The organism is Streptomyces sp. CRN 30 (genome assembly GCF_034105845.1).
Window position 1 is genome coordinate 1 of record NZ_JAVRHI010000155.1, and the last position, 46,701, is coordinate 46,701.

The 46,701-nt window shown below is 72.6% G+C and carries 38 protein-coding genes and 1 pseudogene; 23 read left to right on the top strand and 16 right to left on the bottom strand.

What is annotated here, in order from left to right; translation table 11 throughout:
• Nucleotides 1-152: 152 nt before the first annotated feature.
• From rraA to UW392_RS14865, 7 genes are all read right to left on the bottom strand, one after another.
• Entirely contained in the window at nucleotides 153-650 is a 498-nt protein-coding gene (rraA, locus tag UW392_RS14835) for a ribonuclease E activity regulator RraA (protein ID WP_320775448.1), read from the bottom strand.
• Nucleotides 651-700: 50 nt separating this feature from the next.
• A complete protein-coding gene (gene otnC / locus UW392_RS14840; protein ID WP_320775449.1) occupies nucleotides 701-1,345 on the bottom strand; it encodes a 3-oxo-tetronate 4-phosphate decarboxylase in 645 nt (214 codons plus the stop codon).
• Nucleotides 1,342-2,604 carry a 3-oxo-tetronate kinase gene (gene otnK / locus UW392_RS14845; protein ID WP_320775450.1) on the bottom strand — a complete coding sequence of 421 codons (1,263 nt, stop codon included), beginning with the start codon at nucleotides 2,602-2,604 and terminating at the stop codon, nucleotides 1,342-1,344. The genes otnC and otnK overlap by 4 nt, the downstream gene beginning before the upstream one ends.
• A 177-nt stretch (nucleotides 2,605-2,781) precedes the next feature.
• Entirely contained in the window at nucleotides 2,782-3,864 is a 1,083-nt protein-coding gene (locus UW392_RS14850) for an isocitrate/isopropylmalate dehydrogenase family protein (RefSeq protein ID WP_320775451.1), read from the bottom strand.
• A gap of 42 nt (nucleotides 3,865-3,906) precedes the next feature.
• Nucleotides 3,907-4,743 (bottom strand): sugar phosphate isomerase/epimerase family protein, encoded by an 837-nt coding sequence (locus UW392_RS14855; RefSeq protein WP_320775452.1) that lies wholly within the window; start codon nucleotides 4,741-4,743, stop codon nucleotides 3,907-3,909.
• On the bottom strand, nucleotides 4,740-5,432 hold the full coding sequence (locus tag UW392_RS14860; protein ID WP_320775453.1) for an aspartate/glutamate racemase family protein: 693 nt from the start codon (nucleotides 5,430-5,432) through the stop codon (nucleotides 4,740-4,742). The genes UW392_RS14855 and UW392_RS14860 overlap by 4 nt, the downstream gene beginning before the upstream one ends.
• Nucleotides 5,433-5,962: 530 nt before the next feature.
• On the bottom strand, nucleotides 5,963-6,676 hold the full coding sequence (locus tag UW392_RS14865; RefSeq protein WP_320775454.1) for a FadR/GntR family transcriptional regulator: 714 nt from the start codon (nucleotides 6,674-6,676) through the stop codon (nucleotides 5,963-5,965).
• Between the two features lie 244 nt (nucleotides 6,677-6,920).
• Here UW392_RS14865 and UW392_RS14870 point away from each other — a divergent pair, with 244 nt between their 5' ends.
• A complete protein-coding gene (locus UW392_RS14870; RefSeq protein ID WP_320775455.1) occupies nucleotides 6,921-8,216 on the top strand; it encodes a citrate:proton symporter in 1,296 nt (431 codons plus the stop codon).
• Between the two features lie 95 nt (nucleotides 8,217-8,311).
• Here the strand turns inward: UW392_RS14870 and UW392_RS14875 are convergent, their stop codons facing one another.
• The gene (locus tag UW392_RS14875) at nucleotides 8,312-9,520 is read right to left on the bottom strand and encodes an alginate lyase family protein (RefSeq protein WP_320775456.1); all 1,209 of its coding nucleotides are present in this window, start codon (nucleotides 9,518-9,520) and stop codon (nucleotides 8,312-8,314) included.
• A gap of 173 nt (nucleotides 9,521-9,693) precedes the next feature.
• On the opposite strand from UW392_RS14875, the gene UW392_RS14880 reads away from it, so the two are divergent.
• The gene (locus UW392_RS14880; protein WP_320775457.1) at nucleotides 9,694-11,199 is read left to right on the top strand and encodes a peptide MFS transporter; all 1,506 of its coding nucleotides are present in this window, start codon (nucleotides 9,694-9,696) and stop codon (nucleotides 11,197-11,199) included.
• A 25-nt stretch (nucleotides 11,200-11,224) separates the two neighbouring features.
• Complete coding sequence (locus tag UW392_RS14885) at nucleotides 11,225-13,219, top strand: CocE/NonD family hydrolase (RefSeq protein WP_320775458.1); 1,995 nt, start codon at nucleotides 11,225-11,227, stop codon at nucleotides 13,217-13,219.
• A 59-nt stretch (nucleotides 13,220-13,278) separates the two neighbouring features.
• Here UW392_RS14885 and UW392_RS14890 read toward each other — a convergent pair whose 3' ends face one another.
• Complete coding sequence (locus UW392_RS14890) at nucleotides 13,279-14,754, bottom strand: FAD-dependent monooxygenase (protein ID WP_320775459.1); 1,476 nt, start codon at nucleotides 14,752-14,754, stop codon at nucleotides 13,279-13,281.
• 69 nt (nucleotides 14,755-14,823) lie between these two features.
• On the opposite strand from UW392_RS14890, the gene UW392_RS14895 reads away from it, so the two are divergent.
• Nucleotides 14,824-15,450, top strand: coding sequence for a TetR/AcrR family transcriptional regulator C-terminal domain-containing protein (locus tag UW392_RS14895; RefSeq protein ID WP_320775460.1), 627 nt, complete (start codon nucleotides 14,824-14,826; stop codon nucleotides 15,448-15,450).
• A gap of 16 nt (nucleotides 15,451-15,466) precedes the next feature.
• Here UW392_RS14895 and UW392_RS14900 read toward each other — a convergent pair whose 3' ends face one another.
• A complete protein-coding gene (locus UW392_RS14900; protein WP_320775461.1) occupies nucleotides 15,467-15,928 on the bottom strand; it encodes a MarR family winged helix-turn-helix transcriptional regulator in 462 nt (153 codons plus the stop codon).
• Between the two features lie 104 nt (nucleotides 15,929-16,032).
• Here UW392_RS14900 and UW392_RS14905 point away from each other — a divergent pair, with 104 nt between their 5' ends.
• The 3 genes from UW392_RS14905 (at nucleotide 16,033) to UW392_RS14915 (ending at nucleotide 19,396) form a co-directional block, all read left to right on the top strand.
• A complete protein-coding gene (locus UW392_RS14905) occupies nucleotides 16,033-17,154 on the top strand; it encodes an alkene reductase (RefSeq protein ID WP_320775462.1) in 1,122 nt (373 codons plus the stop codon).
• 101 nt (nucleotides 17,155-17,255) lie between these two features.
• Entirely contained in the window at nucleotides 17,256-18,383 is a 1,128-nt protein-coding gene (locus UW392_RS14910; protein ID WP_320775463.1) for an N-acetylmuramoyl-L-alanine amidase, read from the top strand.
• 203 nt (nucleotides 18,384-18,586) lie between these two features.
• Nucleotides 18,587-19,396, top strand: a complete 810-nt coding sequence (locus UW392_RS14915; RefSeq protein WP_320775464.1) for a universal stress protein — start codon at nucleotides 18,587-18,589, stop codon at nucleotides 19,394-19,396.
• A 97-nt stretch (nucleotides 19,397-19,493) separates the two neighbouring features.
• On the opposite strand, the gene UW392_RS14920 is transcribed toward UW392_RS14915, so the two are convergent.
• The 5 genes from UW392_RS14920 to UW392_RS14940 form a co-directional block, all read right to left on the bottom strand.
• Nucleotides 19,494-20,510: a helix-turn-helix domain-containing protein gene (locus UW392_RS14920; RefSeq protein ID WP_320775465.1), complete on the bottom strand. Its 1,017-nt coding sequence runs from the start codon at nucleotides 20,508-20,510 to the stop codon at nucleotides 19,494-19,496.
• A 135-nt stretch (nucleotides 20,511-20,645) separates the two neighbouring features.
• Entirely contained in the window at nucleotides 20,646-21,836 is a 1,191-nt protein-coding gene (locus tag UW392_RS14925; RefSeq protein ID WP_320775466.1) for an extracellular solute-binding protein, read from the bottom strand.
• 211 nt (nucleotides 21,837-22,047) lie between these two features.
• A complete protein-coding gene (locus UW392_RS14930; RefSeq protein WP_320775467.1) occupies nucleotides 22,048-22,779 on the bottom strand; it encodes an alpha/beta hydrolase in 732 nt (243 codons plus the stop codon).
• A gap of 142 nt (nucleotides 22,780-22,921) precedes the next feature.
• Nucleotides 22,922-25,675: a helix-turn-helix transcriptional regulator gene (locus tag UW392_RS14935; RefSeq protein WP_320775468.1), complete on the bottom strand. Its 2,754-nt coding sequence runs from the start codon at nucleotides 25,673-25,675 to the stop codon at nucleotides 22,922-22,924.
• 153 nt (nucleotides 25,676-25,828) lie between these two features.
• Nucleotides 25,829-26,290, bottom strand: coding sequence for a MerR family transcriptional regulator (locus tag UW392_RS14940; RefSeq protein WP_320775469.1), 462 nt, complete (start codon nucleotides 26,288-26,290; stop codon nucleotides 25,829-25,831).
• A 142-nt stretch (nucleotides 26,291-26,432) separates the two neighbouring features.
• Between UW392_RS14940 and UW392_RS14945 the strand changes: the two genes are divergently transcribed.
• Together UW392_RS14945 and UW392_RS14950 are read left to right on the top strand one after the other, a co-directional pair.
• Nucleotides 26,433-27,521 (top strand): MFS transporter, encoded by a 1,089-nt coding sequence (locus UW392_RS14945; protein ID WP_320775470.1) that lies wholly within the window; start codon nucleotides 26,433-26,435, stop codon nucleotides 27,519-27,521.
• Nucleotides 27,522-27,951: 430 nt separating this feature from the next.
• Entirely contained in the window at nucleotides 27,952-30,180 is a 2,229-nt protein-coding gene (locus tag UW392_RS14950) for a peroxidase family protein (protein WP_320775471.1), read from the top strand.
• Between the two features lie 30 nt (nucleotides 30,181-30,210).
• Here UW392_RS14950 and UW392_RS14955 read toward each other — a convergent pair whose 3' ends face one another.
• Entirely contained in the window at nucleotides 30,211-30,534 is a 324-nt protein-coding gene (locus UW392_RS14955; RefSeq protein WP_320775472.1) for a hypothetical protein, read from the bottom strand.
• A 215-nt stretch (nucleotides 30,535-30,749) separates the two neighbouring features.
• Here UW392_RS14955 and UW392_RS14960 point away from each other — a divergent pair, with 215 nt between their 5' ends.
• The 14 genes and pseudogenes from UW392_RS14960 to UW392_RS15020 form a co-directional block, all read left to right on the top strand.
• A complete protein-coding gene (locus UW392_RS14960) occupies nucleotides 30,750-31,421 on the top strand; it encodes an LmbU family transcriptional regulator (RefSeq protein ID WP_320775473.1) in 672 nt (223 codons plus the stop codon).
• Between the two features lie 532 nt (nucleotides 31,422-31,953).
• Complete coding sequence (locus UW392_RS14965) at nucleotides 31,954-33,039, top strand: ParB/RepB/Spo0J family partition protein (protein WP_320775474.1); 1,086 nt, start codon at nucleotides 31,954-31,956, stop codon at nucleotides 33,037-33,039.
• A gap of 457 nt (nucleotides 33,040-33,496) precedes the next feature.
• Nucleotides 33,497-34,129 (top strand): annotated as a pseudogene (locus UW392_RS66960) (alpha-hydroxy-acid oxidizing protein); the annotation flags it as partial.
• Between the two features lie 165 nt (nucleotides 34,130-34,294).
• A complete protein-coding gene (locus UW392_RS66965) occupies nucleotides 34,295-35,548 on the top strand; it encodes a PLP-dependent aminotransferase family protein (RefSeq protein ID WP_414496157.1) in 1,254 nt (417 codons plus the stop codon).
• Between the two features lie 55 nt (nucleotides 35,549-35,603).
• Nucleotides 35,604-36,722, top strand: coding sequence for a 3,5-dihydroxyphenylacetyl-CoA synthase DpgA (dpgA, locus tag UW392_RS14975; RefSeq protein WP_320775476.1), 1,119 nt, complete (start codon nucleotides 35,604-35,606; stop codon nucleotides 36,720-36,722).
• Between the two features lie 5 nt (nucleotides 36,723-36,727).
• Nucleotides 36,728-37,399: an enoyl-CoA-hydratase DpgB gene (gene dpgB, locus UW392_RS14980; protein WP_320775477.1), complete on the top strand. Its 672-nt coding sequence runs from the start codon at nucleotides 36,728-36,730 to the stop codon at nucleotides 37,397-37,399.
• Complete coding sequence (gene dpgC, locus UW392_RS14985) at nucleotides 37,396-38,682, top strand: (3,5-dihydroxyphenyl)acetyl-CoA 1,2-dioxygenase DpgC (protein WP_320775478.1); 1,287 nt, start codon at nucleotides 37,396-37,398, stop codon at nucleotides 38,680-38,682. Before dpgB ends, dpgC begins: the two co-directional genes overlap by 4 nt.
• Nucleotides 38,679-38,876: a hypothetical protein gene (locus UW392_RS14990; RefSeq protein WP_320775479.1), complete on the top strand. Its 198-nt coding sequence runs from the start codon at nucleotides 38,679-38,681 to the stop codon at nucleotides 38,874-38,876. The genes dpgC and UW392_RS14990 overlap by 4 nt, the downstream gene beginning before the upstream one ends.
• A gap of 12 nt (nucleotides 38,877-38,888) precedes the next feature.
• Nucleotides 38,889-39,692 carry an alpha/beta hydrolase gene (locus UW392_RS14995; protein ID WP_320775480.1) on the top strand — a complete coding sequence of 268 codons (804 nt, stop codon included), beginning with the start codon at nucleotides 38,889-38,891 and terminating at the stop codon, nucleotides 39,690-39,692.
• A 122-nt stretch (nucleotides 39,693-39,814) separates the two neighbouring features.
• Entirely contained in the window at nucleotides 39,815-40,468 is a 654-nt protein-coding gene (locus UW392_RS15000; RefSeq protein ID WP_320775481.1) for a response regulator transcription factor, read from the top strand.
• Between the two features lies 1 nt (nucleotide 40,469).
• A complete protein-coding gene (locus UW392_RS15005) occupies nucleotides 40,470-41,765 on the top strand; it encodes a sensor histidine kinase (protein WP_320775482.1) in 1,296 nt (431 codons plus the stop codon).
• A gap of 165 nt (nucleotides 41,766-41,930) precedes the next feature.
• Nucleotides 41,931-42,149: an MbtH family protein gene (locus UW392_RS15010; protein WP_320775483.1), complete on the top strand. Its 219-nt coding sequence runs from the start codon at nucleotides 41,931-41,933 to the stop codon at nucleotides 42,147-42,149.
• Nucleotides 42,150-42,266: 117 nt separating this feature from the next.
• The gene (locus UW392_RS15015) at nucleotides 42,267-44,432 is read left to right on the top strand and encodes an ABC transporter ATP-binding protein (RefSeq protein WP_414496155.1); all 2,166 of its coding nucleotides are present in this window, start codon (nucleotides 42,267-42,269) and stop codon (nucleotides 44,430-44,432) included.
• Between the two features lie 211 nt (nucleotides 44,433-44,643).
• Nucleotides 44,644-46,701, top strand: a 2,058-nt coding sequence (locus UW392_RS15020; RefSeq protein WP_320775484.1) for an amino acid adenylation domain-containing protein, incomplete at its 3' end; no start/stop codon positions are given.

Here is a 46,701-nt window from a genome sequence, read left to right on the forward strand (position 1 = left end):
TCCGGCGTTGACCACCGCGTTGTCGAAGGACAGCGAGATTTCCAGGACGGAGAGGATCGCCACGACACCGAAAGCGGTCCACCCCCCGTAGAAGACCGCCGCGACCAGGCCGAGCGCGGTGACCGCGAACGACCAGCCGAAAGTCCTCAGGATCATCGGTCCGTCACCGCGCTCTCGGGGAGGAGGACGATGCCGTCGTCGTCGGCGTGCAGCACGTCACCCGGCCGGAACGTCAGGCCGCCGATGGTGACGGGGACGTCGACGGCTCCGGCGGCGTCCTTGGCGCTCTTGCGCGGGACGGTGCCGAGCGCCATGATGCCGAGCCGTAGCCCGGCGAGGGCGGCGCTGTCGCGGACGGCACCGTCGATGACGAGGCCGGCCCAGCCGTTGTCCTGCGCGGCCCCGGCGATGAGGTCGCCGACCAGGGCGGTGCGCAGGGAGCCGCCGCCGTCGACGACGAGAACGTGGCCCTCGCCGGGGGTGCGCAGCAGGTCGCGCAGGAGGCCGTTGTCCTCGTGGCAGGCGACGGTGCGGACCGGGCCGGCGAAGCTCCGGTCGGCGCCGAACTGGCGGAACTGCCGGTCGCAGACGCGCAGCGCGGTGCCGTACCGGTCGACGAGGTCGGCGGTGGGGACGGGGGTGACTGTCATGAGGGCTCCTTCACTGGGGGTGGCTGCCGCGCCCGCGGCTCATCCGGCCGTCAGGGGGATGCGGGAGCGAGCGCGGCAGCCTGCTCGGGGGTGAGGGGACGGGTGGTGTGTCCCCGCAGGAGGAGGTGGAGTCTGGCCGTCTCCTCCAGTTCCTCGACCGCGTCGGCGGCCTGTTCCAGCGACGCGCCCGCGACGACCGGTCCGTGGTTGGCGAGCAGCACGGCGTGGTGGTTCCGGGCCGTCCGCTCGGCCAGCGGTTCCAGCGCGCTGTCGCCGGGGGCGTGGTAGGGGAGCAGCGGGAGGGCGCCGACGCGCATGGCGTAGTACGCGGTGAGCGGCGGCAGGGCGTTGTCCGGGTCCACGCCGTCGAGGCAGGAGACGGCGGCGGCGTACGTGGAGTGCAGGTGCACGACCGCGTGGGCGGCGGGCCTGGCCCGGTAGAAGGCGGCGTGCAGGAACGTCTCCTTCGTCGGACGTGGACCGTCGAGGTGGCGGCCGCGCAGGTCCGTGCGGGACAGTTCGCCGGCGGTGACGGTGCCGAGACTGGAGCCGGTGGGGGTGAGCAGCAGGCCGCCGTCGGCGAGGCGGACGGAGAGGTTGCCGGTCGAGCCGTGGGTCAGGCCCCGGGTGAAGAGCGAGCGCGCGGTGCGGACGATGAGCGCGCGGGCGGCGGACTCGTCGGCGTAGGCGCTCACTTGGCCTCCGTGAGGGCACGGACGAACAGGTCGGGGGCGCCGAAGTTGCCGGACTTCAGCATCAGGGCGAGGTCCCCGTGGCCGGTGGTGGCGTACGTCCAGGGGACCCCGGGGTCGGCTTCCTCCCCGACGAGTACGGCCCGGACGCCGAGGGCGGTGGTGACGGCGCCGGAGGTCTCGCCGCCGGCGACGAGGAGCCGGCGTACGCCGCGTTCCACGAGGTGGGTGGCGAGGGTGCCGAGCAGCGCCTCGACCTGGGCGGCGGCTTCCGCGACGCCCAACTGAGCCTGTACGGCCGCCAGTTCCTCCGGAGAGGCGGAAGCGTAGATCAGTACGGGCAGGGCGGGGTCCTGCGCGTCGTACCAGGCCAGTGCCTCACCGGCGACGTCGCGGCCGGTGGCGGCGGCGAGGACGTCCAGGTGGAGGGAGGGCAGCCCGGCGGCGTGGAACCGGGCGATCTGTTCCAGCGTACGGGCCGAGCAACTGCCCGCCAGGACGGCGGCCCGCCCCCGGTCCGGCCGGGGGGCGGCGGTGGCCGGTGCGGTGCCGGGGCAGGCGTGTCCGATGCCCTCGGCGAGGCCGGCGGCCCCGGCCACGACCGGCAGTTCGAGCGTGGCGGCGCCCAGGACGGCGAGGTCGTCGTCGGTGAGGGCGTCGGCGACGACGTGCCGGACACCGGCCCGCTCGTGGGCCAGTACGGCGTCCCGGACGGCTTCCGTGCCGCGTCGCACGGTGGCGAGGCCGACCAGGCCCACCCCGTGCCGGGTCTGCGCGGACAGCAGCCGTGGCAGGGAGGAGTCCGTCATCGGGTTGAGGGGGTGGTGGCGCAGCGGCGAGTCGGACAGCAACTGGTCGTGGACGAAGAGGTGGCCCTGGTAGACGGTGCGGCCGTTGGGCGGGGAGGCGGGGCAGTGCAGGGTGACGGTGGCGCCCGCGGAGTCCATGAGGGCGTCGGTGACCGGGCCGATGTTGCCGTGCGGCGTGGAGTCGAAGGTGGAGCAGTACTTGAAGTAGATCTGGGCGGCGCCCTTGGTCCACAGCCAGCGCTGGGCGGCGAGGGTGTCGGCGACGGCCTCCTCGGCGGGCACGGAGCGGGACTTGAGGGCGACCACCGCGGCGTCGCAGTCCGCCGGGAGCACCGTGGTGTCGTCCGGGGCGCCGAAGACCAGGGCGGTGCGCAGGCCCGCACGCCGGAAGGCCGCGGCGACGTCCGTGCCGCCGGTGAAGTCGTCGGCTGTGCAGCCGATGCGCAGGGTCATGATCGGGAGTCTCTCCTCGGGCACCCCGCCGGGGGACGCCTTGTCAGGTGGGCCGGTGTCCTGTTCGGGGCCGTCTCGCCGGGTGTTTCCGTGCCCTGTTCGGGGCCGTCCGGACGAGCGGACCGCTCGGGCGCCGGGGCGGGTGACCGCGGTGGCCCCGCCCCGGAGTACGGACGGTCAGCTCCGGCCGGCGCGGATCGCCTTGACGACGGCGGCGGTGAACTCGGTGGTGGAGGCCGAACCGCCGAGGTCCCGGGTGGAGATGCCGGCGGCGATCGTGTCCGCCACCCCCTTCTCGATGGTCTGCGCGACAGCGGCGAGCCGCTCGTCCCCGTGCTTCGCGCCGAGCCACTCGAAGAGCATGGCGCCGGAGAGGATCATGGCGACCGGGTTGGCGATGTCCTGCCCGGCGATGTCGGGGGCGGAGCCGTGGGAGGCCTGGGCCATGGCGGTGGTGGCCGAGGAGTTGATGGACGGCGCGGTGCCCAGCGAACCGGAGATCTCGCCGGCCAGGTCGGAGAGGATGTCGCCGAACATGTTCTCGGTGACGATGACGTCGAAGTCCTGGGCGCGACGCACCAGGTGGACGGTCATGGCGTCGATGTGGAAATCGTCCACGGCGACGTCCGGGTACTCCTTCGCCACCTCCTGGCACACCGTGCGGAACAGGCCGGTGGTGAGCTTCAGGACATTGGCCTTGTGGACGATGGTCAGCTTCTTGCGGCGCGAGCGGGCCAGGTCGAAGGCGACGCGGGCGACGCGTTCGGTGGCCTCGCGGGTGATGATGCCCAGCATGATCGCGGTGTCGGGGGTGGGCATGAACTCGCCGGTGCCGGCGAAGGTGTTGCGGTCGGCGTAGAAGCCCTCGGTGTTCTCGCGGACGATGACGAGGTCGGCGTTGTCGCAGACGGCCTTCGCGCCGGGGAAGGACTTGGCCGGGCGGATGTTGGCGAAGAGCTGGAAGTGCTTGCGCAGGGTGCCCGAGGGGTTGAGGTCGGACTTGTGCGGCTCGGGGTAGCTCACCGAGTCGTGCGGGCCGAGGAACCAGGCGTCCAGTCCGGCCAGGGCGTCCTTGGTCTCCTCGGGGACGGGGGTGCCGTGGGTCTCGATCGCGGCGGCGCCCAGCGGCAGGGTCACCCAGTCGACGGAGACGCCGGCGGCCTCGGCGGCGGCGGTGGCGATCTCGACGGAGGACGGGACGATCTCCGGGCCGATGCCGTCGCCGTCGAGGACGCCGAGGCGGTAGGTCTTGCTGCTCATGGTGCGGGTTCCTCTCGAAGAAACTGGGGGAGTGCGGTGGGGTCAGGACAGGACGGTCGCGGCGTCGGTCAGCGCGGTCCAGGAACGGGCGGCGGCCCTGCGACTGTCCCCGTCCTGGGTGTGTTCCAGGGTCAGCCAGCCGGTGAAGCCGCCGGCTCGCAGAGCGGTGAACAGGGCGGGGAGCCGGGGGTCACCCACGGTCAGCGGACCGCGGGTGGCGTGGGCGGCGAGTTGCAGACAGCCCGTGACGCGGGCGTGGTCGGTGACGGCCCGCACCGTGTCGACGCCCTCGGCGTCGAGGTGGTGGGTGTCAAGGACCAGCCCGGCACCGGCGTCCAGTGTGCCGATGACGGCGAGGGCCTCGGCCGGGGTGTGCCACAGCGAGGTGTTGGCGCGGGACTGGGGTTCGAGAAGGAGCCGGGTGCCGTGGTCGGCGGCCTCCTCGGCCAGTTGCTGCACGGCGCGTTCGGCCCACAGGCGCTGCATGTCCTCAAGCCCTGGCAGGAAGCGGCCGCGGGCCTGGCCGAGGGTGACCGGGACACCCAGTGCACCGGCCAGCCGGGCCGCGCCCAGCAGCCGGAACAGGGCGTGGCGGCGGACGTCGGGCGAGGGGTCGGTCAGGGTCAGCCGGTCCTGTGCGGCGACGGGGCCGGTGCCGATGCCGAGGACCGTCAGTCCCGCCTCCTCCACGGTCCGGGCCAGCGCTTCGGCGTCCTGGGCGCCGGTCTCGCGGACCTGGATCTCCACGCCGTCGTAGCCCAGTTCGGCCAGTTCGCGGACGGCCTCGGCGAGCGGGGCCGAGTGACCGAGCACCATGGGAGAAGCGCAGTCGTCGGCGGAGACGGTGTAGGCCAGCGGCCAGGGCAGTCCCGTACTCATGACACGACCGCCGGGGCCCCGGCCGGGGTGAGCAGGCCGCGCAGTTCACGGGCGGCCGCACCGGCACCGTCCAGCACCGGCACGCCCAGCAGGGCGGCCAGGGCGTCGCGCGCCGGGGCGAGCGAGTACTGCGCCAGGAGCACCGCGTCGGCGTCGGTGCCGCCGGCCGCGTGCAGGGCGTCCGCCAGGTGACGGGCGGCCGCCGCCGGTTCGGCACCGGCGGCCTGCTCGCTCAGCGCCGTCACGAGGTCGACGGGCCGGTCCGGGCGGACGGCCGGGACGAGCGCTTCGAGCTGGGCGACGGCCGCCGGGACGGCCGGCGGGGTGGAGGCGACGACGGCGATCCGCCGGTACGGTCCGGACAGGGCGGCCTTGAAGAGCGACTCGTCGGACTTCAGCACCGGTACGTCCCACAGCGCTCGGGCGGTGTCGACCACCTCTCCGTAGGAGGAGCAGGTCAGCAACAGGCCCTGGGCGCCGCCGTCCATGACGTGCGCGATCAGTCGGAGCATGCGGCGGCGCAGCGCGTCGGTGAGGCCGCCGGTCGTCCGGGCGTCGTCCAGCAGACGGTCGTCCAGGACGTTCCAGACCGTGGCTCTCGGGAACTCCTGGGCGAACGCCTCCTGGGCGATGCGGTGGGCGGCCGGCACGGCGTGGATCATGGCGACCAGGGGAGGGGATTCGTTCACCGGGCTTTACCTCTTCCGGTAGGCGGGGACCGGCGGGGGTCCCGGCCGGGGGCCGGTCTCCGGCCGGTCGGGAGAGGCTCCCTGACGGCGAAGGACGCGGGCCCGAGACGGGGACGGCGGCGTGGTGTCGCGCTGCCGCGCCGCCACTGTAGATCGAACCGGTCAACCGGTCAACCGGTTGCGCCGACGGTGAGACCGGGGTGCCGGGTCCGTTCCCGTCCCGGCCGTCGGGGCCGGCGACCCCGGCCGTCGGAACCGGCGACCCCGCGCGTCCGGCCAGGGCGCCCGCGCGCCGGGGTGGTCCCCCCCCCGGAGATACCGAGGGGCACCGCGCCCTCCCTGGCCACCCCCGGCTCACGCCTTCCCGTCATCGGCGTCTGCCGTTTGGCTGTCACCGGCGTCTGCCGCCTTCCCACCATCGGCGTCTGCCGCTTGACTGCCACCGGCGTCTGCCGCCTGCCCCGTCGGCTCATGCCGCCCGGCGGCCGGTGGCTCCCGGCGGTCCGGTGTCGCCCCGTGCGGTGCCCCCGTCAGCCCTCGCGCTGTTCCAGTGCCTTCATCAGGCGCCGGGACGCCCCGGCCATATGGCGGGCCATCGCCGTACGCGCGGCCTCCGCGTCGCCGTTCGCGACCGCCTCGAAGATCGGTACGTGGTCGTCGTAGGCCACCTCGCGGGAGCGGACCGCGCCCGTGCGTTCCACCCAGCCGCGCTGGATCATCGCCCGCATGCCCTTGAGCATGTCGCGCAGCACCGTGTTCCCGGCCAGTTCGCCGAGGGCGGCGTGGAACGCGGTGTCCGCCTCGGGGAACTCCTCGTCCGGGCACTCCCGCATCGCGGTCAGGCGGGTCCGCAGCAGCTCGACGCCGGCCTCGTCGCGCGCCTCCGCGGCCAGTCCCGCGACGATGACCTCCAGTTCGGCACGGGCCTGCACCATGTCGCGGGCGCCCCGCTCACCGAGTACCAGACCCAGCTCGAACAGCCGGTAGAGCACGTCCGAGTCGGTGCCGCGGAAGTACGTCCCGCTGGACTGCCGGATCTCCAGCAGTCCCAGGAAGCCGAGTGACTTGATGGCCTCGCGCACGGTGGGCCGGTTGACCCCGAGCATCTCGGTGAGCTGCCGCTCCGAAGGGATGCGGTCCCCGGGCTGGACCTCGCCGGACATCAGGTAGTCGATGAGGCGGCGGGAGACCTCGGCGGCCAGCGGCTCGCGCGGCTCGACCGTGATTCTGGCGAGTTCGGCCATCGATTTCCTCACTTCGGTATTGACGCGATGGCCGGATTCTAGTTACCTACCGGCAATCCGGTAAACCGGTTGTCCGGAAGCCGACGGTCGAGCCGCCGTCCTTCCGCCCCGACCGGCGGTCCGGTTCCCCCAGACCTGCCAGGCGCACTCCTGACGTCCTCGTCGGCCCCCTGGCCTCCTCGACCGTGCGCCCGCCGAGCCGCCGTCCGACCGGCGGCCCTCGGTCCTGCCCCAAGGAGCAACGATGCTCGCCGTCCTCGGCTTCGCCACGCTGGGCAGCTTCATGCTGCTCGTGATGCGGAAGTACCTCTCCGCGTTCACCGCCATCATGCTCACCCCCATCGTCGCCGCCGTGATCGCGGGCAAGGGGGGCAAGCTCGGCGACATGATCATGAACGGCCTGGACACGGTCGCGCCCACCGCGGCCCTGCTGCTCTTCGCCGTCCTCTACTTCGGCCTGATGATGGAGGTGAAACTGTTCGAGCCGGTGTGCCAGGCCATCGTCCGAGCCTCCAAGGGCGACCCCGTCAAAATCGTCATCGGCACCGCCGTCCTGTCGCTCTGCGTCGCCCTGGACGGCGACGGCACCACCAGCTACATGATCGTCTGTTCCGCGTTCCTGCCCATCTACCGGCGCCTCGGCATGAACCCGCTGATCCTCGCCACGCTCGCGGCGATGTCCCTCGGCACCATCTCCGGGTCCACCCCCTGGGGCGGCGCCGCCACCCGCGGGATCAGTGTTCTGCACCTCAACGCCAGTGAGTACTTCGTCCACATGATCGGCCCGATGGCCCTGACCAGCCTGGCCATCATCGCCGTCGCCTACTGGCTCGGCCTGCGCGAACGCCGCAAGATCGACCCGGAGAAGCTCGCCGCGTACAAGCTGGAGATCGCCTCGGGCGAGGCGTTCGAGCGGGTCGTGGTGGACTGGCGGATGTGGTTCAACGCCGCCCTGACCGTTCTGCTGATGGTGCTCCTCATCCTGGAGGTCGCCGACCTCCTCGTCCTCTTCATGGTGGCCTTCGTCGTCGCGCTGCTCGTCAACATCCGCGCCATCGGCGACCAGCAGGAACTCATCAAACGGCAGGCGTCCAACGCCGTCCCGGTCATGATCCTGGTCCTGGCCGCCGGCGTCTTCACCGGCATCATGACCGACTCCGGCATGATCAAGGCGATGGCCGACGCGGCCCTGTCGATCGTCCCGGACGGCTGGGGCAACGTCATCCCGCTGTTCACCGCGGTGCTCGCCCTGCCGCTGGGCTTCTTCATGTCGAACGACGGTTACTGGTTCGGTGTCGTCCCCGTCCTCGCGGAGTCCGCGAGTCACTACGGCATCGACGCCAACGAGATAGCGCGGGCCGGCGCCATCGGCCAGATCCTCCACATGATGGGCCCCACCTCGGCTCCTCTCTGGGTCCTCATCGGCCTGGTCAAGACCGAACTCGGCGACTTCCAGAAGCACGCCCTGCGCTGGGGCGTCCTCGTCTCCTTCGCCTACATCGCCTTCGCCCTCCTCACCGGCGCGATCAGCATCACCTGAGCCGTGCGTACGGCCCCGGATCTGGACCTGGACGCCGTCGTCGAGACCGGCGTCACCGCCCGGGTCGACGCCGAGCACGCGAAGGCCGCCGCCGGTCAGGCGTAGTTGTCCCCGTGGGTGAGGGTCTCCCAGGCCGTGAAGAGCGCGTTGGTGCCGGCCGGGCGCTGCTGGAGGGTGAGCGCCTGGGTGTTGGTCATCGCGATGCCGAGCCGGTTGTGCAGGGCGTTGTAACCGACCTCGGTGACGGGTCCGAGGCCCCGGGTGAGCGAGCCGCCGCACAGCCAGTCGGGAACGGCGGTGCCCAGTTCGTACTTCGACTGGAAGCCGAGTGCCTGGCGCAGCCGTTCGCCGACGTCGGTGCCGTACAGGTCCTGCCCCTGGATGCGGCTGGTCTCCGCGACGTGCGAGATGGCGGAGATGCCGTATCCGGTGTGGGTGAGGTCGCGGCACGTCTCCTGGGTGAGGCCGGTGACGAAGGTGGACTGCCCCTGCCAGTAGGAGACGACCTTGTCCCGGGTGTTCAGGTTCTGGCTCGGCACGGTCTTCGGCAGGTCGCCGTCGGAGGCCAGGTAGACGTAGGCGGCGGCGCGGGTGCGGAACCTGGCCATGGCGGAGTCGTAGGAGGACTTGTCCTCCAGGAAGACGGAGATGCCGACGGCCGCCTCCGTCATGGACAGTTCCCAGTTGCCGTTGGAGTTGGAGCCCTTGATGACCACCGGCAGGTAGACGTCGCGCAGCATGCCGGCGAACCGGTCGGCGCCCGGCCAGCCGCCGGTGTACGTGTACTTGATGATCTCGGCGGCCTTGGGCCAGGAGGAGCCGGCCCAGCCGGTCTGCAGGGGCGCGTTGCTGTTGGTGTGGCTCTTGATCACGGCCGACCAGGCGTCCATGATCTCGATGGCCTTCTGGGCGTAGCGGGCGTCACGGGTGATGTACCAGGCGAGGGCGTCGGTGTAGGCGGCGATCGCGTCCTGGCGTTCGTCGGTGCAGCCGTAGTTCGGGTTGGAGTACGAGCCACACTCCACGGTGGCCCGGGGTTTAGGGGTGCGGCCGAGGTCGGCGTAGGAGGAAGCCGTCATCTGGTCGTAGGCGCCCTTCCACGGCTGGGCCCCGGCCAGGACCTGGGTACGTACGTGATCCAACTGGGCGCGGGAGACGGTCACTCCGGGGTGGGTGAACGTGGCGGGCGCGGCCTCGGCGCGCGGGGCTCTGGGCAGCAGCAGGCCGCAGGTCACCACGGAGACCAGGGCGAGGAGGAGGACGACCCGGGTGGTGCGGTGGGCCGGAGGAGGGACGACAGGCATGTGGCAGCCATCCGTTCTTGTATGTGAACGATGGGTGGGGGACTGAACATGTGCGTCGGGCGCTGACCTTAGGTACGCACCAATGCCGCGTCAAGGGGGTAGGCCGCACCGGCTGTGTCCTTGATCACGGAAAAACGCGGGTTATCCCGTGATGTCCTGGGAAGCAGCGCCCGGTGTCCCGAACCGACCTGAAACACGCACAGCCCGACGGTCCGCCCTCGCCCGAGGACGACACCGCCTTCCTCGGCCAGCCCCGCGGCCTGCTCACCCTCTCCGGCCTGGAGGTCTGGGAGCGGTTCTCGTTCCTCGGTATGCAGGCGATCCTCGTCCTGTACTTCGCCGACACGGTCGCCAACGGCGGCCTGGGCATGTCCGCCGGCACCGCCGCCTCGGTCTCCGCCGCCTACGGCACCCTGGTCTACCTCGTCTCCGTCGCCGGCGGCTGGCTCGCCGACCGCATCCTCGGCTCGTACCGCGCGGTGCTGTGGGGCGGCATCCTGATCGCCTGCGGCCATTACGCCATGGCCGTGCCCGCCGGCGCCATGACCTGGGTGGGCCTCGGCCTCATCAGCGCGGGCACCGGCCTGCTCAAGCCCAACGCCGCCACGATGGTCGGCAAGCTCTACCGGACCGAGGACGAACGCCGGGACGCCGGTTTCGCGGTCTACTACATGGCCATCAACATCGGTGCCTTCGCCGGGCCGCTGGTCACCGGCTGGCTCAGCGACCACCAGGGCTGGCACTGGGGCTTCTCGGCGGCGGCGACAGGCATGACCCTGGGCCTCGCCCAGTACGTCCTCGGCCGCCGCAACCTCGCCGGGCGCCAGCACACCGCCGGGTCACCGCTCGCACCGGCCGCCCTGCGCCGCACGGTCCGCCTGACCGTCGCCGGGGCCGTCGCGGTGGCGGTCGTCGCCACGGCCCTCGCGCTCGCCGGGTGGCTCACCATGTCCCGCTTCGTCGACCTCCTCACACTGATCTCCGTCGTCGCGCCGGTGGTCTACTTCGCGGTGATGTTCGCCAGCCCCCGGGTGAGCACCGCGGAACGCGGCCGGCTCAGGCCCTACGTCGTGCTCTTCCTGGCCTCCACCGTCTTCAACTTCGTGCTGTTCCAGGCGTACTCCACGATGATGCTGCTGGCTTCGACCGACGCCGGGACCACCGTCCTCGGGTTCGACTTCCCGGCCAGTTGGTACGCCTCCGCGCTGGGCGCCTTCGAGGTCGCGCTCGCGCCCGTGGTCGCCGCCGTGTGGGTGCGCATGGGACGGCGGCAGCCGCACGCCTCCAACAAGATCGCCATCGGTGTCGTGCTGGGCGGCCTGTCCTTCCTGCTGATGGTCCTGCCCACCGCCGGCGACGACTCCGGCGGCCACCTGATGTCCGCCTGGTGGATCGTCGGCTCCTACCTGCTGCTGGGCCTCGGTGACGTCGTCCTGGAGACCTCCGGCATGTCGGCCACCACCAAGCTGGCCCCGGCCGCCTTCTCCAGCCAGACCATGTCCCTGTGGTTCCTGTCCCTCGCCCTCGCCAACGGCATCCAGGCCCAGACCGTCAAGCTCTACGACGACGTGTCCCACTCGGCCTACTTCGGCGTGAACGGCGCGATCGCGGTGGCCGCGGGCCTCGCCGTCATGGCCGCCGCACCGTACCTGCGCCGCACCATGCACCCTGTCCACTGACGTACACGTATCTGGATCCCCACACATGCGCCTCCGCACGACCTTCCCCCACGAGACCACCTGCGAGGATCTGCGCATCCCGCTCCCGGACGGCACCCACCTCTACGCCCGGATCTGGCGCCCGCTCACCCCCGAACCCGTACCGGCACTCCTCGAATACCTCCCCTACCGCCTCTCCGACTGGACCGCGCCGCGCGACGCCCAGCGCCACCCCTACTACGCGGGCCACGGCTACGCCTCCGTCCGCGTCGACGTCCGGGGACACGGCAACAGCGAGGGCAGACCGGGCGACGAGTACTCCGCGACCGAACTCGCCGACGGCGTCGCGGTCGTCGAGTGGCTGGCGGCCCAGCCCTGGTGCAACGGCCGGGTCGGCATGTTCGGCATCTCCTGGGGCGGTTTCAACTCCCTGCAGATCGCCGCGCTCGCCCCCGAGCCGCTCAAGGCGGTCGTCACGGTGTGCTCCACCGACGACCGCTACGACAACGACGTGCACTACATGGGCGGTTCCGTCCTCGCCGTCGACATGCACGCCTGGGCGTCGACCATGCTCGCCTTCGCCTCCCGCCCGCCGGACCCCCGGTACGCCGGCGAGGGCTGGCGCGACCTGTGGCTCGACCGGCTCCAGCACCTGGACCCGTTCATCCACACCTGGCTGGACCACCAGACCCGCGACGCCTACTGGCGACACGGCAGCGTCTGCGAGGACTACGGCGCGATCGACGCCGCCGTCCTCGCGGTGGGCGGCTGGCACGACCCGTACCGGGACACGGTGTTCCGGCTCCTCGAACACCTCCCCGCCGACCGGGTCCGCGGGCTGATCGGGCCCTGGTCGCACCAGTACCCCGACCGCGGCCTGCCGCCGGGCCCCGCCATCGGCTTCCTCCAGGAGACCCTGCGCTGGTGGGACCAGTGGCTGAAGGGCGAGGACACCGGCGTACGGCAGGACCCGCCGCTCCGCGCCTACCTCAGCGACTCCCACCGCCCGGCCACCGTGTACGACACCCTGCCCGGCCGCTGGGTCGGCGAGCCCGCGTGGCCCTCGCCCAACGTGACGACCGTCCCGTACGCCCTGCGGGGCATGCCCGTGCCGGTCCGTTCGCCGCAGCACACCGGCGTCGACGCGGGCCGGTTCTTCCCCTTCGGCAACGACGCCGACCTGCCGCCCGACCAGCGCGAGGAGGACGCCCGCTCCGCCTGCTTCGACTTCCTGGCGGAGGAGGAGACCTGGGTACTGGGCCGGCCGCGCGTGCGCCTGCGGATACGGTCGGACGCGCCACGCGGCCAGGTCGTCGCCCGCCTGTGCGACGTGGCACCGGACGGCTCCTCCACCCTCGTCACCCGCGGCGTGCTCAACCTCTCCGCGCGCCACGGCCGCGACCGGGCGGTGGAATGGGAACCCGGGACCACCGAGGAGGTCACCTTCGAGCTGAACGGCATCGGGCACGTCTTCCCGCCGGGCCACCGCGTCCGGCTCGCCGTCTCCTCGGCGTACTGGCCGTGGATCTGGCCGCAGCCCGGCTCCGAGGCGGGATTCACCCTGGAGCCGGTGGGCAGCGCCCTCGAACTGCCGGTGCGCGACCGGCACGTCACGGACCACATCACCTTCGCCGAGCCCGAGCAGGCCGTACCGCTGGGCGTCCGGACGCCGGCCCCGGCCGACGGGACACGCCCCGAGCGGCTGGTCGTCCGGGACGTCGCCGAGGGGACGTGGCGACTGGAGGTCGACCCGCGCTACGGCGGCACCCGGGTGTACCCCGACGGACTGCGGTTCACGGAGGACGCGCTGGAGACGTACACGATCCAGGAGGCGGACCCGCTGTCGGCCGCCACCCGCTCGGAGTGGACGGTCCGGCTGCACCGCCCGGACCTCGGCTGGGACGCACGGGTCCGCACCCGCTCCGGCATCACCTGCGACGCGACGCACTTCACCACGTCGAACGAGGTGATCTGCACGGACGGCGACGAGGTGGTGTTCCGGCGGACGTGGGAACGACGGATCCCGCGGACGGCAGGCTGAACACGGACCCCGGGCCGCGCTTCCGGTCGGGACCGGAAGCGCGGCCCGGGGTGGGCCGTTCACCGTGGGTGGGTGGTGGCGAGAGCCGCGGTGAGTCCCTTCAGGAGGGCCGCGTCCTCGTGGTCGGCGCTCGCCCAGGCGATGTGTCCGTCGGGGCGGACCAGTACGGCACGTACGTCGGTGAAGGCGGCGGGACGCCGGTGCGGGACGCCGCGGTGGACGCGGAGGCCCGGCCCGGCGAACGCGTCGAGGGAGCGGGTGGTGCCGTCCGTGAGGTCGAGCAGGAGGTAGCTGTCGGCGCGCAGCAGGGCGAACAGGCCGGTGCCGCCGAGCGGAAGGTCGGGGGCGCGGGTCCCGGTCAGCGGGTGCGCGTCGGCGCCGTCGGGCGGGTAGGCGACCGACACTGAGCTGACCTGCGCCGCCAGGCGGTCGTTCAGCTCGGGCAGCTCGGCGATCAGGCCGGCCAGCAGCCCCCGCAGCCCGAGTCCCTCGGCGCTGAACGCCGTCATCAGGGCGACCTGGGCGCGGCTCGTCGCGGTGAGGTCGGCGCCGACCGGGTGGCGCTCGGCGTGATAGGTGTCCAACAGGGCGGCGGGGGCCCAGCCGTTGAGCACGGCGGCCAGCTTCCAGGCCAGGTTGCCGGCGTCCTGGACACCGACGTTCATGCCGACACCGCCCGCCGGGAAGTGCTGGTGCGCGGCGTCACCGGCGAGGAAGACGCGGCCCGCGCGGTAACGGGCCGCGAGGCGGGTGGCGTTGCCGAACCGGGAGAGCCACACCGCGTCCCGCATACCGAAATCGGTACCGGTCACGGCGACGGCGTTCTCCCGCAGCTCCTCCAGCGTCGGGTCACCGGGCCAGCTGGTCGTCACGTCGCGCGGGACGATACCCACCACACGGTGCAGACCGCCGGGCATGGGCGCGGCCATGAGCGTGCCCGCCGGACCGAACCAGCTGCTGCCGGGGGCGGGCGGCTCGTCCAGGACCACGTCACCGAGCCAGCCCAGCACGGTGGAGGGGGTGCCGGGGAAGTCGATGCCCGCCGCGGCGCGCACGGTGCTGCGGGTCCCGTCGCAGCCCACCAGGTAGGCGGCCCGCAGGATCTGGGTCCCGTGCTCTCCCCTGACGTGCACGGCGATGTCGTCGGGGCCGTCGGTGAAGCCGGTGACCTCGTGCCCGCGCAGGATGTCCGCGCCCAGGTCGAGAGCCTGCTGTTCGAGCAGCGCCTCGGTGCGCTCCTGCGGCAGGGCCAGGGTGTGCGGGAACGGGGTGGGCAGCCGGCGGAAGTCCAGCCGCGTGTCCAGGACGCCGAAGTGCCCGCCGGGCAGGGCCACGCCCTCGGCCACGAAGGGTTCGTGCACGCCGCGGGAGGCGAACGTCTCGATGGTCCGCGGGTGCACGGTCAGGGCACGGGAGCGCGCGTCGCGTTCCGTGCGGCGCTCGATGACCGCGACGGTGACACCGGCCCGGCGGAGTTCGCCGGCCAGCCACAGCCCCACGGGACCGCCACCCGCCACGACGACCTGGTACTTCATGGTTCTCGCCCTCTTTCGTCCAGGCTCTTGGTCGGTGACCAAGCGCTGATGCCGGAGTAAACTAGGTCAGTGACCAATAAGCAAGTGAGGGAAAGCGCCGCGGACCGGCTCACCCGCGCGGCCGTGATCGACGCCGCGCTCGCGGTGCTGGCGGAGCGCGGACTGGACGGACTGTCGACCAGGGCGGTCGCCGACCGTCTCGGGGTCCGCATGAACACCGTCCTGTGGCACGTGAAGACCAAGGCCCGGATGGTGGAGCTGATGGCCGACGCCGTGCTCGGCACCGTCACCCACGAGGACCTCCCCGACGACGCCCCGGCGCGCGTACGGGACCTGGCCGGCCGCTACCGGCGGGCCCTCCTCGCGCACCGCGACGGAGCCGCCCTCGTGGCCGGCACCTACCCGGCCGAACCCCACACCCTGCGCTTCGCCGACCACCTGGTCCAGGCGCTGCTCGCGGCCGGGGCGGACGAGCGGCAGGCGGCCTGGACCACCTGGACGCTCACCTACTTCGTCCTCGGGCTCGCGCAGGAGGAGCAGGCCGCGCCCGGCCGGGACGACGACCGCCTCGACCGGGCGGTGAGCGCCGGTGAACACCCCTCGCTCAGCCGGGTCCTGGAGTATCTCGGTCCGGGGTCCTTCGACGACCGGTTCGCGTTCGGACTGGAGGCGATCCTGTCCCGGGTGGGGGTGTGACCGGCCCCGTCCGTCCTCAGCGGTCGGTCTCGGCCAGTGTCGACTCCAGCAGACCGAGGCCGGCCAGGATCCCGGCCCGCTGCTCCGCGGAGAGCCCGCGCACCGTGGACCGCTCCAGCTCCGCCCAGGCGCTGTCGACCCGCGCCCGCAGCGCCAGGCTGCTCTCCGTCGCCTCGACGATCACGGCGCGACGGTCCGTGGGGGAGGGGGAGCGGCGCACCAGCCCCGCCCTCTCCAGGCGGGCGATGCTGCGCGCCATCGTCGGCGCGTCCGACTCGACGGCCGCGACCAGGTCGACCTGCCGCTGCGGACCTCCGTCCCACAGCGCCATCAGCACCAGCTCCTGCCCCGGACGCAGGCCGCTCTCGCGCAGCAGCCGCCCCGCCAGCGCCTTGTGGAGCCGGGCCACCCGGAAGATCGCGTGGCTGACCGGCCCGGCACCCGGTGCCGCACCCTGTTCCGTCGCCCGCTCGGCCATGCCGTGATGGTACTCCGGAAAAAAGTTGTCCGGCCAAGGAATGTCTTCGCTCTCGTTGGTTGTTCGGCTAAGTAACCGCACGTTCCGACCCGAGGAGAGCGACCGTGACGAACGCCTTCGACCCCATGACCGCCGGCGCGCTGAAGCTGCGCAACCGGATCGTGATGGCCCCGATGACCCGCAGCCGCGCCCACGGCACCCTGCCCACCGCCGACACGGCGACCTACTACGCCCAGCGCGCGAGCGCCGGTCTGATCGTCACCGAGGGCACCCAGCCCTCGGCCGTCGGCCAGGGCTACCCCGACACGCCCGGCCTGCACACGGCCGAACAGGTCGCCGCGTGGCGGCCGGTGACCGACGCCGTGCACGCGGCGGGCGGCACGATCGTCGCCCAGCTCATGCACACCGGCCGCATCGGCCACCCGAGCACCACCGAGGCGGCCGGCCACGGCGCGCTCACCCCGGTCGGACCGTCGCCCGTCAAGGCGGCCGGGCAGGTCTTCACCCCGACCGGGCCCCAGGACCACGTCGTGCCCGACGAACTCACCGACGAACAGATCGTCCGGACCGTCGCCGACTTCGCAGAGGCCGCCCGCAACGCCGTCGCCGCCGGCTTCGACGGCGTCGAGATCCACGGCGCCAACGGCTATCTGCTCCACCAGTTCCTGGCCGGCAACACCAACCTGCGGACCGACCGCTGGGGCGGCTCGCCGGAGCACCGCATCCGGCTCACCGTCGAGGTCGCGCGGGCCGTGGCGGCGGCGATCGGCGCCGACCGCACCGGCATCCGGCTCTCCCCGGCCAACGGACTCGGGGACACCGCCGAGGCCGACCACACCACCGTCTACCCCCTGCTCGTCGCCGAGCTGGACCGCCTCGGCCTCGCCTACCTCCACCTCGTGGAGGCCGGTGCCCCCGCCCTGACGCCCGTACTGCGCGCCGCGTGGTCCGGCACGCTGATCCTCAATCCCGCCGATGCCGATGCCGATGCCGACGCCGCCGGGCCGTCGCGTCGGCTCGGCCTGATCGGCGACGGCGGCGCCGACGCCGTCTCCTTCGGCCGGCTGTTCCTCGCCAACCCGGACCTGGTCGCCCGGCTCGCGGACGGCGCCGCCCTCGCCGAGCCCGATCTGAGCAAGGCGTACGGCGGCGACCACCGCGGATACACCGACTACCCGGCCCTCGACGGCACTCTGCCGACCCTGCCGCCCCTGCCGACGCTCTGAGCGGCCACCGGCACCCTGAGATCATTTGAACCCCGCGCCCCCTCCGAAACGTTGAGTGAAGGGGCGAACTCTCCCTCCATCCGATCGATGAAGGAGCACACTTGCGTCAGCCAACTGTCGCCAGTCGTCGTGCGGTTCTCCAGGGTGCCGCCGGAGTCGCGGCCGCCTCGGCCCTCGGGGTCGGGGCGGCGGCCACGTCCGCGGCCGCCGCTCCGGGAGCCGCGGCTTCGGGAGCCGCGACGGTCCGGGTGCCGCGTACGGTCGCGCACTCGCTCGCGGGCACCGGCGCGCACGCCGGTCCGGTCCGTACGCGGTTCCCCATCGGACACGTCGGCGTCTCCTGGACCGGCGTCCGGCGCGGGGTGGCCATCCGGCTGATCGAGGAGGACGGCACCCTCGGCACCTGGACGAACCTGCGGCCGCTCTGCTCGGCCGGTGCCGACGGTACGGAGCGGGACACGGCCGAGCGGTCCAGCGTCCTGCTCCCGGCCGGCGGGGCCGCCGGGTACGAACTGCGGCTCCCCGCGGGCGCGGAGAACGTCCGCTCCACCGCCCTCGACACGGTGGGCGGCCCGGCCACGAAGGTCGCGGCGGCCGCGACGACCACCCGCATCGGCGACGTGGAGATCGTCACCCGGGCCGGATGGGGTGCCGACGAGTCCCTGCGCTTCAAGGACGACGGGACGGAGAACTCGCCGCAGACGTACTACCCGGCGCAGACGCTGACCGTCCACCACACCGCGGGACCGAACGACGACCCCGACCCGGCCGCCACCATCCGCGCCTACTACTACCTCCACGCCATCGAGAACGACTGGGGCGACATCGGCTACCACTTCCTCATCGACGAGGCCGGTGTCGTCTACGAGGGCCGGTACTCCGGCACGGACGGCATCCCGGCACACGACGCGGACGGCGACATGGTGACCGCCTTCCACGCCGCGGGCTACAACTCGGGCAACATCGGCGTCGCGCTGCTGGGCACGTTCGTCGACCAGGCGCCCACGTCCGCGGCGCGCGCCTCGCTGACCGCGCTCCTCGCGGCCCTGGCCGACTACCACGGCTTCGACCCGCGGGCCGAGGTCACCTTCGTCAACCCGGTGAACGGGGTGACCAAGGACGTCCACATGATTAGCGGCCACCAGGACTGGCTGGCCACCGAGTGCCCCGGCGCCGTGCTCTACACCGACCTGCCCTCACTCCGTACGGACGTGGCCTCGGCTCTCTGAGCCGGACGGCTCACCGGTCCCGGTAGGCCGAGGACCGCTTTCCGGCCGGGTATCCGAACGGCCGTGACCCCACTGGACCCGGGCGGCGGACTCGGCGAGGCTCGACCCCAGAGCGAGCGGGAGAGGGGCGAGCGGGAGAGGGGCGAGCGGGGAAGGGGCAAGCAGGGAGGGGCGAGCGGGGAAGGGGCGAGCAGGGAGGGGCGATGGCCTGGCCGCGACGTGCGTGGCTCGTGCTCGGACTCCGTGCGGACCGGTCCGGCCGTGCGGCACTGGCCTGGGCGGCGGACGCGGCCGCCGCCCGCGATCTCCGCCTCCGTCTGGTCCGCGTCCCGGCCCGGCACCCGGACGACGCCGTGACGGACCTGTGCGAGCGGGCCCGTACGGCCGCGACGGTCGTCCTCGGCGCGGCCACCGGCCCCGACCCCGTCGTCCGGCGGGTCCTCGCGCACGCCCGCTGTCCCGTCGTCGTCGTGAACGACGCCCCGGGCACCGCCGACCGGGTGCCGGCCGACGTACTCGTGGGTGTGGAACTCAGCTGGTACGGACGACGTCGTCCCGCGAACGCCGTCGACCACGCCTTCGCGGAGGCCGCACGCCTCGGCGTGGGGCTGCGCGCCCTGCACGTCTGGCGGCCGCCCCCACTGGGCGTCATGGACGAGACCGCCGCCGTACGGGAGTACCAGCGGCTGCTGGCCGCCCTGGTGGCGTCCCGTCAGGTCCTGTACCCGGAGATACGGGCCCGGTGCGAGGTCGTGCGCGGGCGGCCGGCGCGAGTGCTCCGCCGGGCGGCCGCTCATGCGTCGCTCCTGGTCATCGGCGCCCCGGGCCGTCCCCGGCCCGCCGGACGGTGGGCCGGTCCGGTGGTCCGCGGCACCCTCGGCCGGACACCGTGTCCGGTCGCCGTCGTCCCGCCCGGGTACGCGGACGCCCGCCGGAGGTCCCTGCCCCGCGCCGGCCGGCTCCTCCGCCGGACCCGGGCGACCGTACGCCGCCTCAGGGTCCGCGGCCGATGAGCGGTGCCGTGGTGATGTGGTGATGTGGTGCCATGGTGCTGTGGTGCCGCGGTGCCGTGGTGTCTGCCACGTCCGGGTTTCCGGAGCCGACGCCGCGTCAGGCGTCGACGAGCTCGGCCGGCGACGCGCCCCCCGACGCCGTCTCCTGAGCGCCGCGCCACTCGCGCGGCGCCATCCCGTAGGCGGCCCGGAAGACCCGGCTGAAGTGCGCGGCACTGGTGAAACCCCACCGGTGGGCCACCGCGGCGATGGTCGCGTTCCCGTGCAGGGCCAGGTCGCGCCGGCACTCCTCCAGACGGCGCCGCTGGATCCACCGGCCGACCGTGGCGTCCGTGCTCTGGAACAGCTTGTGCAGGTACCGCAGGGAGATGTGGTGCGCGCGGGCGATGACCTGCGGGGTCAGATCGGGGTCGGCGAGATGCCGGTCGATGAACGCCTGGATGCGCAGCAGCAGCGCCCGGCTCCCGTCGGGGTTCTCCTCGACCGCTTTCTCCAGCACCTCCTCGGCCAGGACGCCGAGCAGGTCCACGACATTGCGGGCCATCAGCTCACCGGTACGCGGCGGGTAGCTTCCCGCACCGTCCACCAGCCCGGCCAGGAAGGGCGACACCAGGGCGCCGAGGAACGAGTCAGGGCCGAGCGGGTGAGCCGTCACCCGGGCGATCTCGGGCTCGGTCAGGCCGAGCACGTCCCTCGGAATGACGAGGGACTTGGCCCGGAACGCCTGGGGCAGGATCAGCCGGAGGGGGCGGCCCATGTCGTACACGAAGATGTCCCCGGGGCCGAGCATCGCCGTGCGGCCGTCCTGTTCGAGGCGGCCCACCCCTCGGTCGAGCATCTTGACGACGACGTGCTCGTCCAGTCCGTCCTGGCGGATGTGCCGGCGCGTCCGTACGGCGGACAGGCCGTCGCCCTCCACGGTGACGGCCTGGAGACGGCCCAGCGGCGTGCTGGCGATCATGCCGGAGTACCCCTCGTCGGGGACGGTCAGGCTGACGGTGCCGAGCACCCGGGACAGGGCCCCGCGCCAGTACTCCCGGCGGTGCTGCTCGGGCAGCGCGTCGGTGGTGTGGAAGCTGCCGGCGGAATTGCCCTCCGGGACGTCCGGCGCCATGTGTTCACCCTTCGACTGATCGGTGCCTGCCACGACACCGTGCCAGCCGGCCCCGGCCCGGCGCATCGCGTGAACCCGCTAGATCACCGCGCCGAGCCACCACGGGGTCGTCGGTTCCCGGGACCGGCGGGTCGGTCAGTCGCCGGTCGCGGTGCGTTGCGCGTCGTCGAGGGCTTCCTTCGGGGTCTGCTTCCCCGTCAGCGCCGACTGGACGGCGGTGTAGATGCCGGTCGCCGCCCGGGGCCACTCGACGCCGAGCCGGGCGGTGCGGACCCGGGCCGTCCCGACGCTCTCGACGAAGACGGCCATCGTCGGATCGTCCTCGGCGTACCGGGCGGCGACCTCGGGCCGGGAGGGAACGGTGCGGTGCTGTTCGGCGAGGGTGAGCATGTTCGCCGGGCTGTTCAGACAGGCGAGGACCTTCGCTGCCTTCTTCTGCCGGTCCGAAGAGGCGGTCCGCGGAATCGTCCAGACCTCGCCCCCGAGCGGCGTGATCGCGGTCCCGCCCGCCCGGGGCACGGGCACGGTGGCGACCCCCCAGCGCAGCTTCTCGTCCTTCTCCAGGGCCGGGATGCGCCACGGGCCGTTGATCATCATGGCCGTCCGTCCGGCGGCGAACTGGTCGTGGACGTCGGCCTGCGTCCAGTTCAGCACCGACTTCGACATGGACCCGCTCTTCACCAGGTCGACCCAGAGCTGGAGCGCCGCCACGGCCTGCGGGCTGTTCAGCCGGTCCTCCCGGCCTCCGCCGGACCACAGGAAGGGCAGGAACTGCCAGCTGCTCTCGAACGTGGCGCTCGCGTCGACCGCCATGCCGTAGTGCCCGGCACCGGTCAGTTCCGCCGCCGCGTCCTTCAGTTCGTCCCACGTCCTCGGCACGGAGACACCTGCCTCGGCGAGCATGTCCTTGTTGTAGAAGAGCGCCACCGTACTGACGTAAGGAGCCAGTCCGTAGACCTTCCCGCGGTAGCTGCCGGCCGACAGGATGCCCTCGGCGAAACCGCCGGTGTCGATGCCGTACCGGTCCAGCGGGGACAGCGCGCCGGTCTGCGCGAACCGTTGCAGGTCGGCGTTGTCCAGCATCAGCAGATCGGGCAGGGTGCGTGACGACGCCTGCCGCAGGGCCCGGGGGACGAGGGACGCCGGCGGGACGCTGGTCTGCTCGATGCCGACACCCGCGTCCTTGCCGCAGGCGGTGAGCAGCCGGTCCCACTGGGTGTGCTCGGGTTCGTCCGTGTAGTAGTCGAGCACGGTGAGGGTGGTCTCCCCGTCCTGGCCGGACCCGGCACCGGCGCCGCACCCGGTGAGGGCCAGGACCAGTGCCATGGCTCCGGCCAGGCGGGCGGGCGCGCGCCGTGACATACGCCCTGCCGGTCGCCGGACTGGTCGCCCGACGGGTCGCGGGACGGGTCGCGGGACTGGTCGTCGGACCGGTGGGGGCATGCTGAGGCTTTCGACGGTGAGGGGCCGGCGGGGACGGGCGGGAAGGCGGGACGGCGTCTCGCACCCGGAAGAATCTTACGTACCGCCGGACCGGTCACCGCCCCCGCCCGGCCGCCTCCCGGATCATCGCCGCCACGGCGTCCGGCCGCGACAGCACGACGGCGTGGGACGCGTCCAGCACATGCTCGGTGGCGGCCATCCGCTGCGCCATGAAGCGCTGGGCGACCGGACTGAGCACCCGGTCGGCGGTCGCGATGGCGTACCAGGACGGCCGGGAGGCCCAGGCGGGCGGGCCCGCCCTGCCGGTCAGGGCGTCGCAGGCGATCGGACGCTGCGTCGCGGACAGCACCCGGCCGACGGCGGGCGCGAGGTCGGCGGCGTACACCTGCGGGAAACGGTCCCGGCGGATGTACAGCTCCCGGTCCGGATCGCCGGCGGCACGGACCGGAACGGCGGCGGTGCGGGTCGCGCCGGCCATCGCGGTGGGGGCGAAACGGTGGACGACGTCGAGGAGGGACTCGCCCGCGTCGAGGCCGAACGCCGCCACGTAGCACAGGGCCACGACGTTGTCGGCGTCCGCCGCGGCCTGCGTGATGACCGAGCCGCCGTAGTCGTGGCCGACCAGCACGACGGGACCGTCGGTGTCCCGTACCAGCCCTCCGACGTACGCGGCGTCCCGGGCGAGCCCCCGCAGCGGGTTCGCCGGGGCGCGCACGGTCAGTCCGGCGGCGTGCAGGGACCTGATGACTCCGGCCCAGGACGAGGCGTCCGCGAACGCGCCGTGCAGCAGCACGACGGTCGGCGGGACGGGGCTGGAGCCGTACATGGCGGGAACCTCCGACAGGGGACGCGGTGGTGGGTCCTCCAGCCAAGCCTGTCCCGGGGCGGCGGGACATCGCGTGAACGTACCAGCCGCACTGGTGCGCGCCCGTCCGCGCCCGTCCGCACGTGTCCGCGTCACGGTGCGCTCAGGCGTCGGGCAGGCTCATGACCAGGTTGGCGAGCTGGACCCGTGAGTTGACCGACAGCTTGCGGAAGACGGACGTCAGGTGGGTGTTGACCGTGTGCGGGGACACCACCAGAGCGTCCGCGGCGGACCGGTTGGTGTGGCCCTCGGCGACCAGTCGCGCGATCTTCTTCTCGGAGGGGGTGAGCGCGCCCCAGCCGTCCACGGGGCGCGCGGCGCCCGCCGCCGGCCGCCCGGCGGCCCCCGTCTCCTCCAGCGCACGGCGCACGTCCGCCGCCGCGGCGTGCGCGCCCACAGCGGCGAAGACGTCGCGGGCCCGCCGCAGCGCGGCCACGGCCGGTGGTCTGCGGCCCGCCGCCAGGAGCGCCCGCCCGAGGTCGGCCGAGGCGACGGCCCGAGCCAGCGGACGCGGACTCCCGGCGAACAGCCGTACGGAGTCCGCCAGCGCGTCCGGATCGTCGCGCACCAGCCCCAGCGTCTGCGCGGCGAGGCCCGTGGCCGTCGGCACGGCGGGGTTGCGCCCGGCGTGGTCCCGGGCCTGCGCGGCCAGTTCCTCGGCGAGGTCGGCCGCCGCACCGCGCAGGGCGACGCGTACGGCGGTGTCGACCCAGTCGCGCAGCAGCCGCCAGCGCATGAAGGGACCCTGCCGCTGCACTTCCCGGATACGGTCGACGGCGCGCCCTGTGTCCCCGTCGGTGTCGGCGTGGACCGCTTCCAGGAAGCGCACCGCGGCCGTGTTGCCCGGGTTCGGTTTGGCCGCCAGCCGTTCCCGCGCCGCGTCGAGGTGTTCCCGCGCCGCCTCCCGGTCGCCGCGCAGCAGGGCGATCCGGGACCGCAGCACACGGCCGTTCACCTGCTGGACGGAGACCCCCACCTCGTCCTCCAGACGCTCCATCGTCAGGAAGCCGGCGTCGGCGTCGTCGAGCCGTCCGCGGCCCAGGTCGTACTGGCCCTGCGCCCACAGCAGCATCGCCTGGCGCGCCGCCCCCGCCTCCGTGGCCCGGCCGAGCAGCCGCTCACCGGCGGCGAAGTCGTCGACGTGCAGGTGCGCGACGATCTCCTCGGGGAGGAAGTCGGGGTCGATGACGCTCAGCGCGGTGAAACGCTCCAGCGCCAGGCCGTTCTCGCCCGCGTTCTGCGCGATCTCGCCGAGCCCGGACAGGGCCAGCACGTGCGCCTCCCGGTCACCGGTGGCGGTCGCCGCCCGCAGCGCGCTCTCCCCGGCCTCCCGCGCCGCGCCCAGGTCGTGCTCGCGGGACATCGCCAGGGCCCGCAGACCGGCCAGCCGCGCCTCGGTCTCCGGGGTGGCGCCGCCCAGCGCGAGGGCCGCCTCGGTCCGGCGGCGCAGCTCACCGGCGAGGTCCATGGCCCACAGCGGCGCGCCGAGCGCCGCCTGGAGCCGGCCGAACACCTCCAGCGGCGGCCGGTCGGCCAGCAGCCGGTCGCCCGTGGAGAGGGCCTCGCCGTTCCGGCCCGCCCGGGTCAGGCAGTGGACCGCCTGTTCCCCCACGTCGAACCGGAGCGGCCGGGCCGACGGCACCAGTTCCAGGGCGCGCGCCGTCAGGTCGGCCGCGAGGCCGGGGGTGACCGGCAGGACGGCGTCGGCGGCCTGCCGCAGCAGCGCCACGGCCTCCTCGTCGCCGGGCGAGGCCCCCCGCAGTACGTGCGGCACCGCGTCGACCGGCTGGTTGCCCGAGGCGACCAGGACGCGGGCGGCCTCCCGGTGCAGCGCCTTGCGGGCCGACGGCGGGATGTCCGCGTACACCGCCTGACGCAGCAGGTCGTGCCGGAAGACGAGCCGGTCGCCGTCGTCGTCGAGGAGTCCGGCGCGTACGGCCTCCTCCAGCGCGTCGATCAGCGCGGCGGCCGGACGGTCACCGAGCGCGGCCGCGTCGTGGAAGCTGAACCGGCGTCCCAGGACCGCGCCCAGCTGCAGAAAACGCAGGGTGCCGGGGCGCAGGGACCTGAGTCTGCCGCGTACGCCCACGACGAGCCCCTCGGGGACGAGGCCGCCTGCCGTGTCCTCGCTGTTCCGCAGGCCCGCGAGCATCTCGACGGCCAGGAACGGGTTGCCGCCCGCTCCGTCCAGGAGGCTGCGTACCCGGGCGTCGACGGCCGCGCCGAGCGTGTCACCGGCCAACTGCTCGATGGCCGTGCCGGACAGCGGGCCCAGGGGCACGGTGACCGCCGGCAGGTCACCGGCCGCGGCAGCGACGATCTCCTCCGCCGGTCCGGCGGGTTCGCGCCGACCCGCGAGCAGCCACAGCACCGGTGAACTGCGCAGCCGGGCCGGAAGCTGCTGAAGGGCGAAGCGGCTCAGCGGATCGGCCCACTGCACGTCGTCGAGGCTGATCAGCACCGGCGTACGGCCCGCCCGTTCCTCGATCACCTCGGCCAGACGCTCCACCAGCCAGATGCGCTGGTCGTGGTGGCGGGCCAGATCGGCGAAGGCGTCGCCGGTCAGCAGCGGCGGGTCGCCGTGCAGGACGCAGGAGGCCAGTGACGACAGCGGCGCGATGTGGTGCAGTTCGTCGGCCTTGCCGACGCCCGCCCAGAATCCCGCCGCCCGCGCCTTCTCCGCCGCCTCGGCGAGCAGCGTGGTCTTGCCTATACCGGGTTCGCCCCGGACGAGGGCGAGGGCGGCACTTCCGGTGCCGGCCACCGAGGCGATCAGCGCCTCCAGTTCACCCAGCTCGGCCTCGCGGCCGCGCAGCCCGCTCCGGGAGAGCGGACCGCCCGCTCCTGATCTCCGCACCCCGCCGTCCGTCCACACTCGCCTGCAGTTGCCGGTCTCCGGTCCACAGACGGCATTGTGCTGGTGGACGCTTGCCTCGGAGTGCACTCTAACTGTTCTCCGCGCGCACAGGGGCGGGGGGTGGCGCGCACCCGGGCGGGCCGTCACCGGCGGCTAGTCGTCAGCGGTCAGGGGCGGCACACCGGGGAACACCGGCTCGGGAAGGCTCTCCCCGCCGAGGGCGGCGTCCACGCGGGCGCGGATGTACGCGCCGGTCACGGGGCAGTCCAGCGGGTGGTCCGCGGGGCAGTCCAGCATGTGCCGCAGGGTGGCCGCGGCGCGCGTGAGCCGGGCGATCCGCTCCCGCACGGCGTCGTGCTGCGCGGTGATGAGGGCGTGCCGCTCCGGGGCGCGTTCGCTGGTCATGATGGCGGCCGTCTCGGCGAGCGGCATCATGCCGTCGCCGTGCCACAGCTGGGCGTAGGCGAGCCGTTCCAGGGCGGCGCGGTCGTAGTGGCGTACGCGGCCGCGCCGCGCGGTGGCCCGGATCAGGCCGCACTCCTCGTAGTAGCGCAGCGTCGGCACCGACACCCCGAAGGCGCGGGCGACCTCGCTGATCGAGTACAGCCGCTCCATCGGAACCTCCGGTCGCCGGTACCGACGGCGAGCAGTACGCCGGCCCCCGGCGCGGGCGGTATCGCGGTGGGCCGGTGAGGGTCGGCGGTCGTCGGGGACGCGGTCACGGCGGGGCCTCCAGGCGCTCGGTCGGTCGATAGGCTTGCCGCGATTCGTCCTGCTGAGCCTCAACACCCGGGTCGCCTTCGGGCAGGTCGGGCCGCTGGCACCGGTCGCGGGGTTCGGCTCCGCCACCGTCTCCCTCCTGGGGCTGCTGCCACCGCTGTGCATGGGTGCCTTCGCACCGCTCGCGGGCGTGGCGCGACGACGGCTCGGCGAGGAGCGCGGGCTGTGGTGGGCGAGCCTGGTCCTGGTGGCGGGAGCGGTGGTGCGGATGTGCGGGGTGCCCGGCCTGGTGGCGGGCACCGTCGTGGTCGGCGCGGCCACCGCCGTGGTCAACGTCCTCATCCCGGTACTGGTCCGCAAACGGTTCCCGCGCGAGCGCGTCGGCACGATGACGGGCGTCTACGCGCTGTCCATGGGCGCGGGGTCGGCGCTCGTCGCGGCGCTGGTCGTACCCGTCGCCCGGGTGACCGGCGCGTGGCAGCCGGCCGTCGGACTGGCCGTCGTCCCCGCCGTTCTCGCGGTCACGGGGATGACTCCCGGCCTGCGGCACCGTCCGGCACGCGCGGACGCGGCCTTGAGTACCGCTCCTGCCCGGTCCAGCGATGGTGCCGGGTCCGTCGGACGCCCGCACGTCGCCCGTACCGCTGTCGCCTGGAGCCTGACCGCCTTCTTCGGCGTGCAGACCCTCGCCTTCTACACGGTGCTCGCCTGGCTGCCGTCGATCCTCATCGGGTCCGGCCTCACCGGCGACGCCGCCGGTCGGGCCGACCAGCGCCCGCACATCCTGGCCACCGTCCTGGTCTGCGTCGCCGGACTCACCGGGCTCCTGCTCGCACCGGGCGCCACCGCCTCGACCGTGTGGGTCGTCGTCCTCGGCATGGGACTCGGCGCCGGGCAGGCGCTCCCCGGTGTGCTCTACGCCCGTCGGGGCGCCGACCACGACCACGTGACCGCCCTCTCCACCATGGCCCAGACCTGCGGTTTCCTCCTCGCCGCGACCGGCCCTCCGCTCGCGGCGTTCCTGCACACCGCCACCGGCACCTGGACCGCGTCGCTCGTCGCCCTCGTGGCCGCGCTGCTGGTGTGTGCCGCGGTGGGTATGCGGGCCGGTCACGACCCGGTGTGAGCGCCTGACCGAGACACCGTCGGGGACGTTGTCGGGGACGCTGTCCAAGCGACCGGATCTGTCGCTTGGACGTGCCTTCGTGCATTCTTGGGCGACGGCGACCCGGCGGTCGCTCCGTCCCCACCCGTCACTGCCCGACCGCACACCCACGCCACGGCACCCGCCCGCGCCACGGCACCCGCCGGTGCCCGCACCCGCCCTTGCGGCCGGCACCTGTCATCTCGCCTGTCGGGAAAGGGACTTCACCCGGCCCGCTCACTCCTCCGGTCAGGACAGGTCAGGACAGGTCAGGACAGCAGAGAAGGGACACGGCATGAGGCACCCGCTCGGACACGGTCCGGCGTCCAGACGTACCCGCACACGTACACGTACACACACACGCACCCGTCCTCGTACTCGTCCTCGCACCCGCGCGGGCGTCGTCACCGCGGTGTTCGCGACCCTGGTCACCGTCCTGGCCGCACCGCCCGGCTCGGCGGACGCACGGCACGGAGCACACCCGGAGACGCAGTCGCTCGACGGCAGCGGCAACAACCGGGCGCACCCGGACTGGGGACGGGCCGGCACCGCCTACGCCCGGCTGGCCCCGGCGAACTACGCCGACGGGCGCGCCGAGCCGGTCGCCGGACCGGACCCGCGCTATGTCAGCAACCGGATCTTCGCCGACGAGGAGGTCCAGGGCGACCGGGTGCTGCCGGCGAACATCTTCTCCGAACGCCAGGTCAGCCAATGGGTGTGGACCTGGGCGCAGTTCCTCGACCACACTTTCGCCCTGCGCCTGGGCGAGCAGGCCACGGACCCCCAGGGCGAGTCCGCCGACATGACGGGCGACGACAGCGACCCCCTGGAACTGGTCTCCGGTGACCACTACCTGCCGTTCACCCGGTCCACCCCGGCCCGGGGCACCGGTGTGACCTCGCCGCGCCAGCAGGTCAACATGGACAGCTCCTACCTCGACGCCTCGGCCGTCTACGGCAGTGACGGCGAGCGCCTGGAGTGGCTCCGGCAGGGTCCGGTCGACGGCGACCCTTCCGACAACGGCGCGAAACTCCTGCTGCCGGACGACTACCTGCCGCGACGAGACGCCCGGGGCGACGTGGCCTCCGCCCCGGCCACCGACATCGACGGGCGTCTGCGGGCCGACCCCGACAGCGCGGTGGTCGCCGGAGACGTACGGGTCAACAACAACATCGCGGTGACCGGGGTGCAGACGCTGTTCGCCCGGGAGCACAACAGGATCGTGGACGCGCTGCCCGACCGCCTCACGGAGGAGGAGAAGTTCCAGACCGCCCGGCGGGTGGTGATCAGCGAGATCCAGTACATCACCTACCACGAGTTCCTCCCCGCGGTGGGGATCACGCTGCCCGGCTACCGGGGGTACGACCCGCGCACCGACGCCACCCTGACCAACGAGTTCGCGACCACCGGCTACCGCGCGCACAGCATGATCCACGGCGCCACCTCGCTCAACCAGCCCGCCGGCCGCTACACCGAGGAGCAACTGGAGGCGTTCCGGGCCGCCGGACTCGTCGTCATGGGCGCCCCGGACGGCCCCGTGAGCGTCGAGGTCAGCCTGGAGTTCATGCGCGACAATCCCGAACTGCTCAAGGACCTTGGCCTCGGCCCCGTCCTCCAGTCCCTCGGCGACAAGGCGCAGTACCGCAACGAGGAGATGACCGACCACCTGCTGCGCAGCGTGCTGTGCTCCGCGCCGGACGCCGACCCCACGTGCGTCTTCGACCTGGCGGCCACCGACCTCGCCCGCAGCCGCGACCACGGCATGCCGTCCTACAACGCACTGCGCGCGGCCTACGGTCTCGCCCCCGTGACGTCCTTCGCCGACATCACCGGGGAGGCCGACGACGCCTTCCCGAAGGACGCGGAGCTGACGCCCGGCGCCGAGATCGACGACCCGGACAGCGTCGACTTCCTCGACATGCGCAACCTCTTCGGCAGCAAGGTCGGCTTCCAGGCACTGCCCGGGGACACCTCCGCCACCACCTACACGCGGCGCACCCCGCTCGCCGCACGGCTCAAGGCGATCTACGGATCGGTCGACCGCGTCGACGCCTACGTCGGCATGCTCGCCGAACCCCATGTGCGGGGAACGGAGTTCGGCGAACTTCAACTGGCCATGTGGGCAGTCGAGTTCCAGCGGCTGCGCGACGGGGACCGGTTCTTCTACGGCAACCAGACGGCCACGCTCAAGGCGATCTCCCGCGCGTACGGCATCGGTTTCCGTCACGACCTGGCCGACGTCATCGCGGCCAACACCGACATCGACCGCTCCGCCCTGCCCGACAACGTGTTCTACTCCCACGGTGAAGTGCCCGCCGGTAGCTGCCGGGTGGCCTACGCGGCGGGCGACACCACCGGCTCCGGCGAGTTCACCGGCACCATCGAGATCAAGAACACGGGGCGGACGCCGCTCACCTCGTGGGCGCTGCGCTACCGGTACGCCGACGGACAGCAGGCCGTACGGGCGGACGGCGCCGTGGTGTCGCAGAACGGCACCGACGTGACCGTCCACAGCCCCGAGTCCGGCGGGACGATCCAGCCGGGCCGCACCCGCAGAGTGACGTTCACCGGTACGGCGACGGGCGGTAACGCCGCACCGGAGGGCTTCACCCTGAACACCACGCGGTGCGCCACGGGTTGACCGCCACATACAGCGAGGACGGAACAGGCCCTACCACGGCGCCGCGGAGCCATCCACGGAGTCACCCGCGGAGTCGTCCGTGGCGTCCGCCCCGGGGCCCGTCCCGTCACCGACGAGCAGGTTGATGACCGTGAGGTGCCGGCCACAGTTGGGGCAGGCGTGCAGCGCCCCGAGGCGGGCCCCGGCCTGACCGACGGGCGTCTCCGGCGTGGTGTCCGGCTCGGCGGTACGGCCGCGCCCAGCCCGCCACCACCGCGAGCGGCACCGGGGGCCGCAGAACCTGCGGTTCGGATTCCTGCTCGTCCAGGCGAACTCCGTGCCGCACTCGGCGCAACACCGGGTCGCGGTGACCATGGGGCCTCCTCTTCCGCGCGCGGGGCCGCATGCTCCGCGCGCGCCCCAGTACACCGCGGAACAGGTAACTCCGCCGTAACACAGAGCCACGGCCTTGGCCACGACCCGGCCGCCCAGCCGCTGGTCGAGCCGCCGGTCCGTCCGGCTCCGCTCTGTTACCTCGCCGAGACGTCGCGCCGTGCAGGATGAGCGCGTGCGGACAAGGGGGTGGTGAGATGCGCGGGACGGCAGACGGAGCGGCCCGGAGGACGGACCGGTCGGCGGAACCGGCGGGGCGCGACCGGGACCGTGACCAGGAACAGGTCGCGCTAGACGTACGCGCGGCGACCCGGCGCACCGCCCTGCTGCTGTCCCCCGGACTGCCCCTGGCGCAGTGGCGCCACCTCGGCCGGCAGATGTTCGTGGTCACCGACTCCTCGGCATGGTGGCTGGGCGACTGGCTCATCTACGGCCGGCGGGAGTACCCGGACCGCTACCGCAGGGCCCTGACCGAGAGCGGCCTCGATTACCAGACGCTGCGCAACTACGCCTGGGTGGCGGGCAAGTTCGAGCCGTCCCGGCGGCGCGCGCGGCTCAGCTTCCAGCACCACGCCGAGGTGGCCGGCGTTCCGCCGGACGAGCAGGACGAGTGGCTCGCCCGCGCCGAACGGGACGGCTGGTCCCGCAACGAACTGCGCCGGCAGGTGCGGGCCCGCCGTGGTGACGACCGGACCCTGTTGCAGCCGCTGGTGCGTCTGGAGGTTCCCTCCGACCGCAGGGTGCGGTGGCAGCGGGCCGCGGAGGCCGCGGGTCTGGAGCTGCTGGACTGGATCGTGTCCCGCCTGGACGAAGCCGCCGGTGAACCGGTGCGTCCCGACGCCCTGACGGACGTCGACTTCGGAGCCTGACTCTCCGCTTCCTCGGGGCGGGCGTCCGCCGTGTCCCGCCGGCGGGACACCGTTTACCGGCCATCGGTGCACCCTTTCGGTGACACGTCTTCGGTTTTTCGTCATATTCACACCGCTGTCGATCAGTCGTGACGAAATGTCGCACTACCCGCCGGACCTGCGTTTCTTCCGGCGCTCGACGGCGCGCGTCCGGTACGGGTGACTCCGTGTAGTCCACATATTGGGACAGTGGACTCTGGACGGGGCGTAAGGCGTCTGCTGTTCTGGTGTCCAACTCGGCGTGCGGTGTCAGGCCGCCGTCGGCCAACAGGGCCGCAGTTTCTGGTGGTGCGGCTCATGTGGTGGCATCACGGGGGAAATCGAATGAGTTCACGAAAGAGTTTCATTCACAGATCAACAACGACGCGTCGGCCGGTTATGCCGGCGCCTGAAGTGTGTCAAGTGGCCGAGGGTGCGGATGAGGCGTCGACGCCCGTGACCGCATCTTCCCGTCCGGGACACCTGACCCCCTGTCCGGCGGGATTCTCAACAGGTGGCTGATCTCGTCATGCCTGTCATGACCGAGGAATCTGTCGTTCGTCGCGGAACGCGAACTCGTGCGCAGAAAGAGCCTCAGGGGGAAAGTGTGGTGCAGTTAGGCCAAGCGCGGGGCGAACAGGGGATGGTCGTCGAAGTCGAGATCGAGTCCCTCGTTGTCCAAGGGTCGCCGCGCAGTACCGGAGAAGATCAGGATCACATCCAGGCGCTGGTGGAGGTAAGGGCTCCGCTTCCGCCGGTGCTCGTGCACCGGCAGACCATGCGGGTGATCGACGGGGTGCACCGACTGCGGGCGGCGGAGCTGCGCGGCGACGACAAGATCGCCGTGGCGTACTTCGACGGCAGCGAGTCCGATGCCTTCGTGCTCGCGGTGGAGTCGAACATCACGCACGGTCTGCCGCTGTCCATGGCGGACCGGAAGAAGGCGGCGGGCCGGATCATCACGTCGCACCCGCAGTGGTCGGACCGGATGATCGCCTCGGCCACGGGGCTCTCGCCCGGCACCGTCTCCGAGATCCGCCGACGGGCCGCCGGCGAGACACCGCAGGAAGGCAGCCGGATCGGCCAGGACGGACGGGTCCGCCCCGTCAACAGCGCCGCCGGGCGCGAACTGGCCGGAAAACTCATCAGGGAGAACCCGGGACTGTCCCTCCGGCAGATCGCCCGCGCCGCCCGGATCTCACCGGAGACGGCCCGGGACGTCCGGAACCGCATCCACCGGGGCGAGGACCCGCTGCCCAAGCCCCGGGTCCGGGCCCGCCCGCGGCCCAAGGCGCCCGCGCCGGAGACCGGCCGGAGCCGGGCCGCCACCGAGCAGGTGATCAGCAGGACCGAACTCGCGGCGCGCGCCGCCGCCGTCGACCGGCTGAAATCCGATCCCGCGCTACGGTTCAGCGAAACCGGCCGCATGCTGTTGCGGCTGTTGACCCTCCACACCCTCACCGGCGCCGAATGGCAGGCGATCATCGACAGCGTCCCGCCGCACTGCACGGCGGCGGTGGCCGATCTCGCCCACGCCTGCGCGGGAGTCTGGGGAGAAGTGGCCACGCGAATGGAGCACCAGACGGTGCGCCAGGGATAGCGGGACGGGACGCGGGCGCGGCTGTCCAAGCGCCCGCGCCCGACGGTTGGACACCGGCCGGGCCTTTCCGTGGAACCCCTTGCCCGAGGGGTACCGCGGCAAGGCCCGGCCGAATGCGTCCGCATATTCGCGATACCGTTTATTCCTTCTCTTCACCCCAGGGCGAATTCCGGCGTCCAAGCGTGCGGTACGGGCAGTTGGACGACGTTGTCGAACCATCGGGTGCATGTGATGCTGAGCCCTCCAATTCAACCCCGGTCAACGCGCCGACGGCTTTCGGAGGGAATCCATGGCAGCGCAGCACATACGCAAAGGCGCCCGCTCCTGGAATTCCCCCGCACCGGCGGAACCGGCCACCGCCGTCGCCAACCGCGCCCTGTTCGACCGCACCGGACTCGTCCAGGGACGGTACGGACACGCCGGACCGCCCGAGACCGGCGTGAAGGTCTTCGGCCGCATGTGGAGCGCACCCGTGGTCGTCGGTCCGCACCCCGACCGGAACCGTGCCGAGGAAGGGCTCCCCGCCGTGGTGAGCGCCGGCACCGCACCGTGGTCGGTGGACCCCGCGGCCAACGGCGACACACCGCTGTGGCTGCACGTCACCGCCGTACCGGGCCGGCGAGCGGCACACGAACTCGCCGCACGCGCGCGGGACGCCGGATTCGGCGCGCTCGTCCTGGGGCTCACGACGGAGACGGAGACGGGGGCGCCGCCGTCCGTCGACTGGGCCGCCCTCTCCGCGCTCCGTGCGGCGACCCCGCTCCCGCTGCTGGTCGCCGGGACGGACACCGCGCGCGACGCGCTGCGAGCCGTCGACGCGGGCGCCGACGCCGTCGTGACCTCCGTACTCAAGGAACTGCCCGCGATCGCGGACGCCGTGGCCGCCCGGGGACTCGTCCTGCTCGACGGCGGCGTGCGCCGCGGCGCGGACATCGTGGTGGCCCTGGCCTCGGGCGCCGACGCGGTGGTCGTCCGGCCCGCCCCGCCGGACGACGTGCCTGCCCCGCCGGACGAAGTGCAGTCGCTCATCAGGGAGTTCGCGCAAGCCATGGTGTTCACCGGATCTGGCTCGGTACCGGAGATCGGCCCCGAGGTGATCCGCGTCCAGGCCACCGCCGAGGAACCGGAGCCCGCCTGGCCCACCCCGCGCCGTACGGACCCGCGCCGTAAGGACCTCCGCCGCGCAGACCCGGACCGTACGGATCTGCTCCGTACGGACCTGCACGGTGCCCTGGCCGATCCCGTCCTGGACACGATGAACTTCCTGAACGAGATCACCTTCCGCCACCCCGACGCCATCTCCTTCGCGCCGGGACGGCCCTACGACGGCTTCTTCGACACCGAGCAGATCTTCACCCACGCCCGCCGCTATCTCGACCACCTCGCCGACCAGGGGCACACCCCGCGCCAGATCCGCACCGCGCTCTACCAGTACGGACCCACCGCGGGACTGATCCGCGAGATCATCGCCGACTCCCTGCGCGCGGACGAGGACATCGACGTCCCCGCCGAGTCGCTGGTCGTCACCCTCGGCGCCCAGGAGGCCATGCTGCTGGCCCTGCGCGCACTCCACGGCGGCCCCGACGACGTACTGCTGGTCTCCAGCCCCTGCTACGTGGGGATCATCGGCGCCGCACGGCTGCTGGACATCGAGGTGCACCCGGTGGAGGAGCGGGAGACCGGACTGGCCTGCGCCGACGTGGAGGCGGCCGTCCGGGAGCTGCGGGCCCGCGGGAAACGACCCCGCGTCCTCTACGTCCTGCCCGACCACGCCAACCCGTCCGGCAACACCCTCGACCTGCGCACCCGCACCGAGCTGCTGCGCACCGCCGAGCGCCACGGGCTGCTGATCCTGGAGGACAGCCCCTACCGCATGGTCAGTCCGGGCCGCCGGCTCCCGACGCTGAAGGCCCTCGACCGCACGCGCACGGTCGTCCACCTCGGCTCCTTCTCCAAGACCGTCTTCCCGGGCGCCCGCGTGGGCTACGTCGTCGCCGACCAGCCGATCGCCGACGGCACCGGCGGCAGCACCCTCCTCGCCGCCGAACTCGCCAAGGTCAAAAGCATGATCACGGTGAACACGCCGTCACTGAGCCAGGCCGCGGTGGCCGGGGCGCTGCTGGCCGCGCGGGGCCGCGTGTCGGAGATGAACTCCGAGGCCGCCGCGTACTACGGAGAGGCCATGCGGTCCGTACTGCGCACCCTGGACCGCTGCCTGCCCGCCCACCGCCGGGCGGAACTCGGCGTGCGGTGGAACGAACCCGCCGGTGGCTTCTTCCTCAGCGTGCGCGTGCCGTTCCGGGCGGACGAGGCGGCCCTGAGCCGCTCCGCCGAGGAACACGGCGTCATCTGGACGCCGATGGAGCACTTCCATCCCCTGGGCGGCGGACGGAACGGCATCCGGCTGTCCATCAGCTATCTGACGCCCTCGGAGATCCAGGAGGGAATCACCCGGCTCACCCGCTTCATCGAGGCGGAATGCGCCGCGAACGAAAGGACAGGCACATGAACCGCGCCGTACGGACACCGCGCAGCAAGCCGCGCAGGTGGGGGTGGACCTACCGATGACCACGACCGTCGAACGGCCCGTCACCGCGGCACCGGGCCTCCTGCCGGGAGGACTCACCCGCCCGCGGATCGTAGGAGTGGGCACCGCGGTGACGCCCACCTCGTACTCCCAGCAAGAGGTGCTCGACGCCTTCGGGATCAGCGACCCCCGGGTCCGCTCGGTCTTCCTCAACAGTGCCATCGACCGCCGCCACCTGGTGCTGCCCGCACCCGACGACACCGGCAGGCGGACCCCCGAGGTCCAGGGCGACCTGCTCGACAAACACCGGACGCTGGCCGTCGAGATGGGCGCCGAGGCACTGCGCGCCTGTCTGAAGCGGGCCGGCGCCGACCTCTCCGACCTGCGCCACCTCTGCTGCGTCACCTCGACCGGATTCCTCACCCCCGGCCTCAGCGCCCTGCTCATCCGGGAACTCGGCATCGACCGGCACTGCAGCCGCTCCGACGTCGTCGGCATGGGCTGCAACGCCGGGCTCAACGCCCTCAACGTCGTCACCGGCTGGGCCGCGGCCCACCCCGGCGAACTCGCCGTCGTCCTCTGCGCGGAAGCCTGCTCCGCCGCCTACGCGTTCGACTCCTCCATGCGCACCGCCGTGGTGAACAGCCTCTTCGGTGACGGCGCCGGAGCCGTGGCGCTGCTCGCCGGCGCCCACCCCGGCACGGTCGCCTCCGAGGGGCCCCGGCTGCTCAAGTTCGCGAGCTGCATCATCCCCGAGGCACTCGACGCCATGCGCTACGACTGGGACCGCGACCTCGGCCGGTTCAGCTTCTACCTGGACCCGCAGATACCGTACGTGGTCGGCGCCCACGCCGAGATCGTCGTGGACCGGCTCCTGGACGGTACCGGCCTGCGCCGCAGCGACATCGCGCACTGGGTGGTGCACTCGGGCGGCAAGAAGGTGATCGACGCCGTCGGCGTCAACCTCCGCCTCACCCGGCACGACGTACGCCACACCACCGGGGTGCTGCGCGACTACGGCAACGTGTCCAGCGGATCGTTCCTCTTCTCGTACGAGCGGCTGCTCGACGAGGACATCACCGAGCCAGGGGAGTACGGCGTGCTGATGACCATGGGACCCGGCTCCACCCTCGAAACGGCGCTGGTCCAGTGGTGAGGCCGGTGAGTACGACGATCGCGGCGCTGACGCTCACCGTCGACGGGAGCGAGCCGCTGTCGGCGGCGACCGTCAGGGCCGTCCAGGAACTCTGCGACCGGGCCGAGGACGGCGCCGCCCACGGCCCCCTCGCCGTCCACGCGACGGGCACCCCGCGCGGCGACTGGACCGGCACGCTCGACGTGATGCTGGTCAGCAAGTGGGAGCGGGCGCTGCGCCGGCTGGAGCGGCTGCCGCTGGCCACCGTCGCGGTCGCCGACGGCGACTGCGGCGGCACGGCACTCGACGCGTTCCTCGCCGCCGACGTCCGCGCGGTGACCCCCGGCACCCGGCTCCTCGTCGCCCGCGACGAGACCGGCACCTGGCCCGGCATGGCCGGCTACCGGCTGGTCCAGCTCGCCGGAGCCGCGGGCGTCCGCCGCGCGGTCCTCTTCGGACTGCCCGTCGAAGGGCCCGAGGCACTGCGCCTCGGACTCGCCGACGACCTGGTCGACGACCCCGCCGCGGCCGTCGCCGCCGTCGCCGGGCTCACCAGCGGCCTCGCCGGCAAGGAACTGGCGATCCGGCGGCAACTGCTCTTCGACGCCGCGACCACCTCCTTCGAGGACGCGCTCGGCCCGCACCTCGCCGCCTGCGACCGGGCGCTGCGCACCACCGCCGGGGAGGCGGCCTCGTGACCGCCCACGACCCGGCCCCCTGGCCGCAGGCGCTGGAGGCCGACACCCACGTCGACAAGCTCGTCGCGACACTGCCCGAGCCCGCCGCGCGCACCGACGCGCAGCGGGCCGAGATCGCCGCCGCGAAGAACACCGCCCGCGCCCTGCGGACCGCCTACCTCGACCGGCACGCCGACACCGTCTACCGGCGGCTCACCGAGGACACCGCGGGGCTGCGCATCGCGGAACTCCTCGACGCCGCCGCGGACCGCTTCCCCGGCCTGGTGCCGGGCCCCGACCGGACGGCCGCCGACCGCGGCCGGCGCCAGGCCGACAAGGAGGGCTGGGAGATCGACCAGGGTGTCTTCCTCCGTGCGGTACTGCGGTCACCGCACGCCGGGCCGCACCTGCTCGACGCGATGCTCCGCCCCACCGACCGGGCCCGCGGCCTCCTGCCGGAGTTCCTGCGCACCGGCGTCCTGCACACCCGCTCGGTCCGCCTCGAACGGCGCGACGGCACCGCGCACCTCACCCTCTGCCGGGACGACTGCCTGAACGCCGAGGACGAACAGCAGGTCGACGACATGGAGACCGCCGTCGACCTCGTCCTCCTCGACCCCGCGGTCCGGGTGGCCGTGCTGCGCGGCGGCGAGATGACCCACCCCCGCTACCGGGGAAAACGGGTGTTCAGCGCCGGCATCAACCTCAAGGCACTGCACGCCGGCGACATCTCCCTCGCCGGGTTCCTGCTCCGCCGCGAGACGGGCTACCTCCGCAAGATGGTCGCCGGCCTCCTCGTCGACCACGACGCGTCCTGGCACTCCCGCACCGTCGAGAAACCGTGGATCGCGGCGGTCGACACCTTCGCCATCGGCGGCGGCATGCAGATCCTGCTCGCCTGCGACACCGTACTGGCCGCCTCCGACGCCTACCTGTCGCTGCCGGCGGCCCGCGAGGGCATCGTGCCCGGCGCCGGCAACTTCCGCCTCGGACGGCACACCGGGCCGCGCATCTCCCGGCAGGTCATCCTCGGCGGCCGCCGCCTGTGGGCGACCGAACCGGACGCACGGCACCTGATCGACGAGGTCGTCGAACCCGACGCGCTCGACGCGGCCGTGGAACGCGCCGCGGAACGGCTGCGGAGCCCCGCCGTCGTCATCAACCGGCACATGCTGAACGCCGCGGAGGAACCACCGGAGGAGTTCCGCCGGTACATCGCGGAGTTCGCCCTCCAGCAGGCCCTGCGCCTGTACGGCGAGGACGTCCTCACCAAGGTCGGCCGCTTCGCGGGACGCACCGCGTGAGCCCGGCCGGCCCCCGGGCCCGGGACCACGCGCCGCGCCCGCCCCTCCGCCCGCACGCCACCCTGTCCGAACACGTCCTCGCCCCGGCCCCGGCCCCGAGAACTCCCCCCACGACGGCCCTCGCCACGGTCGGCACCCTGCTCGCGGAGGCGTTCACCACCGTCGGCCCCTGGCACGGCCGCACCCGGAAGTGAGGGAGCCGCCCGATGCCGGTGGTCCACGTCAACGGAATCAACCTCGGCTACGACGACCACGGCACCGGCGAACCCGTCGTCATGGTCACCGGCACCGCGGCCCCCGGCCGGATCTGGCGCGCCCACCAGGTACCCGCCCTCAAGGCCGCCGGCTACCGCGTCGTCACCGTCGACAACCGCGGCATCCCCCCGACCGACCTGTGCGAAGAGGGCTTCACCCTCGACGACATGGCGGCCGACATCGCCGCGCTCATCACCCACCTCGACGCCGGACCCTGCCGCGTCGTCGGCTTCTCCCTCGGCGGGATCATCGTCCAGGAACTGCTCCTGGCCCGGCCCGACCTGGTCCGGCAGGCGGTGCTCATCGCCTCCTGCGGACGGTCGGACACCCTGATCAGCGCCATGACCGCCGCCGACCTCGCCCTCGCCGACAGCGGCATCACCCTCCCCCCGCGCTACGCCGCCTGCATCCAGGCACTGCAGAACCTCTCCCCGGACACCCTCAACGACGAGGAGCAGCTCCAGGACTGGCTGTCCGTCCTCGAACTCTCCCCCGTCTCACCAGCGGCCGTCCGCGGACAGCTCGGCCTCCAGCGGATCGGCGACCGCCTGTCCGCCTACCGGAAGATCACCGTGCCCTGCCAGGTCATCGGCTTCCGGGACGACCTCGTCGCCCGCCCCGCACTCGTACGGGAACTCGCCCGGCACATTCCGGGAGCCGCCTACGAGGAGATACCGGGCTGCGGCCACTACGGCTGCCTCGAAAAACCCGACGCCGTCAACGAGATCATCACCGCATTCTTCACGCGGAGCTGAGCACCGCGGCGATACCCTGACATGCCGGTAATCAACTCCCGTCGCACCAATACGAGTTGATGACCATGGCGAGTCGCAGGGCGAGTGACGCGGTCGACGGAGTTCTTCGCGAGGGGTGGACGATGAGAGTACTGGTGGTCGAGGACCACGTCGTGCTGGCGGACTCCGTGGCACGCGTGCTGCGCCGCGAGGGCATGGCCGTCGACGTCGTCCACGACGGGGAGCGCGCACTGGAGAGCACCTCCGTCGTCGACTACGACGTGATCGTGCTCGACCGCGACCTCCCCGGCATCCACGGCGACGAGGTGTGCGGCACCCTCGCCGAGCAGCCCGTCCAGCCACGCGTACTGATGCTCACCGCCTCCGGCACCCTGGCCGAACGGGTCGAGGGACTCAACCTCGGAGCCGACGACTACCTCCCCAAGCCGTTCGCCTACCCCGAGCTGATCGCCCGCATCCGCGCCATCGGCCGCCGCCCCCAACAGGCACTCAAACCCGTCCTCGTCCACGGCGACCTGCGGCTCGACCCCGCGAAGCGGCTCGCCAGCCGGGCCGGCGAGCGACTCCCGCTCAACCCCAAGGAACTGGCCGTCCTCGAATACCTGCTGGCCGCCCAGGGCCGGGCCGTCCCCACCGAAGAACTCCTCGAACGGGTCTGGGACGAAGCCACCGACCCCTTCACCAACACGGTGAAGACCACCATCAACCGCCTGCGATCGAAACTCGGCTCCCCGCCCGTGATCGAGACGGTGCCCCGCGGCGGGTACCGGATCTGAGGTGACCGTGCGGCCCTTCCCGCTCCCCGCAGACATCCTCGACCGCGCCAGGGTCGCCGCACTGCTGAAGCCCCGCAAGGTGCGCATGCGCCTCACGCTGCTCTACGGGGCCCTGTTCGTCCTCTCCGGGGCGGTACTCCTCACCATCACCTACCTGCTCGTCGCCGGCACCACCACCGGCCTCGTCCTCATCGACGGCTTCCGCGCGCCGACGGACTCGGACCGCCCCCCGCAGATCAGCCGCTACATCGGCGAGGACAGCCCCGACACCGTCGGCCGCAGCCCAGGAGCCGTCGACCAACAGGCCCAGGCCCTGCGCGAACAGGCACTCCACACCCACCAGGAGATGATCGACAACCTCATGTTCAACGCGGGGATCGCCCTCGCCATCACCACGGTCATCTCCATCTGGCTCGGCTGGGTGGTCGCCGGACGCGCCCTGCGCCCCCTGCGCACCATGACCACCACCATCCAGCGGATCACCGCCCGCAACGTGCACGAACGACTGGCCGTAGAAGGCCCCCGCGACGAACTCAAGGACCTCGCCGACACCGTCGACGGCCTCCTCGGCCGCCTGGAGACGGCACTCGACTCCCACAAACGGTTCGTCGCCAACGCCGCACACGAACTGCGCACCCCGCTGACGATGGAACACGCGCTCCTGGAGGAGTCCCTCATCGACCGGGACCCCACCGTCGACACCTTCCGCGTCAACTTCGAACGCCTGCTGACCATCAGCAAACAGCAGGGCCGCCTCCTGGAATCGCTGCTCTTCCTGTCCACCAGCGAACGCGGCCTGGACCGGCCCGAACCCGTCGACCTCGCCGGCCTCGCCGACGAGGCCGTCCGCGCCGCCCGCCCGGCCGCCGACGGCCGCGGCCTGCGCCTCGAAGCCCGCATCGCGCCCGCCTCCCTCGAAGGAGACCCGGTGCTCCTCGGCCGCCTCGTGGCCAACCTCCTGGACAACGCCCTGTCCTACAACGTCCCCGACGGCCGCGTCGAACTCACCGTCGGCACCCGCCACGGACGCGCCTTCCTCACCGCCGCCAACACCGGACAGCGCGTCCCCGACGACCAGGTCGACCGGCTCTTCCACCCCTTCCAACGCCTCAACCGGAACGCCGACGACGGCCACCACGGCCTCGGACTCTCCATCGTCCGCTCCATCGTCGACGCCCACGGCGCCGAACTCACCGCCCACGCCGGAACCGACGGCGGACTCGTCATCGACATCGTCTTCCCCGAACGCCACCAGCCCACCGGCGCGCCCGCGAAATTCGCCGGCACTCTGCCCTAAGGACAACGGCGCCCAAACTCCCGTACTGAACCGCCGCCCGACGTGTCCAAGTGCCGACAATGAATGGTTGGACACCGTACCCGAATTACGTTGCTTGTCGCTCCGGAAGGGGCTCACTATCGTGGGCAACGCACTCGGTGAACCCCACTGACGGGAGTGGTCACGGTGAATCCTTTCGACGACGAAAACGCGTCCTTTCTCGTTCTCGTGAACGACGAGAACCAGCATTCCCTCTGGCCCGCATTTGCCGAGGTGCCGGACGGCTGGAAATCCGTGTTCGGCGAGGACACCCGGGCGGCGTGCATCGACTACATCGAGAAGCACTGGACGGACATGCGCCCGAAGAGCCTCATCGACCGGATGGCCGCCCGAGCCGTCAACTGACCGCAGGCCGTCGGGCGAGACAACGGGACAGAGGTGGTAGCCGTGGCCATGATGGGTGGCCCAGGACCGGTGATCGTACGAGGGGACGGACCTGACCCCTCCCTTTCCAAGCAGGACGTGAGGCCCGGCACCGCGAAGCGCATCATCCCGTACGCCAAGCGGCACCGCCGCAGCATCGGAATTCTCCTGGCCGCCACGGTGCTGAACGCCGGCATCGCGGTGGCCATTCCCCTCATGTTCAAATACCTCATCGACAACGGCATCACGAAAGGCGACACCTCCGTCGTCGTCTGGATAGCCGTCGCGGTGGCCGCGATGTCGGTGGTGGCCGGACTCCTCGGATTCGCGGAAGCGTGGCTCTCCGCCCGCGTCAGCGAAGGACTCATCTACGACCTGCGCACCGAGGTGTTCGACCACGTCCAGCGCCAGCCGCTGGCCTTCTTCACCCGCGCCCAGACCGGAGCCCTCGTCAGCCGGCTGAACACCGACGTGATGGGAGCACAGGCGGCACTGACCTCCCTGCTCTCCACCGTCGTCTCCGCCGCGCTCACCCTCACGTTCGTCCTCGTCACGATGGTCTACCTGTCGTGGCTCATCACCCTCGTCTCGCTGCTGCTGGCTCCGTTCTTCGTCCTGCCCGGCCGGATCATCGGACGGCGGATGCAGCGCCTCATGCGCCGGCACATGCAGATCAACGCCGAGATGGGCTCGATGATGCACGAGCGGTTCAACGTCACCGGCGCGCTCCTCGCCAAGCTCTACGGCCGCCCCGACCGCGAGTCCGCCGAATTCGCCGCCCTCGCCCACCGCAGCCGTACCGTCGGCGTCCGCACCTCCGTCCACATGAAGCTGCTCTTCCTGTCCACCATGCTGGTCAGCTCCCTGGCCACCGCCGCGGTGTACGGAATCGGCGGCCACCTCGTCGTCGAGGCCACGATCCAGCTCGGCACCCTGGTGGCCCTCGCCACCCTCCTCACCCGCCTGATGCAGCCGATCGGCCAGCTGTCCAACGCCCAGGCGGACGTCATGAACACCCTGGTCAGCTTCGACCGGCTCTTCGAGGTCCTGGACCTCGAACCGCTCATCGCGCAGAAGCCGGACGCGACACCGCTCGGCACCGCCACGGACATCCGGTTCGACAACGTGTCGTTCCGCTACCCGAACGCGGCCGACGTCTCGCTGGCCTCCCTCGAATCCATCGCCCTGCCGATGCCGGAACGCGCCGGCGACGCCTGGACACTGCGCGGCCTGAGCTTCACCGCGCCGGCCGGAAAGCTCACCGCGCTGGTCGGCCGCTCCGGCGCGGGCAAGACCACGATCACCCACCTCGTCCCACGGCTCTACGACCCCGACGAGGGAACCGTCCGCATCGGCGGCCGGGACCTGCGGGACGTCACCCTGGACTCCCTGCTCGACACCGTCGGCATGGTCACCCAGGACGCCCACCTCTTCCACACCACGATCCGCCAGAACCTCATGTACGCCCGCCCCGACGCCGCCGAACAGGACCTGATCGACGCCTGCCGCGCCGCACAGATCTGGGACCTCGTGGCCTCCCTCCCCGACGGCTTCGACACGGTGGTCGGAGACCGCGGCTACCGCCTCTCCGGCGGCGAGAAACAGCGGATCGCGATGGCCCGGCTGCTGCTCAAGGCACCGCCCGTCGTCGTCCTCGACGAGGCCACCGCCCACCTCGACTCCGAGTCCGAGGCCGCCGTCCAACTGGCCCTGCGCACCGCGCTGAAGGGCCGGACGTCCCTGGTCATCGCCCACCGGCTGTCCACCATCCGCGACGCCGACCAGATCCTCGTCATCGACGAGGGACGGGTCGTGGAACAGGGCACCCACGAGGAGCTCCTCGCCGTGGGGGGCCTCTACGCGGAGCTTTACCGCACACAGTTCGCGGGCCAGTCGGGCCAGTCGGGCCAGTCGGACGAGTCGGATGATTCGGGTGAGTCGAGGAACGGCTCCGGTCCCGAACGGGACGAGCGCCTACGCGATGCCGAGCGGGCGGGAATCGCCGGCCCGGTGTACGTCGGTGGTCCGATGCCGGGTGCGGGACCGGGGCCGCATCCCGTGCCGGGCATGGGAGCCGGGCCGATGGGACCGGGGCCGGGACCGGTACCGGTCCAGGGGATGGGCCCCGGCCCGGGGCCGAGGCAGGACTTCGGGGGCGGTCCCGGCCCCGGTCCTCACTTCCACGGACGTCCGAACGGCAGCTCGAACGGTGCTCCGGACGACGACGGGAGTGCACCACCCGAGGACCGCCGCAGGCGCTCCTGACCCCTGATCCCTGCCCTCTGCCCCCTGACCCCTTCGGCTATTGCCCCGCCCCACCCAGCACGACGCAGGCTCCGCCCCGCGGCCCACCGGCTGCCGGGGCCGAGCACTGTGCCCCGGGCCTGCCTCGACACGAAACACCACCGCAGGCAGCCCTTTCTCTCTCCCCCCGCAGCCGTGGACGCTTCCCGATCGAGCCAGTGGAGACGCCGCAATGTCTGACTCCCGCCCGCGCCGCCCGGACCACGCGGACCTCCCGCAACTGCCGGACCTCCCGGACCTCCCGGACCGTGTGGGGAACCCCGCGCCTCGTCCTGGCCGGCCGTCGACGCCGACGGCCCCGCGCCCCGTGCCGGACCGCATCGCGGCGTGGGCAACCCGGTCGCCGCGTGTCACGGCGGTGCGGTGCGGCACCGAGACGCTGTCGTACGCGGAGCTGGACGCACGCGCGAACCGTCTGGCGCGCTACCTGCGCCACACGGGAACGCGCGCGGAGTCACGCGTCGGACTCGCGCTCGAACGCGGCGTCGACATGGTCGTGGCGATCCTGGGCGTCTGGCGGGCCGGAGCGGCGTACGTGCCACTGGACCCCGCGTACCCGACGGACCGCCTGCGCCACATGGTCACCACCAGCGGTGCCGCACCGGTCATCGACGGCGACTGGCTGTCGGCGGCCGCCGCCGCGATCGCGTCCGAGCCGGCGCACCCCCTCGACGTACCGCCGCCGCACCCGGACCAACTGGCGTACGTCATCCACACCTCGGGTTCGACCGGCCGCCCGAAGGGCGTGGCGGTCACGCACCGCGGGGTGGCCGACCTGGTCGACGCGATGACGCCCGTACTGGGCGCCGGGCCGGGCGAAACGACACTGCAGTTCGCGTCGTTCAGCTTCGACGCCTCCGTGCTCGACCTCGCCGTCACCTTGTCCTCGGGCGGCACGCTCGCCGTCGCGGCGAGCGACGAGCGCTCGGACCCCGCGGCCCTGGCCGGAATGATCCGCGACACCGGCGTCACCGTCGCCAGCGTCGTCCCCTCCCTGCTGTCGACGCTCGACCCGCGGACGGTGCCCGGGGTACGGAACTGGCTGCTGGGCGCGGAACGGCTCAGCGCCGACCTCGCGGCACGGTGGCGGGCCCGCACGGGCCTGTGGAACACCTACGGCCCGACCGAGGCCACGGTGATGGCCACGGCGGTGGAGATACCGCGAGGTGCCACCGCGCAGGACGCGCCCCCACCGATCGGCCGCCCCCTCGACGGCACGCACGTCTTCGTGCTGGACGAGTCCCTGAGTCCCGCTCCCGTCGGAACGGTGGGCGAGGTGTACCTGGCCGGTCCCGGCCTGGCGCGCGGCTATCTGGGGCGTGTGGATCTGACCGCTGAGCGGTTCGTGGCGTGCCCGTTCCTGCCGGGGCGGCGGATGTACCGGACCGGTGACCTGGCCCGCTGGTCGGGCGACGGGCTGCTGCACTTCGCGGGGCGGGCCGACGAGCAGGTCAAGATCCGCGGCTTCCGCATCGAACTCGGCGAGGTCGAATCCGTCCTCGCCGCACACCCCGCGGTCACCCAGACCGTCGTCCTGGCACGGGACGGTCGCCTCACGGCCTACGTCGCCGCACAGAGCCCGCTCACCCAGGAGCACCTGCTCTCGTTCGCCGCGGACCGACTGCCCGACTACATGGTCCCGGCGACGGTGACCGTGCTGGACGCACTGCCGCTCACGGTCAACGGCAAGGTGGACACCGCCGCCCTGCCCACCCCGCGGACGGCGCGCCGGGCGGCCCGCACACCCACCACGCCCGTCGAGGAACTGCTCGTCGCTCTCTACGCGGACGTCCTGGGCCAGACGGACATCGGCACGGACGACGACTTCTTCACGCTGGGCGGCGACTCGATCCTGTCGATGACGGTGGTCTCCGGAGCCCGCCGGGCCGGCTACGTCCTCACCACCCGCGAGGTCTTCGAGCACCGGACCCCCGCCCGCCTGGCCGCCCTGGCCCGCCCCCTCACCAGCGGCCCGGCCCCGGACGGTACGGCGGACGCCACCGGCGACATCCCGCTCACGCCGGTCATGCGCGAGCTGCTCGAACGGGTCGGGCTCCAGGGCGTGGCGGAGGTCTTCCAGTCGGCTCACGTGTCGACGCCGGTGGGTGTGGACGGTGGGGTGCTGGAGTCTGCGGTGCGGGCGTTGGTGGAGCGGCATGAGGTGTTGCGGGCGCGGTTGGTGTCGGACGGGTCGGGGTTGCGGTTGGTGGTGCCTGGCGAGGTGCCGGAG

Coding starts and splice junctions, on each gene's coding strand:
- UW392_RS14870 (WP_320775455.1), top strand. CDS start 6,921: ATGCTCGCCGTCCTCGGCTTCGCCACGCTGGGCAGCTTCATGCTGCTC.
- UW392_RS14875 (WP_320775456.1), bottom strand. CDS start 9,520: ATGCCTGTCGTCCCTCCTCCGGCCCACCGCACCACCCGGGTCGTCCTC.
- UW392_RS14890 (WP_320775459.1), bottom strand. CDS start 14,754: ATGAAGTACCAGGTCGTCGTGGCGGGTGGCGGTCCCGTGGGGCTGTGG.
- UW392_RS66965 (WP_414496157.1), top strand. CDS start 34,295: ATGAACTTCCTGAACGAGATCACCTTCCGCCACCCCGACGCCATCTCC.
- UW392_RS14865 (WP_320775454.1), bottom strand. CDS start 6,676: ATGGCCGAACTCGCCAGAATCACGGTCGAGCCGCGCGAGCCGCTGGCC.
- rraA (WP_320775448.1), bottom strand. CDS start 650: ATGACAGTCACCCCCGTCCCCACCGCCGACCTCGTCGACCGGTACGGC.
- otnK (WP_320775450.1), bottom strand. CDS start 2,604: ATGACCCTGCGCATCGGCTGCACAGCCGACGACTTCACCGGCGGCACG.
- UW392_RS14920 (WP_320775465.1), bottom strand. CDS start 20,510: ATGGCGCCGGACGTCCCGGAGGGCAATTCCGCCGGCAGCTTCCACACC.
- UW392_RS14940 (WP_320775469.1), bottom strand. CDS start 26,290: ATGGAGCGGCTGTACTCGATCAGCGAGGTCGCCCGCGCCTTCGGGGTG.
- UW392_RS14855 (WP_320775452.1), bottom strand. CDS start 4,743: ATGAGTACGGGACTGCCCTGGCCGCTGGCCTACACCGTCTCCGCCGAC.
- UW392_RS14900 (WP_320775461.1), bottom strand. CDS start 15,928: ATGGCCGAGCGGGCGACGGAACAGGGTGCGGCACCGGGTGCCGGGCCG.
- UW392_RS14955 (WP_320775472.1), bottom strand. CDS start 30,534: ATGGTCACCGCGACCCGGTGTTGCGCCGAGTGCGGCACGGAGTTCGCC.
- UW392_RS14995 (WP_320775480.1), top strand. CDS start 38,889: ATGCCGGTGGTCCACGTCAACGGAATCAACCTCGGCTACGACGACCAC.
- UW392_RS14960 (WP_320775473.1), top strand. CDS start 30,750: ATGCGCGGGACGGCAGACGGAGCGGCCCGGAGGACGGACCGGTCGGCG.
- UW392_RS14930 (WP_320775467.1), bottom strand. CDS start 22,779: ATGTACGGCTCCAGCCCCGTCCCGCCGACCGTCGTGCTGCTGCACGGC.
- dpgA (WP_320775476.1), top strand. CDS start 35,604: ATGACCACGACCGTCGAACGGCCCGTCACCGCGGCACCGGGCCTCCTG.
- UW392_RS14850 (WP_320775451.1), bottom strand. CDS start 3,864: ATGAGCAGCAAGACCTACCGCCTCGGCGTCCTCGACGGCGACGGCATC.
- UW392_RS14885 (WP_320775458.1), top strand. CDS start 11,225: ATGCGCCTCCGCACGACCTTCCCCCACGAGACCACCTGCGAGGATCTG.
- UW392_RS14915 (WP_320775464.1), top strand. CDS start 18,587: ATGGCCTGGCCGCGACGTGCGTGGCTCGTGCTCGGACTCCGTGCGGAC.
- UW392_RS14925 (WP_320775466.1), bottom strand. CDS start 21,836: ATGGCACTGGTCCTGGCCCTCACCGGGTGCGGCGCCGGTGCCGGGTCC.
- UW392_RS15000 (WP_320775481.1), top strand. CDS start 39,815: ATGAGAGTACTGGTGGTCGAGGACCACGTCGTGCTGGCGGACTCCGTG.